General features: G+C 71.9%; 56 protein-coding genes and 1 pseudogene (1 of these 57 only partly in view). 31 read left to right on the forward strand and 26 right to left on the reverse strand.

Annotated elements, in window-relative coordinates:
* Window positions 1-5, reverse strand: the beginning of a protein-coding gene (locus tag ACIPUC_RS35080) for a PLD nuclease N-terminal domain-containing protein (RefSeq protein WP_446594432.1). 322 nt of this gene lie to the left of the window's left edge; 5 of the gene's 327 nt are visible here — the first part of the coding sequence; it begins with the start codon at window positions 3-5; its stop codon lies off the left edge, out of view.
* Window positions 6-95: 90 nt separating this feature from the next.
* Here ACIPUC_RS35080 and ACIPUC_RS35085 point away from each other — a divergent pair, with 90 nt between their 5' ends.
* Genes ACIPUC_RS35085 through mqnP form a run of 3 tightly spaced genes read left to right on the forward strand, consistent with a single transcriptional unit; the run spans window position 96 to window position 2,964 of the window.
* Window positions 96-1,553, forward strand: coding sequence for a menaquinone biosynthesis decarboxylase (locus tag ACIPUC_RS35085; protein WP_446594433.1), 1,458 nt, complete (start codon window positions 96-98; stop codon window positions 1,551-1,553).
* The gene (locus tag ACIPUC_RS35090) at window positions 1,550-2,044 is read left to right on the forward strand and encodes a hypothetical protein (RefSeq protein WP_446594434.1); all 495 of its coding nucleotides are present in this window, start codon (window positions 1,550-1,552) and stop codon (window positions 2,042-2,044) included. Before ACIPUC_RS35085 ends, ACIPUC_RS35090 begins: the two co-directional genes overlap by 4 nt.
* Window positions 2,044-2,964: a menaquinone biosynthesis prenyltransferase MqnP gene (gene mqnP / locus ACIPUC_RS35095; protein WP_446594488.1), complete on the forward strand. Its 921-nt coding sequence runs from the start codon at window positions 2,044-2,046 to the stop codon at window positions 2,962-2,964. The genes ACIPUC_RS35090 and mqnP overlap by 1 nt, the downstream gene beginning before the upstream one ends.
* Here the strand turns inward: mqnP and ACIPUC_RS35100 are convergent.
* Complete coding sequence (locus ACIPUC_RS35100; protein WP_446594435.1) at window positions 2,961-3,572, reverse strand: rhomboid family intramembrane serine protease; 612 nt, start codon at window positions 3,570-3,572, stop codon at window positions 2,961-2,963. The genes mqnP and ACIPUC_RS35100 overlap by 4 nt on opposite strands.
* A 97-nt stretch (window positions 3,573-3,669) precedes the next feature.
* On the opposite strand from ACIPUC_RS35100, the gene ACIPUC_RS35105 reads away from it, so the two are divergent.
* Window positions 3,670-4,344, forward strand: coding sequence for a UbiX family flavin prenyltransferase (locus tag ACIPUC_RS35105; protein WP_446594436.1), 675 nt, complete (start codon window positions 3,670-3,672; stop codon window positions 4,342-4,344).
* Window positions 4,345-4,356: 12 nt separating this feature from the next.
* On the opposite strand, the gene ACIPUC_RS35110 is transcribed toward ACIPUC_RS35105, so the two are convergent.
* Window positions 4,357-4,491 (reverse strand): hypothetical protein, encoded by a 135-nt coding sequence (locus ACIPUC_RS35110; RefSeq protein WP_365170129.1) that lies wholly within the window; start codon window positions 4,489-4,491, stop codon window positions 4,357-4,359.
* Window positions 4,492-4,613: 122 nt separating this feature from the next.
* On the opposite strand from ACIPUC_RS35110, the gene ACIPUC_RS35115 reads away from it, so the two are divergent.
* The 5 genes from ACIPUC_RS35115 to ACIPUC_RS35135 all read left to right on the forward strand — a co-directional run bounded on the left by ACIPUC_RS35115 (window position 4,614) and on the right by ACIPUC_RS35135 (window position 9,012).
* Window positions 4,614-5,069, forward strand: coding sequence for an Lrp/AsnC family transcriptional regulator (locus tag ACIPUC_RS35115; RefSeq protein ID WP_446594437.1), 456 nt, complete (start codon window positions 4,614-4,616; stop codon window positions 5,067-5,069).
* A gap of 53 nt (window positions 5,070-5,122) precedes the next feature.
* Entirely contained in the window at window positions 5,123-6,286 is a 1,164-nt protein-coding gene (gene mqnE, locus ACIPUC_RS35120) for an aminofutalosine synthase MqnE (RefSeq protein ID WP_069920704.1), read from the forward strand.
* A gap of 87 nt (window positions 6,287-6,373) precedes the next feature.
* A complete protein-coding gene (locus ACIPUC_RS35125; RefSeq protein WP_446594438.1) occupies window positions 6,374-6,898 on the forward strand; it encodes an N-acetyltransferase family protein in 525 nt (174 codons plus the stop codon).
* A gap of 139 nt (window positions 6,899-7,037) precedes the next feature.
* The gene (locus ACIPUC_RS35130) at window positions 7,038-7,310 is read left to right on the forward strand and encodes a DUF4229 domain-containing protein (protein WP_446594489.1); all 273 of its coding nucleotides are present in this window, start codon (window positions 7,038-7,040) and stop codon (window positions 7,308-7,310) included.
* A 319-nt stretch (window positions 7,311-7,629) separates the two neighbouring features.
* The gene (locus ACIPUC_RS35135) at window positions 7,630-9,012 is read left to right on the forward strand and encodes a dicarboxylate/amino acid:cation symporter (protein ID WP_446594439.1); all 1,383 of its coding nucleotides are present in this window, start codon (window positions 7,630-7,632) and stop codon (window positions 9,010-9,012) included.
* Between the two features lie 105 nt (window positions 9,013-9,117).
* Here the strand turns inward: ACIPUC_RS35135 and ACIPUC_RS35140 are convergent, their stop codons facing one another.
* The 4 genes from ACIPUC_RS35140 to ACIPUC_RS35155 form a co-directional block, all read right to left on the reverse strand.
* Window positions 9,118-9,432 carry a hypothetical protein gene (locus ACIPUC_RS35140; RefSeq protein WP_446594440.1) on the reverse strand — a complete coding sequence of 105 codons (315 nt, stop codon included), beginning with the start codon at window positions 9,430-9,432 and terminating at the stop codon, window positions 9,118-9,120.
* A complete protein-coding gene (locus ACIPUC_RS35145) occupies window positions 9,429-10,832 on the reverse strand; it encodes a hypothetical protein (protein ID WP_446594441.1) in 1,404 nt (467 codons plus the stop codon). Before ACIPUC_RS35145 ends, ACIPUC_RS35140 begins: the two co-directional genes overlap by 4 nt.
* Complete coding sequence (locus ACIPUC_RS35150; RefSeq protein WP_446594442.1) at window positions 10,829-11,269, reverse strand: hypothetical protein; 441 nt, start codon at window positions 11,267-11,269, stop codon at window positions 10,829-10,831. Before ACIPUC_RS35150 ends, ACIPUC_RS35145 begins: the two co-directional genes overlap by 4 nt.
* Window positions 11,270-11,344: 75 nt before the next feature.
* Window positions 11,345-13,246, reverse strand: coding sequence for a WD40 repeat domain-containing serine/threonine protein kinase (locus ACIPUC_RS35155; RefSeq protein WP_446594443.1), 1,902 nt, complete (start codon window positions 13,244-13,246; stop codon window positions 11,345-11,347).
* A 490-nt stretch (window positions 13,247-13,736) separates the two neighbouring features.
* Between ACIPUC_RS35155 and ACIPUC_RS35160 the strand changes: the two genes are divergently transcribed.
* Together ACIPUC_RS35160 and ACIPUC_RS35165 are read left to right on the forward strand one after the other, a co-directional pair.
* The gene (locus tag ACIPUC_RS35160) at window positions 13,737-14,555 is read left to right on the forward strand and encodes a helix-turn-helix domain-containing protein (RefSeq protein ID WP_446594444.1); all 819 of its coding nucleotides are present in this window, start codon (window positions 13,737-13,739) and stop codon (window positions 14,553-14,555) included.
* A 198-nt stretch (window positions 14,556-14,753) separates the two neighbouring features.
* Entirely contained in the window at window positions 14,754-15,185 is a 432-nt protein-coding gene (locus ACIPUC_RS35165) for a VOC family protein (protein ID WP_446594445.1), read from the forward strand.
* A gap of 69 nt (window positions 15,186-15,254) precedes the next feature.
* On the opposite strand, the pseudogene ACIPUC_RS35170 reads toward ACIPUC_RS35165, so the two are convergent.
* Window positions 15,255-15,808, reverse strand: a pseudogene (locus ACIPUC_RS35170) (helix-turn-helix domain-containing protein).
* Between the two features lie 206 nt (window positions 15,809-16,014).
* Between ACIPUC_RS35170 and ACIPUC_RS35175 the strand changes: the two are divergent.
* From ACIPUC_RS35175 to ACIPUC_RS35190, 4 genes are all read left to right on the forward strand, one after another.
* Window positions 16,015-16,530, forward strand: a complete 516-nt coding sequence (locus tag ACIPUC_RS35175; RefSeq protein WP_446594446.1) for a DUF6232 family protein — start codon at window positions 16,015-16,017, stop codon at window positions 16,528-16,530.
* The gene (locus tag ACIPUC_RS35180) at window positions 16,530-16,862 is read left to right on the forward strand and encodes a hypothetical protein (RefSeq protein ID WP_446594447.1); all 333 of its coding nucleotides are present in this window, start codon (window positions 16,530-16,532) and stop codon (window positions 16,860-16,862) included. The genes ACIPUC_RS35175 and ACIPUC_RS35180 overlap by 1 nt, the downstream gene beginning before the upstream one ends.
* A gap of 188 nt (window positions 16,863-17,050) precedes the next feature.
* Entirely contained in the window at window positions 17,051-18,988 is a 1,938-nt protein-coding gene (locus ACIPUC_RS35185) for an AMP-dependent synthetase/ligase (RefSeq protein ID WP_446594448.1), read from the forward strand.
* Between the two features lie 86 nt (window positions 18,989-19,074).
* Window positions 19,075-20,616, forward strand: coding sequence for an alpha/beta hydrolase (locus ACIPUC_RS35190; RefSeq protein ID WP_446594449.1), 1,542 nt, complete (start codon window positions 19,075-19,077; stop codon window positions 20,614-20,616).
* Between the two features lie 46 nt (window positions 20,617-20,662).
* On the opposite strand, the gene ACIPUC_RS35195 is transcribed toward ACIPUC_RS35190, so the two are convergent.
* Window positions 20,663-21,811 carry a lipase family protein gene (locus ACIPUC_RS35195; protein ID WP_446594450.1) on the reverse strand — a complete coding sequence of 383 codons (1,149 nt, stop codon included), beginning with the start codon at window positions 21,809-21,811 and terminating at the stop codon, window positions 20,663-20,665.
* Window positions 21,812-22,041: 230 nt separating this feature from the next.
* On the opposite strand from ACIPUC_RS35195, the gene ACIPUC_RS35200 reads away from it, so the two are divergent.
* Entirely contained in the window at window positions 22,042-22,521 is a 480-nt protein-coding gene (locus ACIPUC_RS35200; protein ID WP_446594451.1) for a hypothetical protein, read from the forward strand.
* A gap of 102 nt (window positions 22,522-22,623) precedes the next feature.
* Window positions 22,624-25,440: a hypothetical protein gene (locus tag ACIPUC_RS35205; protein ID WP_446594452.1), complete on the forward strand. Its 2,817-nt coding sequence runs from the start codon at window positions 22,624-22,626 to the stop codon at window positions 25,438-25,440.
* Between the two features lie 20 nt (window positions 25,441-25,460).
* On the opposite strand, the gene ACIPUC_RS35210 is transcribed toward ACIPUC_RS35205, so the two are convergent.
* The 5 genes from ACIPUC_RS35210 to ACIPUC_RS35230 form a co-directional block, all read right to left on the reverse strand.
* Window positions 25,461-26,471 carry an AraC family transcriptional regulator gene (locus ACIPUC_RS35210; RefSeq protein ID WP_446594453.1) on the reverse strand — a complete coding sequence of 337 codons (1,011 nt, stop codon included), beginning with the start codon at window positions 26,469-26,471 and terminating at the stop codon, window positions 25,461-25,463.
* A 64-nt stretch (window positions 26,472-26,535) separates the two neighbouring features.
* Complete coding sequence (locus ACIPUC_RS35215) at window positions 26,536-27,435, reverse strand: hypothetical protein (RefSeq protein WP_446594454.1); 900 nt, start codon at window positions 27,433-27,435, stop codon at window positions 26,536-26,538.
* Complete coding sequence (locus ACIPUC_RS35220) at window positions 27,432-28,367, reverse strand: ABC transporter ATP-binding protein (protein ID WP_446594455.1); 936 nt, start codon at window positions 28,365-28,367, stop codon at window positions 27,432-27,434. The genes ACIPUC_RS35215 and ACIPUC_RS35220 overlap by 4 nt, the downstream gene beginning before the upstream one ends.
* Before the next feature lie 171 nt (window positions 28,368-28,538).
* Window positions 28,539-28,823, reverse strand: a complete 285-nt coding sequence (locus ACIPUC_RS35225) for a hypothetical protein (RefSeq protein ID WP_446594456.1) — start codon at window positions 28,821-28,823, stop codon at window positions 28,539-28,541.
* Between the two features lie 109 nt (window positions 28,824-28,932).
* Window positions 28,933-29,358: a hypothetical protein gene (locus ACIPUC_RS35230; protein WP_446594457.1), complete on the reverse strand. Its 426-nt coding sequence runs from the start codon at window positions 29,356-29,358 to the stop codon at window positions 28,933-28,935.
* 509 nt (window positions 29,359-29,867) lie between these two features.
* Between ACIPUC_RS35230 and ACIPUC_RS35235 the strand changes: the two genes are divergently transcribed.
* On the forward strand, window positions 29,868-31,619 hold the full coding sequence (locus ACIPUC_RS35235) for an AMP-dependent synthetase/ligase (RefSeq protein WP_446594458.1): 1,752 nt from the start codon (window positions 29,868-29,870) through the stop codon (window positions 31,617-31,619).
* 109 nt (window positions 31,620-31,728) lie between these two features.
* On the forward strand, window positions 31,729-32,580 hold the full coding sequence (locus ACIPUC_RS35240; RefSeq protein ID WP_446594459.1) for a trypsin-like peptidase domain-containing protein: 852 nt from the start codon (window positions 31,729-31,731) through the stop codon (window positions 32,578-32,580).
* On the opposite strand, the gene ACIPUC_RS35245 is transcribed toward ACIPUC_RS35240, so the two are convergent.
* From ACIPUC_RS35245 to ACIPUC_RS35265, 5 genes are read right to left on the reverse strand one after another with little or no spacing between them, the layout of a single operon-like run.
* The gene (locus ACIPUC_RS35245; protein ID WP_446594460.1) at window positions 32,577-33,017 is read right to left on the reverse strand and encodes an NUDIX hydrolase; all 441 of its coding nucleotides are present in this window, start codon (window positions 33,015-33,017) and stop codon (window positions 32,577-32,579) included. The genes ACIPUC_RS35240 and ACIPUC_RS35245 overlap by 4 nt on opposite strands.
* Window positions 33,018-33,056: 39 nt before the next feature.
* Window positions 33,057-34,310 (reverse strand): ABC transporter permease, encoded by a 1,254-nt coding sequence (locus tag ACIPUC_RS35250; protein WP_446594461.1) that lies wholly within the window; start codon window positions 34,308-34,310, stop codon window positions 33,057-33,059.
* Window positions 34,307-35,041: an ABC transporter ATP-binding protein gene (locus tag ACIPUC_RS35255; protein WP_446594462.1), complete on the reverse strand. Its 735-nt coding sequence runs from the start codon at window positions 35,039-35,041 to the stop codon at window positions 34,307-34,309. Before ACIPUC_RS35255 ends, ACIPUC_RS35250 begins: the two co-directional genes overlap by 4 nt.
* On the reverse strand, window positions 35,038-36,135 hold the full coding sequence (locus ACIPUC_RS35260) for a peptidoglycan-binding protein (protein ID WP_446594463.1): 1,098 nt from the start codon (window positions 36,133-36,135) through the stop codon (window positions 35,038-35,040). The genes ACIPUC_RS35255 and ACIPUC_RS35260 overlap by 4 nt, the downstream gene beginning before the upstream one ends.
* On the reverse strand, window positions 36,132-36,623 hold the full coding sequence (locus tag ACIPUC_RS35265; RefSeq protein WP_446594464.1) for a hypothetical protein: 492 nt from the start codon (window positions 36,621-36,623) through the stop codon (window positions 36,132-36,134). The genes ACIPUC_RS35260 and ACIPUC_RS35265 overlap by 4 nt, the downstream gene beginning before the upstream one ends.
* A 90-nt stretch (window positions 36,624-36,713) precedes the next feature.
* On the opposite strand from ACIPUC_RS35265, the gene ACIPUC_RS35270 reads away from it, so the two are divergent.
* From ACIPUC_RS35270 to ACIPUC_RS35280, 3 genes are read left to right on the forward strand one after another with little or no spacing between them, the layout of a single operon-like run.
* The gene (locus ACIPUC_RS35270) at window positions 36,714-37,373 is read left to right on the forward strand and encodes a response regulator transcription factor (protein WP_446594465.1); all 660 of its coding nucleotides are present in this window, start codon (window positions 36,714-36,716) and stop codon (window positions 37,371-37,373) included.
* Complete coding sequence (locus ACIPUC_RS35275) at window positions 37,370-38,620, forward strand: sensor histidine kinase (protein ID WP_446594466.1); 1,251 nt, start codon at window positions 37,370-37,372, stop codon at window positions 38,618-38,620. Before ACIPUC_RS35270 ends, ACIPUC_RS35275 begins: the two co-directional genes overlap by 4 nt.
* A 15-nt stretch (window positions 38,621-38,635) precedes the next feature.
* Window positions 38,636-39,508 carry a L,D-transpeptidase family protein gene (locus ACIPUC_RS35280; RefSeq protein ID WP_446594467.1) on the forward strand — a complete coding sequence of 291 codons (873 nt, stop codon included), beginning with the start codon at window positions 38,636-38,638 and terminating at the stop codon, window positions 39,506-39,508.
* 75 nt (window positions 39,509-39,583) lie between these two features.
* Here the strand turns inward: ACIPUC_RS35280 and ACIPUC_RS35285 are convergent, their stop codons facing one another.
* Together ACIPUC_RS35285 and ACIPUC_RS35290 are read right to left on the reverse strand one after the other, a co-directional pair.
* On the reverse strand, window positions 39,584-39,952 hold the full coding sequence (locus ACIPUC_RS35285) for a hypothetical protein (RefSeq protein WP_446594490.1): 369 nt from the start codon (window positions 39,950-39,952) through the stop codon (window positions 39,584-39,586).
* 5 nt (window positions 39,953-39,957) lie between these two features.
* Window positions 39,958-40,215, reverse strand: a complete 258-nt coding sequence (locus tag ACIPUC_RS35290; RefSeq protein WP_446594468.1) for a hypothetical protein — start codon at window positions 40,213-40,215, stop codon at window positions 39,958-39,960.
* 166 nt (window positions 40,216-40,381) lie between these two features.
* On the opposite strand from ACIPUC_RS35290, the gene ACIPUC_RS35295 reads away from it, so the two are divergent.
* The 5 genes from ACIPUC_RS35295 to ACIPUC_RS35315 all read left to right on the forward strand — a co-directional run bounded on the left by ACIPUC_RS35295 (window position 40,382) and on the right by ACIPUC_RS35315 (window position 46,839).
* Window positions 40,382-41,338 carry an LLM class F420-dependent oxidoreductase gene (locus ACIPUC_RS35295; protein WP_446594469.1) on the forward strand — a complete coding sequence of 319 codons (957 nt, stop codon included), beginning with the start codon at window positions 40,382-40,384 and terminating at the stop codon, window positions 41,336-41,338.
* Between the two features lie 2 nt (window positions 41,339-41,340).
* On the forward strand, window positions 41,341-42,126 hold the full coding sequence (locus ACIPUC_RS35300; protein WP_446594470.1) for an SDR family NAD(P)-dependent oxidoreductase: 786 nt from the start codon (window positions 41,341-41,343) through the stop codon (window positions 42,124-42,126).
* A 105-nt stretch (window positions 42,127-42,231) separates the two neighbouring features.
* Window positions 42,232-43,353: an LLM class flavin-dependent oxidoreductase gene (locus tag ACIPUC_RS35305; protein WP_446594471.1), complete on the forward strand. Its 1,122-nt coding sequence runs from the start codon at window positions 42,232-42,234 to the stop codon at window positions 43,351-43,353.
* Window positions 43,354-43,636: 283 nt separating this feature from the next.
* Window positions 43,637-45,376 (forward strand): N-acyl-D-amino-acid deacylase family protein, encoded by a 1,740-nt coding sequence (locus ACIPUC_RS35310; RefSeq protein WP_446594472.1) that lies wholly within the window; start codon window positions 43,637-43,639, stop codon window positions 45,374-45,376.
* Entirely contained in the window at window positions 45,373-46,839 is a 1,467-nt protein-coding gene (locus tag ACIPUC_RS35315; protein WP_446594473.1) for an aldehyde dehydrogenase family protein, read from the forward strand. The genes ACIPUC_RS35310 and ACIPUC_RS35315 overlap by 4 nt, the downstream gene beginning before the upstream one ends.
* Window positions 46,840-46,878: 39 nt before the next feature.
* Here the strand turns inward: ACIPUC_RS35315 and ACIPUC_RS35320 are convergent, their stop codons facing one another.
* Both ACIPUC_RS35320 and ACIPUC_RS35325 read right to left on the reverse strand, forming a co-directional pair.
* Entirely contained in the window at window positions 46,879-48,414 is a 1,536-nt protein-coding gene (locus ACIPUC_RS35320; protein ID WP_446594474.1) for a hypothetical protein, read from the reverse strand.
* A gap of 54 nt (window positions 48,415-48,468) precedes the next feature.
* Window positions 48,469-49,575, reverse strand: a complete 1,107-nt coding sequence (locus ACIPUC_RS35325) for a DNA alkylation repair protein (protein WP_446594475.1) — start codon at window positions 49,573-49,575, stop codon at window positions 48,469-48,471.
* Window positions 49,576-49,871: 296 nt separating this feature from the next.
* Between ACIPUC_RS35325 and ACIPUC_RS35330 the strand changes: the two genes are divergently transcribed.
* Complete coding sequence (locus ACIPUC_RS35330; protein WP_446594476.1) at window positions 49,872-51,422, forward strand: APC family permease; 1,551 nt, start codon at window positions 49,872-49,874, stop codon at window positions 51,420-51,422.
* Between the two features lie 225 nt (window positions 51,423-51,647).
* The gene (locus ACIPUC_RS35335) at window positions 51,648-51,926 is read left to right on the forward strand and encodes a hypothetical protein (protein WP_446594477.1); all 279 of its coding nucleotides are present in this window, start codon (window positions 51,648-51,650) and stop codon (window positions 51,924-51,926) included.
* A gap of 50 nt (window positions 51,927-51,976) precedes the next feature.
* Here the strand turns inward: ACIPUC_RS35335 and ACIPUC_RS35340 are convergent, their stop codons facing one another.
* On the reverse strand, window positions 51,977-52,411 hold the full coding sequence (locus ACIPUC_RS35340; RefSeq protein WP_446594478.1) for a nitroreductase/quinone reductase family protein: 435 nt from the start codon (window positions 52,409-52,411) through the stop codon (window positions 51,977-51,979).
* A complete protein-coding gene (locus ACIPUC_RS35345) occupies window positions 52,408-53,061 on the reverse strand; it encodes an NAD(P)H-binding protein (RefSeq protein ID WP_446594479.1) in 654 nt (217 codons plus the stop codon). The genes ACIPUC_RS35340 and ACIPUC_RS35345 overlap by 4 nt, the downstream gene beginning before the upstream one ends.
* A gap of 59 nt (window positions 53,062-53,120) precedes the next feature.
* Between ACIPUC_RS35345 and ACIPUC_RS35350 the strand changes: the two genes are divergently transcribed.
* Together ACIPUC_RS35350 and ACIPUC_RS35355 are read left to right on the forward strand one after the other, a co-directional pair.
* Window positions 53,121-53,498 (forward strand): winged helix-turn-helix transcriptional regulator, encoded by a 378-nt coding sequence (locus ACIPUC_RS35350; RefSeq protein WP_446594480.1) that lies wholly within the window; start codon window positions 53,121-53,123, stop codon window positions 53,496-53,498.
* A gap of 19 nt (window positions 53,499-53,517) precedes the next feature.
* Complete coding sequence (locus ACIPUC_RS35355; RefSeq protein ID WP_446594481.1) at window positions 53,518-54,315, forward strand: bestrophin-like domain; 798 nt, start codon at window positions 53,518-53,520, stop codon at window positions 54,313-54,315.
* Between the two features lie 68 nt (window positions 54,316-54,383).
* On the opposite strand, the gene ACIPUC_RS35360 is transcribed toward ACIPUC_RS35355, so the two are convergent.
* Window positions 54,384-54,773 carry a VOC family protein gene (locus ACIPUC_RS35360; protein WP_446594482.1) on the reverse strand — a complete coding sequence of 130 codons (390 nt, stop codon included), beginning with the start codon at window positions 54,771-54,773 and terminating at the stop codon, window positions 54,384-54,386.
* Window positions 54,774-55,025 lie beyond the last annotated feature (252 nt).

Here is a 55,025-nt window from a genome sequence, read left to right on the forward strand (position 1 = left end):
AGCACGGTGTGGGACCGACTCCCGGGCAGTGACGGCGGGCCCGCACAGGGCCCCGGTGACCCTTCAAGGGTAGTTGGTGACGGATACTTGCCCCTATGGCTTACGACGATCTCCGCTCGCTGCTCCGGGCTCTGGAGCGGGAGGGCGACCTCAAGCGCATCAAGGCCGAAGTCGACCCGCATCTCGAGGTGGGGGAGATCGTCGACAGAGTGAACAAGGCGGGGGGCCCGGCCCTCCTCTTCGAAAACGTCAAGGGCTCGGCGATGCCGCTGGCCATGAACGTCTTCGGCACCGACCGGCGCCTGCTGAAGGCGCTCGGCCTGAAGTCGTACGGCGAGATCAGCGAGAAGATCGGCGGCCTGCTCAAGCCCGAGCTGCCGCAGGGCTTCATCGGGGTCCGCGAGGCCTTCGGCAAGCTCGGCTCGATGGTGCACGTGCCGCCGAAGAAGGTGAAGGGCGATGCCGCGCCCGTCCAGGAGGTCGTCCTCACCGGCGACGACGTGGACCTCGACCAGCTCCCGGCCCTCTTCACCTGGCCCAAGGACGGCGGCTCCTTCTTCAACCTGGGGCTGACGCACACCAAGCACCCCGAGACCGGTGTCCGCAACCTCGGCCTCTACCGCCTGCAGCGCCACGACAAGCGCACCATCGGCATGCACTGGCAGATCCACAAGGACAGCCGCAACCACTACGCGGTGGCCGCCAAGCGCGGGGAGCGGCTGCCGGTCGCGATCGCCTTCGGCTGCCCGCCCGCGGTGACGTACGCGTCGACCGCGCCGCTGCCCGGCGACATCGACGAGTACCTCTTCGCCGGGTTCGTCGCCGGCAAGCGCATCGAGATGGTCGACTGCAAGACCGTGCCGCTGCAGGTCCCCGCCCACGCGGAGGTCGTCATCGAGGGCTGGCTCGAGCCGGGGGAGACGCTGCCGGAGGGGCCGTTCGGCGACCACACCGGCTTCTACACCCCGCAGGAGCCGTTCCCCGCGCTGAAGATCGACTGCGTGACCATGCGCAAGCGCCCGCTGCTCCAGTCGATCGTGGTGGGCCGCCCGCCGACCGAGGACGGCCCGCTGGGCCGCGCGACGGAGCGCTTCTTCCTGCCGCTCCTGAAGATCATCGTGCCGGACATCGTGGACTACCACCTGCCCGAGTCGGGCGGCTTCCACAACTGCGCGATCGTCTCGATCGACAAGAAGTACCCGAAGCACGCGCAGAAGGTCATGCACGCCATCTGGGGCGCGCACATGATGTCGCTGACCAAGCTGATCATCGTGGTGGACGCCGACTGCGACGTCCACGACCTGCACGAGGTGTCCTGGCGGGCGCTCGGCAACACGGACTACTCCCGCGACCTGACGGTGGTCGAGGGGCCGGTGGACCACCTGGACCATGCCTCGTACCAGCAGTTCTGGGGCGGCAAGGCGGGCATCGACGCCACCAAGAAGCTCCCCGAGGAGGGCTACACCCGGGACGGCGGCTGGCCCGACATGGTCGAGTCCGACCCGGCCACCGCCGCCCTCGTGGACCGCCGCTGGAAGGAGTACGGCCTGTGAGCCCGATCGCCATGGGCGGCCCCGCCCTCTTCCTCGGCGGCGAGACGTACGTGGCCCTCGTGCGCCCGGAGCTCGACCCGGCCGACCCGGGCGTCCGGCTGGCCGCCGAGCAGGCGGGGGTCTCAGCCGAGGAGTTCGCGGGCCCGGGGAACATCTGGGCGCTGATGCTGGACTGGGCGGACGGCGAGGGCGGTGAGGGCGGCGAGCACGGCGAGGGCGGCGGCTTCGAGCTGCCGGGCCTGCGCGACGCCGAGGCGGACGACTTCGCGGAGCGGCTGCAGGCCGCGCTCGGCGCCGGCGGGCGGTTCACCGTCGAGGCCGGGGCGGTACTGCGGCTCGACGGCCGCCCGGTCGGCGAGGACTACGCGTTCACGGCCCGGATCACCCCGCCCGAGGGTGACGCCGAGGCCTTCCTGATCCTGGAGACGGACCCGGTGCCCCTCGCCACGCTGCTGGCAGACCTCGAAGAATTCCGCGGGAGCCTCGCATGATGACCACCGCCGACGGAGTGGTCGGGCCCGGCCCCGCCCCCGAGGCCACCAACAAGATCAAGGCGTTCCTGCGGCTCGTGATGATCGAGCACTCGGTCTTCGCGCTGCCCTTCGCCTACATCGCCGCGCTCACCGCCATGTTCCGGCTCGACCGGAACGTGCACTGGGGCACGCTGCTGCTCGTCACCGTCTGCATGGTGGGCCTGCGGACCTTCGCGATGGCCGCCAACCGGATCATCGACCGCGAGATCGACGCCCGGAACCCGCGCACGGCCGGCCGTGAGCTCGTCACCGGAGCCGTGTCGGTGCGGTCCGCGTGGACCGGGGCCGGGATCGCGCTCCTGGTCTTCCTGGGCTCGGCGGCGCTGCTGAACCCGCTCTGCTTCGCGCTGGCGCCCGTCGCGGTGATACCGATGGTGGTGTACCCGTACGGCAAGCGGTTCACGAACTTCCCGCACGCCATCCTGGGCCTGGCGCAGGCGATCGGCCCGGTCGGGGCCTGGCTGGCGGTGACCGGTGAGTGGTCGTGGGACGCGGTGATCCTGGGTCTCGCGGTGGGTGTGTGGATCGGCGGCTTCGACCTGATCTTCGGCTCCCAGGACGTCGCGGCGGACCGCGCGGAGGGCGTCAAGTCCGTCCCGGCCCGCTTCGGCGTCCCGGCCGCGCTGTGGGGGGCCCGCGGCGCGCACGCCGTGACCACGGCCCTGCTGGTCTGGTACGCCCTCGCCACGGACGCGGGGATGTTCTTCTGGGCGGGTCTGCTGGTCGTCGTCTGCGCCTTCTTCTACGAGCACAGCATCGTGACGCCGCACGACCTGTCCCGTCTGAACCGCGCCTTCTTCACGGTCAACGGGTTCATCGGGATTGCCCTCTTCGTGTGCGCCTTGCTGGACCTGGCGGTCCGGGGCCTGACCTTCTAGGCGGCGGCCGACGGGTGGGCCGGAGGGGCCGGGCGGCGGAAGTACAGGGCCGTCAACACGCCGGCCACGAGGCCGATGAGGTGGGCGTACCAGCCGACCCCGGAGTCCGTGGGCAGGATGCCGAGGAAGGCCGTGCTGCCCCAGAGTGCGGCGATGACCAGGCCCACGGCCGCGTTCAGCGGCTTGCGTTCGACGAAGCCGCGCACCACGACGTAGCCGAAGAGGCCGAAGACCAGCCCCGAGGCGCCGGCCCCGACGGTGTTCGGCGGGGCGATCAGCCAGGCGCCGATCCCGACCGCGGCGATGTTCAGCGCGCTCACGGCCAGGAAGCGGCGTATGCCGCCGAGGGCGGCGATGAAGCCGAGGACCAGCAGCGGGAGGCTGTTGGACGCCACGTGGCCGAAACCGAAGTGCAGGAACGGGTGGGCCGCGATCCCGATCAGCCGGCCGGGATCGCGGGGGAAGATCCCGTACGCGTCCAGGGCGTGGCCGGTGGCGAAGTCGATCGCCTCGATCAGCCACAGCAGGGCCACCCAGCCGAGCACGAGCTTGGCCGCGGCCTTCGCGCGGTCGCCCTGTGTCCACGCCGGACCTGTCGTCGTGCCCATCGTCGTACGCATCCTCGCCCCCGTGTCGTCCCACCCTCTGGAACGTCCGGCCACCTTAGCGAGTGCCCGCCCGGGGTGGCCGGATAGTCTCGGAGGTATGACTGAGCGCAAGCGCACCCCGTGGGTGGTGGGGGTTTCCGGCGCCTCCGGGACCCCGTACGCGGCGGCGGTGCTCCGCGGGCTCCTCGCGGCCGGCGAAAGCGTCGACCTGGTGGTGAGCCGGGCCTCCCGGCTCACCCTGCTGGACGAGACCGGGATCGCCTTCCGCGACGCGCACTGGCGGGAGGACCTGGGGGAGTGGCTGGAGCGCGGGGCCGACGGGAAGCCCGCGACCTTCGCCCGGCCGGAACTGGCCGACGTCCGCTACTGGGGCGCGGGGGACCTGGCGGCCGGGCCGAGTTCGGGCTCGTACGCCGTCAAGGGGATGCTGATCGTGCCGGCGTCCACGGCCTGTGTGGCGGGGGTGGCGCTCGGGCTGTCGAAGGACCTGCTCCAGCGCGTCGCGAGCGTGACGCTCAAGGAGCGGCGCCGACTGGTGGTCGCGGTGCGGGAGACCCCGCTGAACGGGCAGACGCTGAAGCATCTGGTGACGCTGGACGAGGCGGGCGCGGTCGTGCTGCCCGCCTCTCCGGCGTTCTACGCGGGTGCGACGCACATCCAGGATCTGGTGGATTTCGTCGCGGGGCGGGTGCTCGACGCGGCAGGGGTGCCGCACCGGCTGTACCGCCGTTGGGAGGGGGAGCTCGGTGGCGCCCGTCCCGGTGAGCTGTGAGCAGCGCCGTGACTAGCGCTTCTTGGCGGTGCGCGGCTTGCGGGTCTTGTCGACACGGTGCGCGGCGGACGGCTGGTCGGTGCGGGATCGGTTGGCCAGCTCCTGGAGCTGTCGCATGTGTGCGTAGGCCATCTCGATCGTGTACACGGTGAACCACTCCTGAAGATCGTCATTGATCTGTTGAAAAGATTCACAGGGTGTTGACCCTGTGTGCCTTAGATTCTATACCTAAACTTGCAGGATCGCCGAATAATGGAAGGCTCCACGTAATGGACACGGTGGACAGGCAGCTCATCCAGGCACTTCGCGAGAACGGTCGTGCCTCGTACGCGGAGCTGGGCCGTCTCGTGGGTCTCTCCGGCCCCAGCGTCACCGACCGCATCAACCGGCTGGAGTCGGCCGGCGTCATCACCGGCTACCGCGCGACCGTGGACTCGCGTTCGCTCGGTCTCGGCGTCACGGCCCTGATCGGGCTCTCCATGTCCGACGCCGCGGACCACGAGGACGTCGCCCGCAGGCTGCGCGACCTCGCCGAGATCGAGGACTGCTGGTTCATCGCGGGCGACGACTCCTTCATGCTGAAGGTGCGCGCCAACGACGTGGACGGCCTGGAGAAGATCATCCGCAGGCTCTCCGGCACCAAGGGCGTCTCCCGTACGCGTACGACCATCGTGCTCTCCACGAAGTGGGAGAACCGGGTCGGGGAACTGCCCGAGGAGAGCTGAGAGTACGGTGGGGTCGGGTTGCAGGACAGGCATCTAGAGGAGGCGACCACCGCATGGACGCTGGGCTCAAGCGCGAGCTGGAGGAGAAGGTCCGCTCCGGCGAGCGGCTGACCCGTGAGGACGGCATCGCCCTCTACGAGTCGGACGACCTGGCCTGGCTCGGCGGCCTCGCCCACGAGGTGCGCACGCGCAAGAACGGCGACGTCGTCCACTTCAACGTCAACCGCCACCTCAACATGACGAACGTGTGCACCGCTTCGTGCGCGTACTGCTCGTTCCAGCGCAAGCCGGGTGAGAAGGACGCGTACACGATGCGCATCGAGGAGGCCGTGCGCCTGGCCAAGGCCATGGAGAACGACAACCTCACCGAGCTGCACATCGTCAACGGCCTGCACCCGAACCTGCCGTGGCGCTACTACCCGCGCTCGCTGTCGGAGCTGAAGAAGGCGCTGCCGAACGTCTCGCTGAAGGCGTTCACGGCGACGGAGATCCACCACTTCGAGACGATCTCCGGCATGTCCGCCTCGGACATCCTGGACGAGCTGATCGAGGCCGGCCTGGAGTCGCTCACCGGCGGCGGCGCGGAGATCTTCGACTGGGAGGTCCGCCAGCACATCGTGGACCACCGCACCCACTGGGAAGACTGGTCGCGCATCCACCGCCTCGCGCACTCGAAGGGCCTCAAGACCCCCTCGACGATGCTGTACGGGCACATCGAGGAGCCGCGCCACCGCGTGGACCACGTGCTGCGGCTGCGCGAGCTCCAGGACGAGACCGGCGGCTTCCAGGTCTTCATCCCGCTGCGCTACCAGCACGACTTCGTGGACATGCAGGACGGCAAGGTCCGCAACAAGCTCCAGGCGCGGACGACGATGGCGACGGGCGCCGAGGCCCTGAAGACCTTCGCGGTCTCCCGGCTGCTCTTCGACAACGTGCCGCACGTCAAGGTCTTCTGGGTGATGCACGGGGTGCAGACCGCCCAGCTCGCGCTCCAGCACGGCGCGGACGACATGGACGGCTCGGTCGTCGAGTACAAGATCACGCACGACGCGGACAACTACGGCACCCCGAACAAGCTGGGCCGCGAGGACCTGCTCGAGCTGATCCGCGAGGCGGGCTTCCGCCCGGTCGAGCGCAACACGCGCTACGAGATCATCCGCGAGTACCCCGGACCGGACGCCGGCCTGCGCGAGACGCCGCAGGCGATGCGCGTCTGACGCCCCGCCACGTGGGGAGCCCCGGTCCGCTGTGCGGGCCGGGGCTTCTTCGTTGCCAGGGGCGGGCGTAATAGATAATCTTCATTTGTGACCCTTACTTTTACCCTGGATCCGGTCATCGACCCCGCCCTGCACGAGGGCATCCTGTCGCTGTGGGCCGACGTCTCCAATGCGGGCGGCGCCGTGGGCTTCGTACCCCCGGTCACCGCCGACGACATCCGCCCGGCGCTGATCAAGCAGCTCGCGGCGGTCGCCGACGGGGCAAGCCGGCTCCTCGTCGGGCACGACGGGGCGGGCGAGGTCGCCGCGACCGCGTTCCTGACCCACAACACGCACCGCCTGCAGCTGCACTGGCTGTGGGCGTACACGGTGATGGTCCACCCGCGCCACCAGGGCAAGGGCTACGGCCGCGACCTGATGGCCGCGGCGGCGGACGCGGCCCGCTCCCTCGAGGGCATCGACGCGATCCGCCTCGGCTGCCGCGGCGGCATGGGCCTGGAGCGCTTCTACGAGGCCTGCGGCTACAAGGAGGTCGGGCGCGTCCCCGACGCCATCCGCGTCGCCCCCGGCGACGACCGCGACGACATCACGATGCTGCTGCCGCTGTACTGACCGGCCCGGGCGCCGACCCCAGCGGGCGGGAGCGGGGGACCGGCGTGCTTCACTGGACGGGCACGTGCCGCCGTACGAAGACGAGAAGGAAGGGGTCACCGTGTCCCTCAAGCCGAGCGCGACGATCCGCTACACCGCGATGCGTCTGGGCATCTTCGTCGGATGCCTCGTCGTCGCCGCCGTCCTGGTCCGCCTCGGCTGGGTGCCCGCCGGGCTCGGGGACGCCAACTTCGCCTGGATCGTGCTGCTGGCCCTCGTCCTCTCCGCTCCGCTCTCCTTCGTGCTCCTGCGCAAGCAGCGCGACGAGATGTCCGAGCAGATCTCCGGCCGGGTCGCGGGCGCGAAGCAGAAGCTCGCCGCCAACCGCAGCCAGGAGGACGCGGCCGACGACGCGGCGCGCGTGACCTCCTAGGGAGGCCTCGGCCGCCCGTTAGCTTCCTCACACACCGAACCGCCCCAGCGCCGGGTAAACCGCCCGCAGCGCTGGGGCGGTGGTGTTTTCCGGTCCCAAAGAAGCCCTTTGAGATTCTCAAAGGAGAAGTGTTAGCGTGTTCAACATGTCGACCACAGCCGCGCAGCCGATCACCGTGAGCGTCCCGCTCGTGGCGCGCCTGTACGTCGACCTCTGCCGCCGCGCGACCGCGGCCTGTTGCTGTTGATCCGCCCCGTGCGCTGAATCGATACAGCAGCGGTCCCGGCCGGCCGCCCTCCCTGGCTGCTGCCGCACCGCAATGGCCCCACCCCCCTCTGTCTTCGTGCGTCACCCCAGGAGCGTGTCCGTGTCCGCGTCCCCCCAGGCCCAGGCTCCCGCCAAGGCCTCGTTCAAGTTCCCGTTCTGGGCCCAGATCATCACCGGTCTGGTCCTCGGCGTCCTCTTCGGCTGGATCGCCCGCAGCCAGGACGTCAGTTGGCTGGCCACCACCCTGGAGAAGACCGGCGACATCTTCGTCCAGCTGCTGAAGCTGGCCATCGCCCCGCTCGTCTTCTTCGCGATCCTGGTGTCCATCACCAACCTGCGGAAGGTCAACAACGCCGCGCGGCTCGCCTCGCGCACGCTGCTCTGGTTCATGATCACCTCGCTGATCGCGGTCGGCATAGGCATCGCCATCGGCCTGCTGACCGACCCGGGCTCGGGCACCGGACTCACCGCGGCCGACGGCAAGGAGCCGAAGAAGACCGGCTCCTGGATCGACTTCCTGACCGGGATCGTGCCGACGGACATCGTCACGCCGTTCACCGAGCTGAAGGTCCTTCAGATCGTCTTCCTGGCCGTCGTCGCCGGCATCGCCGCGCTCCAGCTCGGCGGCAAGGCGCAGCCCGTCCTCGACCTCGCCGAGTCCGTGCTCGAGCTGCTCCAGAAGGCCCTGTGGTGGGTCATCCGCCTCGCCCCCATCGGCACCGTCGGCCTGATCGGCACCGCGATCGCCACGTACGGCTGGGAGCTCATCGGCAAGTACGCGACCTTCACCGCCGACGTCTACATCGGCTGCGCCCTGGTGATGTTCGGCGTGTACCCGCTGCTGCTCGCCACGGTCGCCAAGGTGAGCCCGCTGCAGTTCTTCAAGGGCGCCTGGCCCGCCATCCAGCTGGCCTTCGTCTCCCGCTCCTCGGTCGGCACCATGCCGGTCACCCAGAAGGTCACCGAGCGCCTCGGCGTCCCGAAGGAGTACGCCTCCTTCGCCGTCCCGTTCGGCGCCACCACGAAGATGGACGGCTGCGCCGCGATCTACCCGGCGCTCGCCGCCATCTTCATCGCGCAGATCTTCGACGTGCAGCTGGGCATCAAGGAGTACCTGCTCATCGCCTTCGTCTCGGTCATCGGCTCGGCCGCGACGGCCGGTCTGACCGGCGCCACGGTCATGCTGACGCTGACCCTGTCCACGCTGGGCCTGCCGCTGGCGGGCGTCGGCCTGCTGATGGCGATCGACCCGATCCTGGACATGATGCGCACCGCCACCAACGTGGCCGGCCAGGCGCTGGTCCCGGTCATCGTCTCGGCCCGCGAGGGAATCCTGGACAAGGAGGCCTACGCCTCCGCCTCGGCCTCCGCGCTGGACGAGCCCGCCCCGGCGACCCCGGCCGCGAAGTCGGACCCGGTCCCCGTGCCCGCCTGATCCTTCCGCACTCGCCGCAGCCCCCGCCCCCGTCCGGGCGGGGGCTGCGGCGTTGTCCTCGGTCCTCGGGCAGGTCGATGGTCTCGCGGGGGTACTTCATTGCACTCACGCCATCCAGCTGCGGAGGAGTGCCGTCCCGGCCAGCAGCAGCGGAAGCACGTACCACCACAGGCCCATGGTCCGTCGGAACACCGGGGCGAGGGTGATCAGCAGTCCGATGCCGCACAGCGTCGCGGAGGCGTAGGCGAGCGACTGGACGTCCGCACGCCATGGATGGTCGCGCTCGCTCGGCCACGCGGACCAGGCGAGGAAACAGAAGTAGGCGGCGGGCGCGTACAGGAGTGCGAGCGGGACACCCAGCACCCACCGCAGACATCCCTGGTCCTCGGGCAGGTCGATGTTCTCGCGGCGCGAACTCAACGCATTGCCTCTTTCACCTTGCCGAGGTTGTCGACGAATTCATTGCCGTAGTCCTGGCCCTTCTTCGACTCCCAGTACGGGCCGCCGTTGTAGCGGGCGGCGATCTCCTGCATCTGGGCCTGGGTCAGCTGATCGGCCGGGACGTCGGCGTAGCCGGTCTCGGCTTTGATCTGGGCCAGGAAGCCGGCTGCGATGAACGCGTTCTGCTTCGGGTCCTGGAGCGCTCCCTGCACCACGTGCTGCTGCCGCTCCGTGAGGTGCTCCGGATCGTAGCCGAGTACCTCGGCGCCGCGCCGGAGCTGGATGGCGATGGGCCCGAACGAGGTCTCGTCCACCTGTCCGCCGAACCGCCACGGCAGATTCTCCGCGGTGATCGGACTCAGTCCCCACGGGGTCTCGTCGGCCGACCTGCGGAGGAAGTCAGCACCGTTGTCGAAGAAGCCGGGCTGCCCGGCGATCTCCTTCCAGGCGATGCCCGCGACGAGCTCTTCGGGCAGTCCTGCGTGCCGGGCCGCGGCCCGCAGTATCTCCTTGTTCTTGGAGATCCATTCGGTCTTGTCCGCATCGTTGTCCGGAGCGTTCCAGAAGGTGTCGGCCGGGTCGTCCGGCAGCCCCGCCGTCTTCATCCGGATGTCCCGCAGCGCAGGCGATATCAGGGTGTCCGGGCCGACCGGGCCGGTCATCTCCCGCTTGGGGCCGCTGCCCGGGAGGTGGGTCAGCGGGCTCGTGCGTGCCTCTTCCGCCTCACGGCGGATGTCCGCCATCGCCGCGTACAGGTCGGGCCGGCTGTCGCTGCCCTTGACCTTGAACTCCGGCAGCAGCTCGTACGCCTGCTTCAGCGCGTGCACGCACGTGCTCCGCGCCTCCTGCTCCGTGGTCTTCGCCAGCCGGAAGTTGCCGCCCGCGTCGTCGTGGAGGCGGTTCGCCGCGTCGCGGATGTCGTCCACGTCCATGGTCAGCTCGGCGAGGCCGTCGAGGAATCCGGTGGTCGCCCGCATGTCCTCCCACTGGCGCATCGGCTCCGCCTCCTGTGCCGTGCGGGTGATCGCGGTGCCCTTGGTACCGATGAGCGCGGCGAGGGCCCGCTCGGAGCGCTTGCCGTTGCCGTAATGGGTCTTGGCGGTGGCCAGGGCCAGGGCGTAGGCGTGCAGGGCGCTCGCCGCCTTGTCGTAGCCCTCGGCCATGTGCGCCACCAGCTGGCGGGCCTCCTTGAGGCGCGAGGTGTACGTGTGGCTGCCGTCGCTCTGCCACTGCGTACGGGTCTCCGCCCGCCGGGCGGGCTCCTCGACCTGGACGAGGAGGTCGCGCAGCCGGCGGAACTCGGCGGCGTTGCGCTCGACGAGTGCCGGGTTGCACTCCTCCAGGAACTCGACGTCCTCGCGATGTGCCAGCCCGCTCACTTGGCCTCGGGCTTCACGTACGTGCCTTCGTCGACGATCCGGCTCAGGAAGGCGGCGGCCGTGCCGTCGTCCACCCGGGCGAAGCTGGTACCAGTGGTCTTCAGGCGGGTGGCCAGGCCGGCGAACAGGGCGATCGTGTCCTTGAACTGGTCGTCGGTGAACCGGGCGAAGCGCAGGGCTTCCTTCGAGACCTCGGCGTGCGCCCGGGGCGCACGGGCCATGGTGGAGGCGTCGCCGTCCGGGCGGCCCTCGTGCAGGAGCGCGGCAATCTCGATCAGGAGGTTGGCGTTGCCGTTGATGGACCGGGCCCCGGCCAGCAGGCCGCCCGCCGGGCTGCCGCCCGCCTCCGGCGCCACCTGGTTGAGCCGCATGGCGGGCGACTGCTGCCCGGCCAGGACGGCAGCCTTGTGCTGAGCCCATTCCGCGTCGAACGACATATGGTTCCCCCCGACTTGACCCGGAAAATGATGGATCATGTTCATGCTAATACGGGGGAAACGGGATCACTGCCGTCAAGTGAGCGTCCACAGGCGGATGGTGGAGTCGTTGCTTCCGCTGGCGAGCGTCTTGCCGTCGGGGCTGAAGGCCACCGAGTCCACGTCGCTGGTGTGGCCGGTGAGGGTGGCGATGCTGGTGCGCGAGGCGATGTCCCACAGCCGGACGGTGCGGTCGCTGCTGCCGCTGGCAAGGGTCTTGCCGTCAGGGCTGAACGCCACCGAGTCCACTTCACTGGTGTGGCCGGCGAAGTTGTAGATGCTGCTGCGCCTGGTGACGTCCCAGAGCCGGACGGTCTGGTCGCGGCTGCCGCTGGCGAGGGTCTTGCCGTCGGGGCTGAAGGCCACCGAATCCACCGTAGCGGTGTGGCGGGTGAGAGTGGCGGTGCTGGTGCGCGAGGCGATGTCCCAGAACTGGACGGAGTTGTGGCTGCTGCCGGCGAGCAACTTGCCGTCCGGGCTGAAGGCCACCGACTGCGTGGCATCGGCTTCCCTGGTGGCCTTCCTGGCCAGGGTGTTGGTGCCCGAGGCGAGGTCCCACAGCCGGACGGTGTTGTCCCAGCCCGCGGTGGCAAGGGTCTTGCCGTCGGGGCTGAAGGCCACCGAGACCACGGAACTGGTGTGGTCGGTCAAGGTGGCCGTGGTGGTGCGGGAGGCGAGGTCCCAGAGCCGGACGGTGTTGTCGGCGCTGCCGCTGGCGAGGGTTGAGCCGTCGGGGCTGAAGGCCACCGACCACACGCTACTGGTGTGGCCCGTGAGGGTGTCGGTGCTGGTGCGCGAGGCGGGGTCCCACAGCCGGACGGTGTTGTCGAGGCTGCCGCTGGCGAGGGTTTTGCCGTCCGGGCTGAACGCCACCGACACCACGGAATGGGTGTGGCCCGTGAGGACGGACCAGGGGCCGGCGGCGCCCGCGCCGGCATTGCCCCGCAGGGCCGCGTACGTGCCTCCCGACGCCGCGGCCAGTGCGGCGAGGCCGCCGAGGACGACGGTGCGGCGGCGGGGGCCGCGGGCGGGGGTGCGCGGCGGCACCGGTTCGCGGCCCGGCGGCGGCAGTGCGGGCTCGGTGGGGGCGGAGTGCAGGCCGGGGGCGGCGGGGGCCGGGGTCAGGGCCGTGCGCAGGCGGGCGGCGGTGGTGGGCGCGTCCGGCCGTTCGGCCGGGTCCTTGGCCAGCAGCGAAGCGACCAGTTCCGCGATGTCGGCCGGCACGTCCGCCCGTACGGTGCGCAGGTCCGCCGGTGTCTCGTCCAGGTGCCGGCGCATCAGCACCCACGGCTGGTCGGTGGCGGGGAACGGCGGGGTGCCGGTCAGCAGGGCCTGGAGCACGCACCCCAGGGCGTACAGATCGCACCGCGCGTCGACGTGTTCGCCGCGCCACTGTTCGGGGGCCATGTAGGGCGGAGTGCCGAACGGCCGGCCCATGACCGTCAGCCCGTCCGTGGCGTCGGCGGTACGGGCGATGCCGAAGTCGCAGATCTTCAGGCGTCCGTCGGCCAGCAGGAAGAGGTTGGCGGGCTTGAGGTCGCGGTGCACCACCTTCTGGGCGTGCGCGGCGGCCAGCGCCTCCGCGGCCTGGAGGGCGAGACCGATCGCCTCGGCCACAGGGAGGCCGGCCGGGGACCGGCTCAGCAGCCGGGCGAGGTCCTCCCCCTCCAGCAGCTCCATCACGAGGAACAGCCGGTTCTCGTGCCGCCCGATGTCGTGGACGACCGTGATCCCCGGGTGCTGGAGCCGCGCCCCGATGGCCGCCTCGCGGCGGAACCGCCGCAGCAGCTCCTCCGCCGCGTCGAACTCCAGCAGCACCTTCACGGCGACCGGCCGGCCGAGCTCGACGTCGTACGCCTGCCACACCTCGCCGATGCCGCCGTGCCCGAGCCGGGCGTCCAACCGGTACCGCCCGGAAAAGTGCTCTCCCGCCCGCATGGGTCCCCCCCCCCGCGCTGTACGTCAACTCACGCTCTGGCACCGGCCATTGTGTAAGGGAAGCGCCGGTCCCGTCCAAGGTGGTGCGGGCGGAAGTCCCGCCGGCCGCCGGATCCCGGTTCTCCGCGACCCGGCGTGCTGAGACGCATAAGTACACATCCACGGGTGAAAGAACCGACCAACCCACCCGCCCATCCCACGCCCGCCCTGTGGCCGGGCGCCGCCATCCCTCGGATGGGTGAATTATGCCAACTCAGCTGGATTTGGCGCCGGTTGCCGGGTATATGCTCGGCCCGACAACAGCAGACATGAGACGGCCCCCGGCGGGACTGGCATCCCGGTCGAGGGCCTGACCAAGCAGGAAGTAAAGGGCTTCCCTATGGCTCCCCAGCACCTTAGCGCGCCCCCGCGCGCCTCGTCCCGTGTTCCCGCCGGGACCCCCCGATCAGGTGTCGTTCACGTCAACATCCGGCACGCCAGTCACTTCACCGTGGTGGGCAACGGCCTCGCCCAGCACCGCGAACTGTCCTTCACCGCGCGGGGCATCGCCCTGTACATCCAGTCGCTGCCCGCCGGATCCCCCATCGGCGTCAAGACCCTCGCCGGGCTGTCCACGGAGGGCGAGATCCGGGTCGCCTCAGCACTGCGGGAGCTGGAGGAGCACGGGTACCTGCAGCGGCGGCGCGAGCGGCTGGCGACCGGGCAGATGGTGACCCGTACGTACTCGTACAACAGCCCGGGGGCTGCGCTGCGGCAGCCGCCGTTGCCTCCGCCGCCGGACGAGAAGCCCGTACGCAGGCCGGAGCCGCTGCCCGAGGCGAAGCCCGAGCCGCTGCCCGAGCCGAAGCCCGTACCGGCCCCCGCGCCGGAGCCGGTGGCCGAGCCCGCGCCCGTACTCGCGCCCGTACCCGCGCCGGAGGCGGCCGGTCCGGCCGCGCCGGTTCGCCAGGAGGCCGTGGACCTGCTCGCGCGGCTGCGGAGCGAAGACCCCAGGCTCTTGCTCGCCGACCGCGACGTGAGGAAGCTCGCGCCCGGGGTCTCGGCCTGGCTGGAGCGCGGGGCTTCCCCCGAGGCCGTACGCCATGTCCTGGCCGCGGACCTTCCCGCCGACCTGCGCCACTCGGCGGCCCTGATCGCGTACCGCCTCAGGACGCAGCTCCCGCCCCACCTCCCGGCGGCCCGGGCCGCCCGGCCCGCCAGACGGCCGGACCCGCTCCAGAACTGCGACGGCTGCGAGCGCGCCTTCCGCGCTCCTGAACCGGGCCGCTGCCGAGACTGTCCGCCGGACGCCGAAACAGCCGCCGCCTAAGGGTTGTCCCGTAACTGATCTTTGGCAGCACGAGAGTGGCTGGCCGGGATCGGATCCCAGGTTCCCATGGGGAAAGCACTGGCCTCGGTTCACCCCTGCGACCGCACGACACAGCAACGGGTAGCAGGTGCCTCCTCCCGACAACGTGCGGACCTACCGACCCGGGGAGAGGAGCAGGGCCCCTGCTAGTGTGCGCCGATGTCAATGATCAAACAGTTCCAAGTGACCTTCGACTGCGCGGAACCTGCGCGCCTCGCCGCCTTCTGGTGCGAGGTGCTGGGGTACGTCATACCGACTGTCCCGGAGGGCTTTGCCACGTGGGGGGAGTACCACCGCTCGCTGCCGCCCGAGGACGAGGTCTACTTCGCGTGTACTGATCCCTCGGGTGTGGCCCCGCGCCTGCTCTTCCAGCGAGTTCCCGAAGGCAAGGTCGTCAAGAACCGGGTGCATCTCTGCGTGCGGGCCGGCGCCGGGCTCGTGGGTGACGAGCGCCTGGCCACACTCGAGGCCGAATGCGCACGGCTGATGGCGCTCGGCGCGAAGCACGTGCTGACGCAGCGCGCCGATGGCGTCAACGAGTCGTGCATCACGATGCAGGACATCGAGGGCAACGAGTTCTGCCTCGGCTGATTCTCCTCCGGGACTACGAGGTGGGGAGCCGTCTCCCGGGGACCTCGCAGGTCCCGCATGCGGCGGGAGTCATCCCGTGAGAGCGAGGTTGTGCAGGCGGGCAACGCCGTGCATCGCGTGGCGCACACCGTCGCCTCTCAGGGGCAGTCGCGCAGGTCGTTGCGGTTGCCGGGCAGGGGCCGGCCGACCACCACGACCAGGCGGGTGTCGGCGTCGATGACCACCTGGTGGTTCGTCGAGCAGCGATAGTTCTTCGACTGCTCGGCGACCTGGTGGTCGCGGGTGGGTACCAGTGTCCCGTCCACGATCAGCACCGCGTCCTCGGCGAATCGCCTACGCGGGGCAAGCGCGAGCCTGGGGCCGAGATGGTCGATGGCGCGATCGGCGGTGGACTTCGACACTCCGAAGCGCGGGGCGAGTTGGCGCAGAGTCACGTCGGTGTGCCAGTACGCGGCCACCAGTAGCACCCGGTACTCCAGGGAAAGCTTCCACGGCCGGCCACGGCCCGGCGCGTCGCCGCCCTCGCGGCGCAGCTGCCTCATCAACTTGCCGAAGGCGCGCGGGCTCGGTCCGGCGAACGGGGCTGTCCAGGACCGCTCCGACGCCGTGATCACACCGGCCACGGCCGAGATCACCCCACCGCAAGATCACTTACGGGACAACCCTTAGGCGGGGGGCGTGTGCGAGGCGAATTTCGCTGTGCTGCATGTCAAGCGGAATGAGTAATTGATCATCACTAAGTCGAAGTTGTCCGATCCCTACTTGGCTGATCGAGATCGTCCTACACTGCGTGCCGAGAACTCAAAAAACCAGCCAAGGGGGGCGAGATATGGCGCGTAGCCAATCAACCGTTGAAGTCCGGGTGCAGGAAGGCGTGCTGTGGGTCGACGGTGAGGCCTATCCGTTGCGCAACATCTCCCACGTCGGACAGCGCATTCTGGAGGTCGACAAAGGCGCGGCCTGGAGAAAGTTCATCGCCCGCGCTCTCGTCACCCTCATCGTCGGCGGCATCGTGGCCGCCGCCGCCGGTGAACTGGGGGTGATCCTGCTGCTCGTCGTGCTGGGTCTGCTGATCTGGCAGCTCGTCACGGTGATCGGCAAACCCCCGCTGTACGGCCTGGTCCTCAACACCTCCGGCACCCAGCGCGATGCCGTGTGGTCCACGGAGCGCAGCGAGATCCAGGCCCTGGTCATGGAGATCACCAAGGCGATCGGCCGCCCGGACACCGCGCAGGTGGTCTACAACGTGAAGCACGCCGTCATGGGGGACCACATCCAGCAGTACGGGGCCGGCAGCATCGGCAGGGCGCAGCACAGCGGCTCCGGCAACATCGGGGGCCGGTGATGGGCGGCGACCAGTACACGCAGTACGGGGCCGGCAGCATCGGCAAGGCGGAGCACACGGGCTCCGGGGACATCGTGGCCGGCGGAAAGCGCGTGGGCGGCCCGGAGGACGAGGCGTCGGCCCTGCAGACGCTTCTCGAGGAAGTCCGGGCGATGCGGCAGCACCTGGATGCCGACGACCGGGCGGAGGTGGACGCGGCAATCGAGGAGATCAGTTCGAATCCGCCCGAGGATCGCTTCAAGAAATTGCTCCGGACGTTCTCCGGAATCGCGACGCTCGTCGGAGAAGCCGGAGTTCCCGTGATCACCGCGGTCAAGGCGCTGCTCGCCTGAATCGCAAGCGGAATGAGGGGGCCACATCCAGTGGCCCTCTTTTCTTTCGCGTAGATAAATGCATGGAATTTCCGTGCGCAGGACCTGGACCCGCCGGGCTGCCCGCCGCGCAGGGCGGCGGCTGCGTGGGGCGGTGGCGTGGAGCGTCCGTGAAGAAGGCGGGCGGAGGGTGGTCGGCCGGGGTTCCGATGCGTACATTACCGGCGGTAACTCGCTACCCCAGCCGAGGAGAGTGCGCCGTGGAAGCCGAGCTGAGGCTGGCCAGGCCCCTGGAGCCCGTCGAGCCCGTCAAGACCACCGTCGACGGGGTGGTGCGCGAGGTGCGGGTGCCCGCGCTGGCGGGCGTGCCGGAGAGCGGGTCGCTCGGGGACATCCCGTTCGACAACGCCCGGCAGGCACCCGGCGAGGCGGTGCTCGCGCGCAAGGACCGGGACGGGGTCTGGCGGGACGTGACAGCGGCGCAGTTCGCCGCCGAAGTGATGGCCGTCGCGAAAGGCCTGATCGCCGAGGGGCTGCGGGAGGGCGACCGGCTCGCCATCATGGCCCGTACGACCTACGAGTGGACCCTGCTCGACTTCGCCGGATGGGCCGCCGGGCTGGTCACCGTACCGATCTACCCCACCTCCTCCGCCCTCCAGGCGCGCTGGATCATCCACGACTCCGGCGCCGTGGCCTGCGCCGTCGAGGACACCGCGCAGGCGCGGATCATCAGCTCCGAGCGGGCCAACCTGCCCTGGCTGGCCCACCTGTGGGAGTTCGACACCGGGGCCGTCGCCCGCCTGGTCAAGGCCGGGGAGCAGCTGCCCGACGCGGTGGTGCACGGGCGGCGGGCCGCCCGTACGCCGGACTCCGTCGCCACCCTGATCTACACCTCGGGCACGACCGGGCAGCCCAAGGGCTGCGTCATCACGCACGGCAACTTCTTCGCCGAGGTGGACAACGCGGTGGAGCTGCTGCACCCCGTCTTCAAGTCGGTCAGCAAGGACCCGGCCTCCACCCTGCTCTTCCTGCCGCTGTCCCACGTCTTCGGGCGGATGGTCGCGGTCGGCTGCCTGCGGGCCCGGGTCAAGCTCGGGCACGCGCCGAGCATCGCCACCGAGGAACTGCTGGCGGATCTCGCCGGCTTCCGGCCGACCTTCCTCCTCGCCATCCCGTACGTCCTGGAGAAGGTCTACAACACCGCCCGCGCCACCGCCGAGAAAATGGGCCGGGCCGCCTCCTTCGACCGGGCCGCCCGTCTCGCGCAGCGCCTGGGCGAGGCGGCCGTCGCGGGCAAGAACCCCGGGCTCGGGCTGCGGGCCGCGCGGGCGCTGTACGACCCGCTCGTCTACCGGCGGATCCGGGCCGCGCTCGGCGGCCGCGTCCGCTACGTCCTCAGCGGCGGATCCCCCCTCGGACGGCGCCTCGCCGCGTTCTACACCGGCGCCGGCATCGAGGTCTTCGAGGGCTACGGGCTCACGGAGACGACCGGCGCCTCGACGGTGACCCCGCCGCTGCGCCCGAGGCTCGGCACGGTCGGCTGGCCGCTGCCCGGCACGGCCGTACGGATCGCGGACGACGGCGAGGTGCTGCTCGGCGGGCGCCACGTCTTCGCCGGGTACTGGAACAGCGGCCAGGGCGTCCCGTACGGGAGCTGGCTGCCGACCGGCGACATCGGCGAGCTCGACGCCGACGGGTACCTCACCATCACCGGCCGCAAGAAGGACCTGATCATCACCTCCGGCGGCAAGAACGTGGCCCCCGCGCCCCTGGAGGACTGCCTGCGGGCCCACCCGCTGGTCGGCCAGTGCATGGTGATCGGCGACAACCGGCCGTACATCACCGCCCTGATCACCCTGGAGCCGGACGGCCTGCTGCACTGGCGCCAGATGCACAAGAAGCAGACCGTGCCGATCTACGAGCTGGTACGGGACGAGGAACTGCGGGCGGACCTCCAGCGTGCGGTCGACGAGGCGAACCGGCTGGTGTCGCGCGCCGAGTCGATCCGCCGCTTCACCGTCCTCCAGGGCGATTTCACGGAGGCGCGCGGCCATCTGACCCCCTCGCTGAAGCTGAAGCGGGGCGCCGTCGCCCGCGACTACGCGCGCGAGATCGACGAGCTGTACCGGGGGCCCCGCGAGGGCTGAGCCCGGCCGAGGGGCGGGGGTGCGCGGGCGCGCTTATGGTGGGCTGACCGGTCCAGAGGTCCGGGGGGATGCCCGAGGAGGGTGCCGTGCACCGTTCCCGCCCCCGCAGCCGTACCCGCGCCCGTGGCGGTCTGTGTGTCGGCGCCGCCTGTGCGCTGGTCCTGGCCTGCCTCGCAGCGACCCCCGGCCCGGGCTCCGCGGCCGGATCAGGAGCCCCCGCCATCCGGTGGGGCGACTGCCCCGAGCGGCCCGTACCCGCCGGGATGCGGTGCGGGACCGTCGAGGTGCCCCTCGACCACGCCGCCCCCGGCAAGGGCACGGTCGAGATCGCCCTGGCCCGGATACCGGCCTCCGACCGCAAGAAGCGCCTCGGCTCGCTCCTGCTGAACTACGGCGGCCCCGGCGCCCCGGGCATCGAGAACCTGGCCGCCGACCCGGACGCCTTCGCCGACCTCGGCGAGCGCTACGACCTCGTCACCTTCGACCCGCGCGGGGTCGGCCACAGCGAGCCCGTCTCCTGCGGCGGCTCCCAGCAGGCCGACGAGGAGGAAGGCGCCGACGCCGCCGCGCAACTGGCCGCCCTGCGCGCCGTGGCCAGGCGCTGCGAGCTCGCCTCGGGCCCCGTCCTGCCGTACGTCGGGACCGTGCACGTCGCCCGCGACATGGACGTGATCCGCCGGGCCCTGGGCGACAGGAAGCTCAACTACCTCGGCTTCTCCTACGGGACGCGGCTCGGTGCCGTGTACGCGGCGCAGTTCCCCGGCAGCACCGGCCGCATGGTCCTCGACGGCGTCGACACCCTCACCGAGCCCCTCGCCGAGCAGGCCCTCGTCTCGGCGCGCGGCCAGCAGCGGGCCCTGGAGCACTTCCTGTCCTGGTGCGCCCACCAGCGGGAGTGCGTCTACGGGACCAACACCCGCACCGCCAAGGAGAAGGTCGCCGCCCTGGTCACGCGCCTCGACGAGGAGCCGCTGGTCGGCCACGACGGCTCGTACACGACCGGGCAGGACCTCGTCGGCGCGATCGGCACCGCCCTGTACTCGCCGCTGATGTGGCCCGCGCTCGCCGACGCGCTGGCGACGGCCGAACGGGGCGGCGACCCGGCGGAGCTGCTCCAGCTCGGCGGGCCGATGGACCCGCCCGGCGAGGAGGCGCAGGACGCCGGCCCCGGGACGGTGCCCGCCGACAACACCGAGGCCGCGCTCGTCGCCGTGAGCTGCGCGGACGATCCGGACCGGTCGAACGACACGACCGGACCGGCGGCCATCGAGAGGGAACTGGCGGACTTGAAAGGCGAGTTCCTCAAGACCTCGGCGATCTTCGGGCCGCACCAGCTGATGACGGTGCTCTCCTGCTACGGGCGCCCCGCCGGCACCGACTTCATCCGGCGGATCGACCGCCCGGGCGCCCCGCGGATGCTGCTGGTCGGCACCCGCGGGGACCCGGCGACCCCGTACGAGTGGACGGAGGAGACGGCGGAGCGGCTCGGCTCGGCGGTGGTCGTGGACTACAAGGGGGAGGGGCACACCGGTTATGGGTCCTCGCGCTGCGTCCGGGAGTACGCGGACCGCTTCCTGCTCGACGGTCGGCTGCCGTCCGGGACGCGGTCCTGCCCCGCCGCAGGATGACCGGCGGGGCAGGGCAGGGCAGGGCGGGGCGGGGCGGAGCGGTGCGTCAGCAGTTGGCGCGCGTGGCCCGCCCGGCGAAGCGGTCCGCGAGCCAGTTGCCGACCGCGAGCGACTGGGTGATCACGCCGCTGACGTGCTCACCGATCACGATGGTGTCGAACTCGAGGTTCGCGCCCTTCGCGCACCAGTCGGAGCGCAGCGCGCGGCCCACCCCGTACGGGATCAACTCGTCGCCCAGCGCGTGGTACTGGTACACCGGCGCGGCGGGGGCGGTGCGCCCGAGCTTGCTCTGGTTCAGCCGGGCCTGCCAGTCCGGCTGGTCGAGGGGGTTGCGCGTGGTCAGGTCGGAGATCCGCTTGAAGGAGCCGGCGATCGCGTCGATCGCCACGCAGTTCTCCTTCATGCCGGCGACCAGCAGTTTGCCGACGGGGTTGAGGTAGGAGTCCAGCTTGAGCTCGGGGAAGGCCGCGTCCTGGCCGGCCGCCGCCATGAAGATCAGCCCGGAGCCGAAGGAGCCGTTGTTGAAGTCGGCCACCTTCAGCAGGTCGGCCGGGACGCCGCCGGTCGCCGTGCCCTTGACCTTCAGCTCCGGGGCGTACGAACCCTGCAGCTCGGCGGCCCAGCTGCTGGCCTGGCCGCCCTGGGAGTAGCCCATGATGCCGATCGGGGTGTCGGCCGGGAGGCCGGCCTCCGGGAGCCGGGTGGCGGCGCGGGCGGCGTCGAGCATGGCGCGCCCGGCCGAGGGGCCCACGGTGTAGGTGTGCACGCCCGGGGTGCCGAGGCCCTCGTAGTCGGTGACGACCACGGCCCAGCCGCGCAGGGTGAGCTGCTGGATGAGGTTGGCCTCCATGGCCGTGCCGTGCGGGAGGTTGTTGCTCGGCGCGCAGGAGTCGCCCATGCCGACGGTGCCGACGGCGTACGTGATGAGCGGGCGCGGGCCGGTGCGGCCGTCCTGCGGGACGATGACGGTGCCGGAGACGGTGTTCGGGGCGCCGTCGGCGGTGGTGGAGCGGTAGTGGATCTTCCAGGCCTTGGTCTGGGTGGGCTGGCCGGGGAGCGGGTGGAAGGCGGACGGGGCGCTGCTGACGAGGTCTCCGGGGCGGGCGCTCTCGGCGGCGGCCGCGTCGGTCGCGGGGATGGCGGCCGAGAGGGCCAGGGCGGCGACGGCGGCCAGGGCGGTGCTTCGGAATCGCATGGGCGGCTCTCCCAGGGGTCCGTGTGGGGGTAGTGGGTGAGGCGAAGGTAGTGACCGACCGGTAGGGAGGTCGCTGACCGCGCAGCTCAGCTTTCCTGGCCGGGAGTCGCAGGCCTTGTCCCGCGGGGCGCGGGTGCGGTACAAACGCGCGACAAGCCGGGGCGGGAATCAGCCATCCGGGTGGCCGTATGTCATCGATTTGACGTGAACACACCATCTTGGGGGATTCCGTGGCAGGACGCGGCGAGAAGTTCAAGCAGCGGGCGACGCTCTGCCTGGTCCTCACCGGCATAGCGGTCGGCGTCTTCTTCTTCGTGGGCAGCGCCTCCCAGAAGCCGACGGGCTGGGGCGCGGCCTACGCCTTCGGCTCCCCGGCCACCGTCGAACTGCCCTCGCGCTGCGGCACGGAGACCTTCGTCCGGGGCGGCAGCGGGAGCCGGGGCACCGCCAGGTGCGAGGGCACCCGATGGACGGCCGACGGTGCCCCGCGCACCGGCACGCTGTACACGTACGCGGACGAGATCACGAAGGACGGCAGCGGGAAGCTGGCCTTCACGGGCGAGGCGCGAGCCCTCGGCGACCGGGCCTACGGCAAGCCGGAGACCTGGGAGACCGCGCTCCACCTCGGCACGCTGGGCGTCGCCGCCCTCGGCGTCCTCGGCCTCCTGCTCTCCGTCGTGGCCGCCGCCTTCGGCCCCCGGCGCCGCTGACTGCGCCCCCGTACGGGTGTGCGACGATCACTCGTCGCACATCACCCTGGGGGGTTCATGCCAACGACTTCGGTGTCAGCGAGACGCCCGATTTCCACCGCTGTGACGTGCCTGCTCGCCGTCCTCGCCGCACTCCTCCTGCCGGTGGGCGCCGCTCGGGCCGCACCGGCCGCCGAGGACTGTGCCGTCGTCGCCGAGGGCCGGTACGCAGGCAACTTCACCGATGCCGGACAGACGCACTGCCTGCAGCTGCCGAGCCCGCAGGGCGCGCGGATCGCCGCCCTCACCTCGCGCGGCGGCGCCGGCGTGAGCGTCCAGGTCGATGTGGTCGACCGGAACGGCGCCGCACAGTGCGAGGCCGGCGACCTCGTCCGGGGCGAATGCGCCCTGACCGGAACGGCGCCGTTCCGTGCGCTGGTGCACGCCGACGACCTCGGCGCGACCGGTCCGTACGGCGTCCACTTCGTCCGTACGGACGTGCTCCAGGCAGGCTGTCAGGTCCTGCCGGCCGGGAGCTTCGCCGACGACGCGGCGGCCGTGCGGCTGGAGACCGGCAACGGCGTCTTCTCCCACTGCCTGACCATTCCGGCCGACGCGCACTCCACCGCCGAGCTCCTCCGTATCCGCTACGGCCTCCCGGACGACACGGAGCTGTACCCGGACTACGCGATCACCATGATCGACACCGATGGCAACGGGCCCTCCTGCTACGACCACCCCGTCCCGGGCCAGCAGCTCCGGACGGACGGCCTCAGCAGCTGCTCCTTCACCGCGGGCAAGGCGTACACCGTGCTCCTGGAGGGCCAGGACGCTGCGCGCAGCCACACCCTGGTCCGCCGGGACGTCACCGCCACGGCCAAGGGCTGCGCCGCCTCCGCCGCGACGGCGGTCGGCGCCCCGGCCACGACCGGCACGTCCGGCCAGAACGGCACCCTGCGCTGCCACCGGATCACCACGGCCGCCGCCGCGGACCGGCTGCTCGTCAACCCCCGGGACGCCCACGACAGCACGCACATGCTGGTCATGGACAACACCGGTGGCATCTCCTGCCACCAGAAGACCTGGGCGTGCACGCCCACCGGCTCCACCGGCTACCAGGTCGTCACCCACGTCCCGGAGAACTGGTCCCTGCCCGCCTCCTACCGCCTCGACGCCTGGCGGATCGCCACGGCCGCCGGGCACGCGCCCGAGTGCACGCGCGCCGGGTCGATCGCGTACGGGTACGGCCCGCTGACCGGCACGCTCTCCGCGGAGCGCACCGGCGTGTGCGCCGTCCTGCCGAGCGTTTCGGGTGACCGGTTCAGGGTCGGCATCACCGCCACGGACGGCGGGACGTCCACTCCGGAGCCCGCGCTCTACAGCAGTGCCGGTACCAATCTCTGCATGGGCAGCTCGTCCCCGTACACCTGCCAGGGCACCGACCAGAGCCTGTTCGTCCTCGCACTGCCGGACGAGGCGGAGCGCACGGCGTACCGCGCCGAGGTCGTCTGCACCACCGCGCCCTGCGGCGGCGAGGAGCTGTCCGTCGGGACGGTCACGCCGAACACCGCGCAGAGCGGTACGGTCGCGACCCTCACCGTGCAGGGCACGGCGCTGGGCATGAGCAACACCATCCAGCTGACCGGCGGCCCGGCGCCGCTGACGGCCAAGACCGTCTCGGTCTCCGAGGACGCCCGGACGCTGAAGGCGACCGTGGACCTGCGCACCGCCCCCGCCGGCAACTGGAACATCAGCGTCATCGCGCTCGGCAGCGAGTACCCGCGCGGCACGCTGACGGTGACGCCGCCCGCGGGCTCCGGCCAGGGCACGTACAAGCCGATCACGCCGACGCGGTTGATGGATACCCGTGAGGGTCTGGGTGTGCCGAAGGCCAAGGTGGGCCAGGGCGGGACGGTGACCTTGCAGGTCACCGGCACGGCGGGGATCCCGGCGACGGGAGTCACGGCCGTCGTCCTGAACGTCACGGCCACCGACCCGAACACCGCCAGCTATGTCTCGGTGTACCCGAACGGCACGACGCGCACGAGTGCGTCGAACCTCAACTTCACCGCCGGGCAGACGATTCCGAACCTGGTGGTCGTGCCTGTGGTGAACGGGAAGGTGAGTTTCTATAACAACGCGGGGTCGGTGGATCTGATCGCGGATGTGGCCGGTTACTACACGACCGACGGTTCGGGTTCCACGTACAAGCCGATCACGCCGACGCGGTTGATGGACACCCGTGAGGGTCTGGGTGTGCCGAGGGCGAAGGTGGGTCAGGGCGGGACGGTGACCTTGCAGGTCACCGGGACGGCGGGGATCCCGGCATCCGGGGTCACGGCCGTGGTCCTCAACGTCACGGCCACCGAGCCCACCACGAGCAGCCATGTGTCGGTGTACCCGAACGGCACGGCCCGCACGAGTGCGTCGAACCTCAACTTCACTGCCGGGCTGACGATTCCGAACCTGGTCGTCGTCCCTGTGGTGAACGGGAAGGTGAGTTTCTACAACAACGCGGGGTCGGTGGATCTGATCGCCGATGTGGCCGGTTACTACACGACCGACGGTTCGGGTTCCACGTACAAGCCGATCACGCCGACGCGGTTGATGGACACCCGTGAGGGTCTGGGTGTGCCGAGGGCGAAGGTGGGTCAGGGCGGGACGGTGACCTTGCAGGTCACCGGTACGGCGGGGATCCCGGCGACCGGGGTCACGGCCGTGGTCTTGAACGTCACGGCCACCGACCCCAACACCGCCAGCTACGTCTCGGTGTACCCGAACGGCACGACCCGCACGAGTGCGTCGAACCTCAACTTCACTGCCGGGCTGACGATTCCGAACCTGGTCGTCGTCCCTGTGGTGAACGGGAAGGTGAGCTTCTACAACAACGCGGGGTCGGTGGACCTGATCGCCGACGTGGCCGGCTACTACACCTCGTAACGCCGGAGCGACCCCGGGCCCTAGCCGCCGGAAGTGAGGCGGTAGGCGCCCGGGGTCGTGCCCGTCCAGCGGCGGAAGGCGCGGTGGAACGCCGTGTCCTCCGAGAAGCCCAGCCGGGCCGCGAGTTCCGCGATCGGCTCGCCGCTCTCCGCCAGGCCCGCGATCGCCGCGTCCCGCCGGACGTGGTCCTTCAGCTGCTGGAACGAGGTCCCCTCCTGCTGCAGCCGGCGCCGCAGCGTCGCCGGGGACACGGCGAGGCGCGCCGCCACCTCCCCGAGCGCCGGCAGCCGCGGCGAAGTGCGCAGCTGCCGGGTCAGGGCCCGGCGGACCTGCTCCGCGACCGTGGTCCCGTACTCCGGCCGCGACAGCAGGTCGAAGGGGGCGCGGCGCAGCATCGCGTCCAGCGCGGGCTCGTCCCGTACCAGCGGCGCGGTCAGCCAGTGCGCGTCGAAGGCGGCGCCCGTACGGCTCTGCCCGAAGCGGACCGGGCAGTCGAAGAGGATCTCGTACTCGTCCTTGTGCGGCGGCGGGGGATACGCGAACGCCGCGTACGCGAGCGGGATGCGCCGGCCGATCAGCCAACTGCTCAGCCGGTGCCAGATGGCCAGCACGCACTCGGTGAGGAAGCGCTCCTCGTCCCGGACGAAGTCGTTGCGCACCGTGAACCGCGCCTCGGCGCCGACGACTTCGAGCGCCAGCTCCGGCCCGCCCGGGAACAGCCCGTAGAACGCGGCCGCCCGCTCCATGGCCGCGCCCAGATCCCGGCAGCCGAGCGAGGCGTAGCACATCATCGCGAAGGTGCCGGGGCGGCTGGGCACCGCACTCAGGCCGAGGAACTCGTCCTGCGTGGTCCTGTACAGCGCGCGGAACAGGCGGGCGAACTGCGCGGGCGTGATCCGTGCCCGGTCGTCGCCCAGCAGCAGCGGCGGGATCTGCGCCTCCTGGAGCAGCGGCACGGTGTCGATGCCGCTGCCGCGGGCCCCCGCGAGCACGGCCCGGACGTGGTGCACGGTGATCGTCCGCCTCCCCATGGTCCGACGGTAGCTCTCCGCGCCGCCGTGCGATACGGAAGCGGCGGCGCGGAGAGGGACCCGATCAGCCCGTCTTGGCGTCCCGGCGGCAGTACGCCCAGCAGCCCGCCGCCGCGATCGCGGCGGTGTACAGGCAGAACACCAGTGTGGCCGTGCCCGAGGACAGGTGGGATCCGACCAGCGCCTGCGCGAAGGGCCGGTCGTCGGCCGGGTAGGCGGAGACGTCCGTCAGCATGGCGCGGCCGGCCGCGAACGGCATCCAGTCGCCCACCCCGTCCAGCCCCGGCAGGTAGCCCAGCGCCCCGCCCACGAGCCGCTCGACGATCAGCGGCCACATGCACAGGAGCAGCACCGGGATGATCCGGCTGCGGACCAGGGACACCAGCGCCAGGCAGAGCAGCGCCCAGCAGCCCATCCACAGCGTGAAGCGCAGGGCGGGCACCAGCACGCCGCCCCACTCGGGCTGCGGGGCGCCCTTCACGGCCAGGACGGTCGCGGAGGAGAAGGCGCCGAGCAGGGCGCTGCCGGCGGCCGTCGCGGCCGCGATCAGGAAGCCGACCAGGCACTTCGCGGTGTAGGCGGTGAAGCGACCGTTCACCGCGAGCCACGTCGTGCGGGCGCCTCCGCGCACCAGCTCGGTCGAAACGGGCCCGGTGCCCAGGACGAGCAGGAAGAAGCACAGGGCCGGAACCTGCGTCGCCAGCGGGGTCCACGCGATGACGTCGGCCATGGTGGCCGGAGTGACCGGCCGGTCCTTGTCGAGGTCGAGCAGGACGGTGATGCCCGTCAGCAGGCTCAGTACCGCCACGACACCGAGCAGGATCCACGTCGAGCGCAGTCCCGCCAGATGCCGCCACTCGTAACGGCAGGCCCGGAGGAAGGCTTCGGTGGGCGCGACGGCCACGGGGGCCGGCAGGGCGGGGGGAGCGGCGGCCTCGGGGGCCGCCGGTGCCGATGACCTCACGAGATCTTGAACTCCTCTTCCGCGATGCCCAGGTAGAACTCCTCCAGCGACGGGCCCGCCTCGTGCAGCCAGTACAGCGGCAGGGCGTTCTCGGCCGCGAGCGTGCCGATCCGTACCCGGTCCAGGCCGGTGATGCGCGCGCCCGCGCCACCCGTGGGGGTCAGCCGGCCGCCGAGGGCCTCGACGAGCCCGGCCAGCCTCGGCAGATCGGGCGACTCCACGGTCACCACCCGCCGGTCGGCCGCACGGGCCAGGAGCTCCGCCATCGGAGTGGAGGCCACGAGCCGGCCGCGCGACAGGACGACCACGCGGTCGGCCAACTGCTCCATCTCGCCGAGGAAATGGCTGGAGACCAGGACCGCCCGGCCCTGGTCCGCCTGCGCGCGGAGGAACTCCCGCAGCCAGCGGATGGAATGGGGGTCGAGGCCGTTCGCGGGCTCGTCGAGGATGAGCACCGGCGGATCGCCCAGCAGGGCCTGGGCGATGGCGACGCGCTGGGCCATGCCGAGTGACAGCTGCTCCAGGCGCAGCCCGCCCGCCTCCGTCAGGCCGACGGTGTCCAGGAGTTCGCCGACGCGGCGGTCCGGTACGGCGGAGCCGGCGGCCACCATCCGCAGATGGGTGCGGACGCGGTGCTTCGAGTGGCCCGCGACTCCGCCCAGGACCGCGCCGACGACCGTGCCGGGCGCGCCCCAGGCGCGCAGGGGGCGGCCGAGGTAGCTGGTGCGGCCCTCACCGTGCAACAGGCCCAGCATCAGCTGGATGGTGGTGGACTTCCCGGCCCCGTTCGCGCCGACGAAGCCGGTCACCTCGCCGGAGCGGAGGGTCATAGAGACGTCGTCCAGGACCCGCTTGGGGCCGAAGGAGCGGCCGAGGCCTTTCGCCTCCACCAGTACTCCGCCCGGCTCCGTATGGAGGGAGCGGCGATTCATGTAGGGTCTCCCTGCGTTATCGCAAGGGGGAGGAAGCCCGCACCAGGCGACCTGAACAGGCGTGGAAACCGAAGGGTTGTCACCCGCGGGTTTCTTCCCCCGATTGACTTGCTCAATTTGCGGATCCAATTCGGAATTCTGTTACGGCCTCAGGTGTGCATCGCGTGTGCCTCAGGACAGGATGAGTCGCATCGCCTGCGCCACCAGAACCGCGTGCGCGAGAATGCACATCACCCAGGATCCGATACCGCGCATTCCGTGCCGGAATACGGTCGACCAGCCGGCCGCCAGCAATACCGCGGACAGGGCGCAGCACACCCAGGAGATCACGAGCCACGGCGTGGACCGGTCGGTGAACTGGTTGATGGCCGCCGCGGGCGCGAGCGCGAGCAGGGGCAGGGCCCACGTGCTCCCGCCGGACGCGCGGGTACGGGCTGTGGAATTGGTGTCGGTCATCCCGGACGCTCCGTCTCTGCGTGTCTCCGCAGCAGGGCAGGTCTGCTACGGGTAGCGGGCCGGGCCCGCCCGGGAAGAATCCCGGACGGACCCGGCCCACGCCACTCGATCAGTGGAGGGCGTTGTAGATCTCAAGCAGGGTCAGGCCGGGGGAGACGGCCGCGAGAGGGGCCCGCACCCACCAGGACAGGCCGTCGTACCACTTCTTGAAGTCGCTGAACTTGCCGCCGATGGCCTTGGCGAAGCCGGCGACCTTGCTGAAGGCCGCCTTGATGGCCTTCCACTTGCTGGCAGCGGAGAGCTCGCCGTTGACGATCTGCTGCATCTCGGTCCGCTCGGCGGCGGTGAGCTCGGCGGCCAGCGGGCTGGCCAGCAGGGCGCGCGCCGCCTGCTGGGCCTCGGCCTGCTGGGTGGCCGAGACGCTCTGGGGCGCTGCCACGGACGCGGTGGAGGCCTGGGCCAGACCGGCGCCGCCCCCGATGGCGATGGCGGCGACGGCCGAAACGGCCGCCATCCGCAGGGTGTTGCGATTCATTTGATTCCCTTGCGTTGTCGCAAGGGGGAGGAAGCCCGATGGGCAACCTGAACAGGCGTGGAAACCGAATGGTCCCCCCGGACTTCTTTCCCCCGATTAATTGGTCGCTGCCGAACCGCTCTTGGTCAGAGAGAAGTCCGACGGTGTGCTCGGCGTCTTGTCCTTCGAACGCCGGGCACACATGAACGTTACCTACAAGACGATCAGTTGGCCACTGGTGAATTGGCCAACAGGCGTGGTGTGGTGCGGTGTTCCGGGCGTGGACCTGCACATTCCCGGCTTGGGGCGCGCTTTACCAAGCATGGCTTGGCCGGAAACAGACTCTCGTGGCCGACAAAGACCGGTCGATGGCCACTCGACGCTCACTGGACGATCACGCCTTCCGCACATGACGTGCGCTGCCGAGGCGGTTGAGCGCTGAGGCCAGTGCGGGTGACGCTTCCGGTCATGCCGCCGGGCCGCGCCGGATGCCTAGCGTCGGGGGTCACCAACTCCCGGGAGGGCACGCGATGGACAGGTGCATCGACGTCGACGGCCGGCCGAGCACGCTGGCGCGGTTCACCCAGTGGACCGAGGCGCGGTACGGGCCGGAGACGGCCCTCAGGTTCCGGGCACCGGGAGACGGCGGCTGGCAGACCCGGACGTACGGGGAGCTGGGCGCGGAGGTGCGGGCCGTCGGGCGGGCGCTGCTCGGCCTGGGGGTGGCCGCGGGCGAGCGGGTGGCCGTACTGGCGGAGACCCGGCCGCAGTGGACGTACACCCACTTCGGGGTGCTGGCGGCGGGCGCGGTCCTCGTCCCCGTCTATCCGACGGCGGGGGAGGAGGAGCTCGCCTGGGTGCTGTCGGACTCCGAGGCGGTGGTCGTGGTCTGCGACGACGCGGCGCAGGCGGCCCGGGTCGAGGCGCTGCGGGCCCAACTGCCGGCGCTGCGCGCGGTGGTGGGGATGGACGCGCTGCCGGGCCTGCCGCAGGCCCCGGAGGCGGAACTCCTCGCCCGCGCGGCGGCCGTCGTGCCCGGGGCGGACGCGTCGATCGTCTACACCTCGGGCACCACCGGCCTGCCGAAGGGCTGCCGCCTCACCCACGGCAACCTGGGCGCGATCCAGGACGCCACCCTCCCGCTGGTCAAGGGCGGCCCGGGGGACTCCACTTACCTCTACCTGCCGCTCGCCCACCTGCTGGCGCAGCTGATCCAGTTCACGACGCTGCTGGAGGGCGGGGAGCTCTGCTACTTCGGCGGCAGGATCGAGGACGTGCTGGCGGAGCTGTCGGAGGTCCGCCCCACCCACCTGCCCTCCGTACCCCGGCTGTTCGAGAAGCTCCACTCGGTGGTGCTGTCGCTGGCGGAGACCGAGGAGGGCGGCCGCGAACGCCTCGAGGAGGCGGTGCGGCTGGGCGTCCTGGCGGCGGAGGGGCGGCTGCCGCACGAGCGGCGGGAGGAGTACGAGGCGGCGGAGAAGTCGCTCTACTCCCTGGTCCGGGCCGCGTTCGGAGGCCGTCTGAAGTGGGCGCTCACCGGCGGCGCCCCGATCGCCCCGGCGACCCTGGACCTCCTGCGGGCCTGCGGGATCGCGGTGTACGAGGGCTACGGGATGACGGAGTCGGGCGGTGTCATCTCCCTCAACCACCCGGACGCGGTGCGGTACGGGACGGTGGGGCGCCCGATCGCGGGCTGCGAGGTGCGCATCGCGCAGGACGGGGAGGTGCTGGCGCGCGGGGCGATGGTCTTCCCGGGCTACCACGCGAACGGGCCGGCGACGGCGGAGGCGCTGGACCCGGAGGGCTGGCTGCACACCGGCGACCTGGGCGAACTGGACGCCGACGGGTACCTGCGGATCACCGGCCGCAAGAAGGAGATCGTCATCACCTCGGCGGGGAAGAACCTCACCCCCACGGAGGTCGAGTTCGCCATCCAGCGCTCGCGCTACGTCTCCCGCGCGGTGATGATCGGCGACCGCCGCCCGCACCCGGTGGCCCTGATCACCCTGGACGCGGAGGAGATCGCGGCCTGGGCGGCCCGCGAGGGCCATGACCTGGGCGGTGCCCCGGCCGCGCACCCGGCGGTCCGCGCCCTGATCGAGGCGGCGGTGGCGGAGGCCAACGCCGCGGTCTCCCGCCCCGCCCGCGTACGCGCGTTCCACGTCCTGTCCGAGGACTTCACGATCGCGGCGGGCACCCTGACGCCGACGCTGAAGCTCCGGCGGAGGGCGGTGGCGGAGCGGTACGCGGCCCAGATCGAGGGGTTGTACGCAGGGTTGTGAGGGGGCTGGGTGCGTGGGGGGGGGGCGGACGGCCGGCGGGATTTCGTGCCCCTTGCACCCGGCCCTGCCCGCGGGGCATGCTTCGCCGGGGCGCAGCGGAAGGATCATCATGTCGGTGGACAAGCGGACCGTCGTGACCGTGGTGCTGTGCGCCGCGGCTGCCCTGGGGGCCTCCGCCGCGATGGCCGAGCTGGTGCCGCCGCCGGAGGCGGGCGCGCCCGCGCGGGCGAAGGCCGGGCCCACGGCGTCGGCGACGTCTCCGTCGCGTGCGCAAGCGGCGAAGCCGCAGCTGTCCACCCCGCCCAAGAGCCCCCTGCCGCCCGCCGTCACCCCGCAGCCCGGCGGGCCCGCGGCCTTCACCGGGGCCCTGTTCACGGACGGCCTGGACAGCGACCACTTCTGCACCGCCACCGTGGTGCAGAGCCCCGGCCGGAACCTGATCGTCACCGCTGGGCACTGCCTGCTCGACGGGGACCAGGGCGGCGGCACCGCCGTCTTCGCACCCGCGTACGCCAACGGGTTCGCCCCGTACGGCACGTGGAAGCTCGAGGAAGTCTTCGAGGACGACCGCTGGGCGCAGGGTACGGACGACAGCTACGACCTCGCCTTCGCCCGGCTGGCCCCCGACGCCTCGGGCCGCACCATCGAGGACGTGACCGGCGGGGCGGTACTGGACACCAGCGGCCGCTCGGGCGAGGAGGTCACCGTCACCGGCTACCCCGCCGACCGCAAGGTGCCCCGCACGTGCACGTCGGTCACCGTCCGCGAGAGTGCGACCGAACAGCGCTTCGACTGCGCCGACTTCCCCGGCGGCACCAGCGGCAGCGCCTGGATCGCCCGCGACGGGAAGATCATCGGCATCCTGACGGGCGGCGACACGGACGACGTGTCGACCAGCACCATCCTGGGCGACTACGCCGCCTCGCTGTACGCCAAGGCCACGGGCGCGGGCAAGAACTAGGCCAGCAGCCCCAAGTGCACCGGCTCGGCCGGTGCGTTCGCCAGGAGTTCCGGCAGGCGCGGCGGCCACAGGGGCTCGCCCAGGGTGGCCAGGCGCTGCCGGGGGAGCCACTGCCAGTGGATGCCCGGCTCCTCCAGCACCGGCTCGCGGTGCGGGCCCGTCGTCAGGTAGATGTGCTCGTGCTGGCGGACGGGGATCCCCTGGTGCGTGAAGTCGTGCTCCCAGGTGCACAGCAGCCGGCCGGGCTCCAGGTCGGTCCAGCCGGTCTCCTCGCGCAGTTCGCGCCGTACGGCCTCCTCGGGGCTCTCGCCCGGGTCGATGCCCCCGCCGGGCGGCAGCCAGTGGATGCCGACCTCCACGTTGTCCTCGCGGAAGAGGAACACCGAACCGGCGGGGGACAGGATGACAACGCGCGCTGCGTGACGTGGAGTTCGCATCGGATCAGCGTACGCCGGTGATCCGCTGAGGCGTCCGCATCACCCCGCCGCCAGCGCCAGCGTCGGGGACAGCCGGGCCGCCCGGACCGCCGGGTAGAGGCCGGCCAGCGTGCCGATCGCCAGGGTGGCCGCGAAGCCGCCGGTGACCGCCCACAGGGGGACCACCCAGGGCAGGTCGCCGGCCCAGGCGTAGACGGCCGTGGCCGCCGCGCCGAGCGCGATGCCCGCCAGGCCGCCGAGGCCGGACAGCAGCAGGGACTCCGTCACGAACTGGATCCGGATCTGGCCCTTGGTGGCGCCCAGCGAGCGGCGCAGGCCGATCTCGTGGCGGCGTTCCAGCACCGAGATGATCATGGTGTTGGCAACGCCGACCCCGCCCACCAGCAGGGCGATCCCGCCCAGCCCCAGCAGCAGGGTGCTGAAGGCGCCCTTCGTGGCCGCCTTCGCCTGGAGCGCCGCCGACGGGTCGCTGACCGCGACCGCGCTCGGCGTCTGCGGATTGGCCGTCGGGGCGATCAGGCTGCGGACCTGCGCCACCCGGTCGTCCGCCGACCGTTCGTACACGGCCGTCGGGTGCCCGTCGAAGCCCAGCAGCCGCTCGGCCGCGTCCCAGCCGATCAGCGCCGAGCGCTCGATCTCCGGAGCCAGCGGTACCGGCGCCAGGATGCCGATCACCGTGAAGTACCGGCCGCCGATGAACACCTGCTGCCCGGGCTCGGTGATGCCCAGGCGCCGCGCCGAGACGTCGCCGAGCACCACCGACGGATAGCGGCCGGTGGCCTCGTTGAGCCAGGTGCCGCGGCCCATCTCGGCGCGCAGCGTGCCCAGCAGATCGTCCTTGGCCGCCTTCAGCACGATCCCGCCCGTCTCCTCTTCCGGGATGTTCTCCGAGCGGCGTACGGACTCGGCCACGTCACCGGTGGTGCCGACCGACTCGACGCCCTGGATGCGGGAGATCATGCCCGGGGCCTCTTTGGGGAGGGTGGTGTCCTGCCCGGTGAACATCCCCTGCCCGGGCGTCGCGACCAGCATGTTCGTGCCGAGCCGGTCGAGCTCGCGCAGCAGTTTGGCCTGGCTGGAGGAGGAGATCCCGACCACCGCGATCATCGTCGCGATGCCGATGGCGATGCCGAGCGCGGACAGGAACACCCGCATCGGGCGCGAGCGCAGACCGGCCGATCCGACGTGCAGGACGTCGCGGGGGGACAGCCTCGGCGGGACCGGCCGCCCGGTACGGGAACGCGTACGACGGCTCGTACGGTTCGCACGGCTCGTACGGTTCGTACGGCTCATCCCGTCACCCCCGCCCCGGCCGCCGCGCTGCGGACGTCCGCAACGATCTCGCCGTCCCGGATGCGCACCTGGCGCGGCAGGCTCGCCGCGATCTCCTGATCGTGGGTGATCACGGCGATGGTGGCCCCGTCCGCGTTGAGCTCGTGCAGCAGTTCCATCACCGACTCCCCGGACGCCGTGTCCAGGGCGCCCGTCGGCTCGTCGGCCAGCAGCAGGTCCGGGGCGCCCGCCACCGCGCGGGCGATCGCCACGCGCTGCTTCTGCCCGCCGGACAGCTCGTGCGGCCGGTGTTCCAGCCGGTCGCCGAGGCCGACCCGCTCCAGGGCCCGTTCCGCCCGGCGGCCGCGCTCGGCCCGCGAGAGGCCGCAGTACAGCAGCCCCTCGGCGACGTTCGCCAGTGCGCTGACGCCGGGCACGAGGTGGAAGGACTGGAAGACGAAGCCGACGTGCCGGGACCGCAGCGCCGACAGCGCGCGGTCCGAGAGGGCCGCGACGTCGTGACCGGCGATCCGCACGCCGCCCGCCGTCGGCCGGTCCAGGGTGCCGACGATGTGCAGCAGGGTGGACTTACCGGATCCGGACGGGCCGACGATGGCGAGCAGTTCGCCGCTGGCGACGGTCAGGTCGACCCCGCGCAGGGCCGAGACCCCGCCCGGATACTCCTTGGCGACCCCGGCCAGTTCGACCACGGGTGCGGGTGCGGGTGCGGGATCGGGATGCGTGTGCGTCACAGCCTCGGGATCCCCACCTGCATGCCCTCCTTGAGGGCGTCGCCGGTCACCTCGACCCGGCCGTTGCCGAACATGCCCGGCTCCACCTTGACCTCGCGCGCCCTGCCGTCCTCGACGACCTGCACGCCGAAGCCGCCGCCGGCCAGCGCCAGCAGCGCGTTGACCGGTACGGAGAGCACGCCCTTGCGGGTCTCGCCGGTCAGGCCGACCGACACCGGGGACTGGTCGGGGGCGCCCACCTCGGCGGGTTTGTCCAGCGCGACGACCACCTCGACCTTGGCCTTCTTGTCACCGCCGCCGGGGCCGCCGCCGTCGCCCTTCTCGTCCGGACCGGCCGCGCCGCCCACCGAGTCGATCTTCCCGGTGACCGTGGCTCCGCCGGGCAGCCGCACACTGACCTGCTCGCCGGTCTTGGCCGCGCCCGCCTTCGCCGCGTCCATCTGGAAGCGGACGATCCGCTCGGTGCCGGTCAGGGTCATCACCGGCTTGCCGGGTCCCGGCTCGTCACCGACCGCCGAGTCGTTCCTCCGAACCCGCTGCGGCCCCGGGGCGAAGGCGATGTCCTCCTTGGCGACCTCGCCCGTCTGCGGCATCTTGTGCGCCTTCTGCCACCGCTTGACCGCCGTCGCCGTACCGGCCGTGAAGGTGCCGTCCTCGGGGTCCAGCCCGGTGCCGTGGCCGAGCGCCTGGAGGTTGCGCTTGAGCTGCTTGACGTCCTCGCCCTTGTCCCCGGCCTTCAGCGGCCGGTACACGGGCGTGGACCCGTACATGAGCCGCACCGCCCTGCCGTTGACCTCGTACAGCCTCCCGTCCCGCTCGACCGCCGTGCCCTCGCCCGCGACCCAGGTCAGCACGCCCGGCCCGGCCGCGCCGACCTTGCGCTCGTGCGCGTAGCCGAGGGTGCCCTCCACCCGCAGGCCCGAGCCGAGGTCGCCGCGCTGCACCGGCGCGGTGGCCGGCGGCAGGCCGGCGCCGTGCTGCCCGCTCTTGCCCGCGCCCTCCTGCTGCGGCTGGGCCGTGACCGCGTACCCGCCACCCGAGGCGGCGAGCACGACGGCCAGCGACCCCAGCAGCCACTTCGCCCGCGCCCTCACGACCGGGCCGCCTCGCACTTCTTCCGGGCGTCCTCGAAGGCCTTCTCCTGGCCCTGGGGGACCTCGATGCCGGTCCGCATGCCGCCGCTGTACTCGGGGTCCTTCAGCTGGACCCCGTTCTCGCGCATGCAGCGGATCCACGCGAGCTCCTTGTCCTTCTCCTCCTGGGTGGGCTCCTTGCCCGAGCCCGGGCCGCCCATCCCGCAGGCCTTCATGGCCTCCTGCATCTTCTCCGGGTCGGCGCCGCCGCCCACCGTCATCCCGCGCGGGTCCTGGCCGGGCTTGGGGTCGGGCGCGTCTATGCCGTGCTCGCGCAGGCACTGGCGCATCTTCACGGCGTTGTCCGCGTCCGTACCCGAACCGGACCCGGAGCCGCCGCCCGATGCGGAGTCCTGCTTCCCGCCGGTCGGGCCGTTCGCGCAGCCGGTGACGGCGAGGGCGAGGCCGGTGACGGCCGCGGCCGTGGTCATGATGAGGGATCGCTTCATGGGCCCGACCCTGCGGCACAGGGCCCTTTCGCTTCCCTCTCCCCCCGTGCTTACAACGCCGAAATACCGATCTCCGGTAGAGAGGACGGCATGCGCGTACTGGTGGTGGAGGACGAGGAATTCCTCCGGGAGATGATCGCCGAGGGGCTGCGCCGCGACGCGCTGGCCGTCGACGAGGCCGGCGACGGCCTCGAGGCCCTGGAGCGCCTGCGCCTGGGCGCGTACGACGTCCTCGTCCTGGACCGCGACCTGCCCGGCCTGCACGGCGACGAGGTCTGCCGCCAGGTGGTGCGCGAGCGGCTGCTGACCCGCGTCCTGATGCTGACCGCGTCCGGGACCGTCCGGGACCGCGTCGAGGGCCTGGGCCTGGGCGCCGACGACTACCTCACCAAGCCCTTCGCCTACGACGAGCTCCTCGCCCGCGTCCTCGCCCTGGGCCGGCGCGCCCGCCCCGCCCTGCCGCCCGTACTCGAGCGCGCCGGGGTGGCCGTCGACACCGCCCGCCGCGACGCCACCCGCGACGGACGCCGACTGGCCCTGTCGCGGAAGGAGTTCGCCGTCCTGGAGGCGCTGCTGCGCGCCGAGGGCGCGGTGGTCGGCAACGACGACCTCATCGAGGAGGTCTGGGAGGAGGACACCAGCTACTCCACCAACGCCGTCCGGGTCACGCTCAGCAAGCTCCGCGCCAAGCTGGGGGAGCCGCCGCTCATCGAGACCGTGCCGGGCGCGGGCTACCGGATCGCTCCGTGAGGGGGGTCCTGACCGCCCTGCGCACCGAGCGCGGGCGCCTCACCACCCTGTACGGGGCGCTGCTGCTCCTGGCGGGCGGCGGGCTGGTGGCGCTGGTGTACGTGCTGGTCGGGCAGGGGCTGTACGCGAGCGTCAGCGGGGCCGTCAGTACGGTGAGCCCCGCGTTCCGCCTGCAGGAGGGGGACAAGGCGGACGTGGGCCGCCGCCCGGAGCCCGCCCGGACCACGGCACCGGGCGAGTCGCCCACCACGGAGGAGCCGGCGTCGTACGCCGTCACCCGCAACCTGACGAACGCCGTCACGGAGGCCGCCCAGCACCGCCTGCTGACCGTCTCCCTCATCGCACTCGCCGCCTTCGCCGTCCTGTCGATCTGGCTGGCCTGGTGGATGGCCGGCCGGGTACTGCGACCCGTCGCCGTGATCACCGGGACCGCGCGGCGGCTGTCCGGCGAGAACCTGGACGAGCGGATCGCCCTCGACGCCCCGCCCGGCGAACTCAAGGAGCTCGCCGACACCTTCGACGCGATGCTGGGGCGGATGGAGCATCTGGTCTCCGCGCAACGGCGGTTCGCGGCGAACGCGGCGCACGAGCTGCGCACCCCGCTCGCCGTGCAGCGCGCGGCGGCCGAGATCGGGCTGGCCGGGGACCCCTCGCCGGAGCGGGTCGCCCGGATCCGCGAGCGGCTCATCGGCGTCGCCGACTCCAGCGAGCACCTCATCGAGTCGCTGCTGCTGCTCGCGGTGTCGCAGGAGGGGCTGGAGTCCACCGGGCGGGTGGACCTCGCGGCGCTGGCCGCCGCCGAGCTGGCGGCCTGCCCGCAGCAGGACCTCGCGGTCGAACGGACCCTGGCCCCGCTGACCGTGACGGGCGACCGGATCCTGCTCGGACACCTCGTCCGCAACCTGCTGGCCAATGCCGTACGTCACAACCGCGCGGGCGGCCGGCTCGGCCTGGCCACCTCCACCGAGGGGGAACTGACGGTGTCGAACACCGGCCCGGTGATCGATCCGGCCGATGTGCCGCGGCTCCTGGAGCCGTTCCGGCGGCGCGCGGAACGGCAGCACACCGCAGGTGAGGGCGTCGGTCTGGGGCTCTCGATCGCCGCCTCGATCGCGCGGGCGCACGGGGCGGAACTGGCGGCGCGGGCCAACCCGGCGCCGGACGGCGGGCTGACCGTCTCGGTCCGCTTCCCGGAGGCAGACCTTCCGGCGGCAGGGCAGCGTTCAGCCGGAGCGAAGGGCGGCTGATGTACGGTCGGTTCAATGAGCAAGCACCGCCGAGCCCGCTCCCGCACGCTCCGTACGTCGCGTACGCCCCGTGCGGGACGTCCTCGTACGTCCTCGCCCACGTCCCGTCGCGTGGCCCTCGCGGCCACCTTCGGCCTGCTGACCTTCGCGGCGGGCTGGGTGTACGCCCTCGACGACAAGGCCGTCGGCACCTCGTCGCAGGCGAGCGCCGACTCCCGTCCCCCGGCCGCGGACCGCGCGGCGCGCGACGCCCGCCGGGACGCACCCAAGGACGCTCCGAAGGACGCTCCCCGGGCCCCGCTCCAGGGGCTGACCGGCATCAGCGCGCAGACCCTCGCGAAGATCCCGGCCGAGTCGCGCCAGCTCGTCCTGGTCACCGGCAAGGCCGGGGACTCCTCGGAGTCCACCGCCGCGCTCTACACCCGTCCCGAGGCCGGCGCCGACTGGGTGCGGGGCGAGAGCTGGCCGGCCCGCAACGGGGCGAAGGGCTGGTCCACGGAGCGCACGTACGGGGACCTGACCTCCCCCATGGGCGTCTTCGCGCTCACGGATGCGGGAGGGCTGCTGCCGGCGCCGCCCGGCACCCGGCTCCCGTACGACAAGGACCGCTCCTTCGTCGCCACGGGGCGCGGAGTGAACGGCGAGTCCCTGTCGGGCTCGTTCGACTACGTCGTCGCCATCGACTTCAACCGCAGGCCGGGGAAGTCGCCGCTCGACCCGGTCAAGCCGGAGGGCGAGCGCAAGGGCGGCAACATCTGGCTCCACGTGGACCACGACGGCCCCTCGCAGGGCTGCGTCGGCATCCCGAAGCAGGCGATGAAGAAGGTCCTGGAAACCCTCGACCCGGCAGCGAAGCCGGTCATCGTGATGGGCCCCGAGGGCTTCTGACGGCGTCTGCCGTCTCGCGGCGCAGGATGGCCCGCTTCGCCTCGACAGCCGCCGGGTCGGCCGGACCGGGCGCGGTCACGGATTGAGGTCCAGGATCCGGACCGGCTCGCCGTCCCACCGCTTGGGGAACGTGGTGGCGACGACCGCTCCGTCCGGGCGGTCGGGCGTGGGCTGGGCTGCGTACTGGCTGTGGGCAGCGGCCCAGGTCTCCTGGCGTGCGACAGCCAGGGCGGCGGGCAGGTCCAGGTCGAGGATGGTGATGCCGGGCAGTGAGGCGAGGTGCTCCGCCGTACCCGGCCGCGCCCGGTCGGCCTCGACCAGCGCGCACGAGGGGGCGTACAGAAACCAGTCGGCCTCGGCGTGCGCGCGGTGGATGAGGCGGGAGGCGAGGACGTTCCCCTGGCCCGCGGCCAGCATCGCCGTCTCATCCAGCACGATGTGCATCTCCGTCACAGGCCCCTCGCCTCGGCCAGGCGGCGGTCCAGCTCGCGGTCCAGATCTCCCTGCTCGGCGGCCGTCGGTGCGTAACCGTTCCAGTCGTACAGTGCGACGCGGGCGCGTTCGGCGCGTTCGGCGCGCTCGGCCGGAGTGAGCAGCGTCTCGGCGAGACGGGCCAGGTAGGCGCGCAGCGACAAGCCCTCGGCAGCGGCTATGGCGGCGAGTCTGTCTTTGGCTTCCTCGGGGATACGGATATTGGCGTCGGCCATCGGCGTGCTCCTCTCCATGACCCAAGGGTACGGGTACGCACCCGTACCCACAACTGTCGCCCCGGGCGGGATCCGCGCCGCGCCCCTTGCCTGACGGACCGTCAGCTACGACGATGGCCCGGCACCGATATGACGAATCGGCAGACGAAGGCGAGGCGGGCCCGGCATGGCGCGCGTGTTTCCGCAAGGTCGGCTGGTCTACGGGATGCAGCTCCCGGTCCAGTCGCAGAGCACCATCTACGCCGAGCCCTGGGAGGCGACGGCCACCGCCGCCGATCTCGCCGAGGTGGCGCGGGCCGCCGACCGGGCCGGCTTCGGGTACCTGGCCACCTGCGACCACGTGGCCATCCCGCGACGGCTCGCCGGCCCCATGAGCACCATCTGGTACGACCCGGTGGCCACCCTGTCCTTCCTCGCCGGCATCACCGAGCACGTGCGCCTGCTCAGCCACGTCGCCATCCTCGGCCTGCGCCACCCGCTGATCAGCGCCAAGCAGTACGCCACCCTCGACCACCTCTCCGGCGGCCGGCTGATCCTCGGCGTCGGCGCCGGGCACGTCCAGGAGGAGTTCGAGGTCCTCGGGGTGGACTTCGCCCGCCGCGGGGCCGTCCTCGACGAGACCCTCGACGCGCTGCGGGCCGCACTCGGCCCCGAGGAGTACCCGGAGTTCGAGGGCGCGCTGTTCTCCTTCAAGGACCTCGGCCAGCTGCCCCGCCCCGCCCAGGAGCGGATCCCCGTCTGGGTCGGCGGCTCCTCGCCCGCCGCCCTCCGCCGGGCCGCGCTGCGCGGGGACGGCTGGCTCCCGCAGGGCGACCCGCGCGAGAGGCTCCCGGCGCAGATCGCCCGTATCAAGGAGCTGCGCGACGGGGCGGGGGTCGCCGGCCCCGTCGAGTTCGGCGCGATCACCGAGGCGCTGTACGTCGGCGAGCCCGGCTGGGACACCGGCCGCCGGACCCTCACGGGCAAGGCCGAGGTGCTCGCCGAGTCCCTGCGGGAGTACAAGGCGCTCGGCGTGGACCAGATCCAGGTCCGCTTCCGCAGCCGCGACCGGGCCGAACTCGTCGACCAGATCACCGCTTTCGGCGCCGATGTCGCGCCGCACCTCAACGACCGGGAGTCGTGACCATGGGAAAGCTGGACGGGCGCGTCGTCATCATCACCGGCGCCGCACGGGGGCAGGGCGAGCAGGAGGCCCGCCTCTTCGCCGCCGAGGGCGCCAGGGTGCTCCTCGGCGACGTACTGGACGAGCAGGGCGCCGCCGTGGCCAAGGAGATCGGCGAGGACCGGGCCCGCTACGTACGGCTCGACGTGAGCCGGGAAGAGGACTGGGCGGGCGCGATAGCCGCCGCGAAGGAGGCCTTCGGCCCGGTCGACGGCCTGGTCAACAACGCGGGCATCCTGCGCTTCAACGAGCTGACCGCGACCCCGCTGGAGGAGTTCCAGCAGGTGGTCCAGGTCAACCAGGTGGGCGCCTTCCTCGGCATCAAGTCGGTCGCCCCCGAGATCGAGGCGGCGGGCGGCGGCACGATCGTCAACACCTCCTCGTACACGGGCCTGACGGGCATGGCGTACGTCGGCACGTACGCCGCCACCAAGGCGGCCATCCTCGGGCTGACCCGGGTGGCCGCGCTGGAGCTCGCCGGCAAGGGGATCCGGGTCAACGCGATGTGCCCGGGGGCCGTGGACACCCCGATGGCCAACCCCGGGCTACTGGATCCGGCGGGGATGACGGACGAGGCGCGCGAGGCGATGGCGGAGCTGTACAAGCGGGTCGTGCCGATGGGGCGGGTCGGGCAGCCGGAGGAGATCGCGCAGCTGGCCCTCTTCCTGACCAGCCAGGACTCCTCGTACATCACCGGCCAGCCGTTCGTCATCGACGGCGGCTGGATGGCGGGTGTGAGCATCCTCTAGGCGTATCTGATGGAGCGTCAGGTATTGACGCTCCCGCCCCGGCGGTGGAACAGTCGTGACATCAAATCTGACGCAACGTCAGAAACAAAAGGACGGTGAACCCCCTTGGAATTCGGGCTCTTCGTGCAGGGATACGTGGCCGAGTCACGGTCCAAGGTCGACCCCGAGGCGGAGCACAAGGCGCTGATCGAGGAGACCGAGTACGTCATCCAGGCGGACAAGGCGGGCTTCAAGTACGCCTGGGCCTCCGAGCACCACTTCCTGGAGGAGTACTCGCACCTGTCGGCGAACGAGGTGTTCCTCGGGTACCTCGCCCACGCCACCGAGCGGATCCACCTCGGCTCCGGCATCTTCAACCCGCTCGCCCCGGTGAACCACCCGGTCAAGGTGGCCGAGAAGGTCGCCATGCTCGACCACCTCTCCAAGGGCCGCTTCGAGTTCGGCACCGGCCGCGGCGCCGGAAGCCACGAGATCCTCGGCTTCCTGCCCGGCATCGAGGACATGAACGGCACGAAGGAGATCTGGGAGGAGACCATCGCGGAGTTCCCCAAGATGTTCCTCCAGGAGGAGTACGAGGGGTTCCAGGGCAAGCACTGGTCGCTGCCGCCGCGGAAGGTCTTCCCCAAGCCGTACGGCAAGGCCCACCCGGCCATGTGGTACGCCGCCGGCTCCCCCTCCTCGTACGCGATGGCGGCGAAGAAGGGCCTGGGCGTGCTGGGCTTCAGCGTGCAGAAGGTCTCCGACATGGAGTGGGTCCTCGACCAGTACAAGACGGCCATCCAGGAGGCCAAGGCCATCGGGGCCTTCGTCAACGACAACGTCATGGTCACCTCGACCGCGATCTGCGCCGAGACCCACGACAAGGCCGTCGAGATCGCGGTCAACGCCAACATGAACCGCTTCCAGTCGCTGGTCTTCCGCTACCACGACACCTTCCCGCGGCCCGAGGCCATTCCGCAGTGGCCCGAGCTGCTGCCGGAGTACAACGCGGAGATCATCGAGCTGCTGATCGCCGAGGAGCTGCTGATCTGCGGCGACCCGTCGGAGGTCCTCCAGCAGTGCAAGCGCTGGGAGCAGGCCGGCGCGGACCAGCTGTCCTTCGGCCTGCCGACCGGGGTGTCGTACGAGGACACGATGACCACCATCAAGCTCATCGGCGAACACGTCATCCCGGAGATCGACACCGACCCGGTCCACCGCACGACGCGGTTCCGCGAGGCCGTCTGACCCGGTCGGGCTGAACGGGGACGGCGTCTTCCCGGACCGCCGTCCCTCACCGGCCCCGGCCGGAGCGGCCTCCGGCCGGGGCCCACAGGCGCGGCGCCACTGCGGGGGCTCCGCCCCCGAACCCCCGCGCCTCAAACGCCGGCGGGGCTGGGTTGTGCAGGCTGCGGCAGGCATCAGCCACATCCAGCCCCGCCGGCGTTTGAGGCGCGGGGTCTGGGGCGGAGCCCCAGCAGCGGCGCCGCACGCGCGACCGCGTAGCCCAACGCACCGCAGAAGGGACGTCATGCTCGACCACCTGATCAAGGGCGCGACCGTCGTGGACGGCACCGGCGCCCCCGCCCGCGTCGCAGACGTCGGCCTGCGCGACGGCCGCATCGTCGCCATCGCAGATCCCGGCACGGTAGGAGAAGACGCGCGGACCACCGAGGACGCCACCGGCCTCGTCCTGACCCCCGGCTTCATCGACCCCCACACGCACTACGACGCCCAGCTGTTCTGGGACCCGTACGCCACCCCCTCCATGAACCACGGCGTCACCACCGTCGCCGGCGGCAACTGCGGCTTCACGCTGGCCCCGCTCCACCCGGACCGCCCCGAAGACGCCGACTACACCCGCCGCATGATGAGCAAGGTCGAGGGCATGGCCCTCAAGGCCCTGGAGCAAGGCGTCGACTGGACCTGGTCCAGCTTCGGCGAGTACCTAGACGCCCTCGAGGGCCGGATCGCCGTCAACGCCGGCTTCATGGTGGGCCACTGCGCCCTGCGCCGCCACGTCATGGGCGAGGACGCCGTCGGCGGACAGCCCACCCCCGAGCAGATGCAGCAGATGCTCGACCTCTTCCACGACGCCATGAACGCCGGCGCCTGGGGCCTGTCCACCACGCAGTCCTCCACCCACTCCGACGGCTCCGGCGCCCCCGTCGCCTCCCGGCACGCCAGGCCCGCCGAACTCCTCGCCCTCTCCAAGGCGGTCGCCGAACACGAGGGCACCCAGCTCGAAGCCATCGTCGCGGGCTGCCTCGACCAGTTCTCCGACGCCGAGATCGACCTCTTCGTCGAGATGAGCGCCGCGGCCGGCCGGCCCCTGAACTGGAACGTCCTCACCATCGACGCCTCCGTCCCGGAGCGGGTCCCGCGCCAGCTGATCCCGAGCGCGCGCGCCCGCGAGGCCGGCGGCCGGATCGTCGCGCTGACGATGCCGATCCTCACCCCCATGAACATGTCGCTGGGCACCTTCTGCGCGCTCAACCTCATCCCCGGCTGGGGCGAGATCCTCGGCCTGCCCGTCCCCGAGCGGATCGAGAAGCTGCGCGACCCGGCCGTGCGCGCCGAGATGCTGAAGCGGGCCGACTCCAAGGAGGCCGGGGTCTTCCGCCGCCTCGCCCACTTCGGCCGCTACGTCATCGGCGACACGTACAGCAAGGAGAACGAAGGCCTCTCCGGCCGCGTCGTCGACGACATCGCGGCCGAGCGCGGTCAGGACGCCTTCCACTGCCTGGTGGAGATCTGCGCCAACGACGACCTGCGTACGGTGCTCTGGCCGATGCCCACCGACAACGACCCGGCGAGCTGGGCCCTGCGCGCCGAGACCTGGCAGCACGAGGACGTCATGCTGGGCGGCTCCGACGCGGGCGCGCACCTGGACCGCATGTGCGGGGCCCCGTACACGACCCGCTTCCTCGGCGACTGCCTGCGCGGCCGCAAGCTGGTCCCGCTGGAGCAGGCGGTACGGATGCTCACCGACGACCCGGCCCGGCTGTTCGGGCTGCGCGAGCGCGGCCGGATCGCCGAGGGCTTCCACGCGGACCTGGTGCTCTTCGACCCGGAGCGCATCGAGGCCGGCCCGGCGACGCTGGTCCACGACCTGCCCGGGGACAGCCCGCGGCTGGACGCGCGGGCCGTCGGGATCGTCTCGGTACGGGTCAACGGCGTGGAGACCATCCGCGACGACGAAGTGACGGGCGCGATCCCGGGCATCGTGCTCCGGTCCGGCCGGGACACGAGGACGGTGAGCACGCGGTGACCGAGGCACAGAAGCTGTACATCGGCGGCGAGTGGGTGGAGCCGCAGGGCGGCCACTACGAGGTGGTCAATCCGGCGGACGAGTCGGTCGTCGGGCTCGCTCCCGAGGCGTCACCCGCGCAGGTCGCCGAGGCGGCGCGCGCCGCGGCCGAGGCCTTCGGCGCGTGGTCCCGTACGAGGCCGGAGGAGCGGGCCGCGATCCTGGACCGGGCCGCCGACATCATCCAGCGCGCGTACGAGCCGTGGACCGCACTCGCCCAGGCCGAAACCGGCGCGCCGACCGGCATCGCCCGCGGCATGCAGGTGGGGGTGGGCGTGGCCCGGTTCCGGCGCTACGCGCGCGGAGCCCTCGAACCCGTGGAGAAGGGCCTCCCCCCGCAGGTGACGGAGGCCGGCCCGATGGGGAAGGCGGGCATCCTCGGTGCGCTGGAGGTGCGCCAGCCGGTCGGCGTGGTCACCTGCATCACCTCGTACAACAACCCGTGGGCGAACCCGGCCGGCAAGGTCGCCCCGGCCCTGGCCATGGGCAACACGGTGGTGGTCAAACCCGCCCCGCAGGACCCGCTGTCGGTGTTCAAGATGGCGGAGGCACTCGCGGAGGCGGGCGTTCCGGCCGGTGTGGTGAACGTCGTCAACGGGCAGTCCGTGGCGGTCGGCGAAGCGGCCGTGGACTCCCCGGACGTGGACATGGTGTCCTTCACCGGCTCCACGGCGGTCGGGCAGCGCATCGCCGAGGTGTGCGGGCGGTCCATGAAGCGGCAGCTGATGGAGCTGGGCGGCAAGGGCGCGGCGATCGTCTTCGAGGACGCCGACCTGGACGCGGCGATGATGGGCATCGGCACCACCTTCTCCTTCTACTCCGGCCAGATCTGCACCGCCCCGACCCGGGTGATCGTGCACCGGTCCGTCCACGACGCGCTGGTGGAGAAACTGACCGGCTACCTGGCCTTCATGAAGGTCGGCGAACCGGCGGCGCAGGGCACGGTGGTCGGCCCGGTCATCTCGGCGGCCCACCGCGACCGGGTGGAGTCGTACATCGAGCTGGGGAAGAAGGAGGGCGCCCGGATCGCGGTGGGCGGCGACCGCCCGGCGGTCCGCACGGACGGCAAGGGGTTCTACGTGGCCCCGACCCTGCTGGTGGACTGCACCAACGACATGCGGGTGGTCCGCGAGGAGATCTTCGGCCCCGTCGTCGTGGTCGTCCCCTTCGACACCGAGGAGGAGGCCGTGGCCCTGGCCAACGACTCCGACTTCGGGCTGATCAGCTACGTCTGGTCGGGGAACGCGGCGCGTGCCTTCGGGGTGGCCCGCCGGCTGCGCTCGGGCGGGGTGGGCGTGAACACCATCGGCCGGAACATGGAGGCGCCGTTCGGCGGCTTCAAGCGGTCGGGCGTGGGGCGCGACGTCGGCTCGTACGCGCTCCACGCCTACAGCGAGATCCAGTCGATCGTCTGGACGACGTAGTCGAGAAAGGGGGGTGGGAACCCCACCCCCCTTTTTCGGTTAGCGGCCCTCCGCGAGGGTCTTCGGGTCGGCGGTCTCGAGCCGCTCCAGCGCGGCGGCGGCCTGGACCCCGGGCGGACGGCCGTCGTCGTTCCGGGCGGGCGGGCACCAGGAGCGGTCCCGCTCGGCGCGCCCGACCTCGGCGTCGTAGGCGGCCGCGTCGAAGCGGTACTCGGGCGGTGTCGGCCCGACCGCCCCGCGCCACTCGCCCCACACCACCTCGGCGCCCTCACGGCGGATGGTCACGTACAGCGCCCCGCAGCAGGCCTCGGTGCAGTACGCCCCCGCCAGCTGCACCTCCCGCGGCTCGGCCCCGGCCCGCAGCTCGCCGGTGTCGAGCAGGTACTCGGGGGCGTTGGCGGGGCCCTTCCCGAACAGCGCGGGCACCAGGGGGCGCCCGTCGACCAGGATCCGGGTCTCGACGGCGGGGGAGTCGGCGGGATCGCCGACGACCACCTCGATCCGGAACCGCTGCCCGGCCGCGGCGCGGACGAACGGCTGCCGCCCGGTCCGCCGGATCCACGCGGCCCGGAGCCGGCCATCGGGCCCGCCGTCCGGGACGGGGCCCTCCAGCAGCCGCCCCAGCACGTCGAGCAGCGCCTCGCGCTGCCCGGGCCGCCAGTCCAGCAGGACGCAGGGGCCGCTGTGCAGGTCGAAGGCGACCGACAGCAGCAGCGCGCGGTGGTCCAGGGTCGGGGCCAGCCGGTCCGCGTGTCCGACCAGGGCTTCGTACACGGCCACGGCCGGCCGGTAGTCGAGGATCGCGGCCCGGTGGTCGTGCTGGCTCGCCATCCGGTGCAGCAGCCGGCCGGCCCGGTCGAGCACCTCGCCGTCCTCCGGATGAGCGCGCAGCAGCCCTTCGAGATCCGCGGCCTCGGCGATCCGCCGGGCGAGCCAGAGCAGCTCCGAATCGGGTGGCAGCGCGACCAGAGCGGCCCGCGCGGCTTCGGAGTCGCCGGTGGCGAGTGCACCGGTCAGCTCGAGCATGTCCGCGGATCGGCTGCACTGGGCGAGCAGGAGCAGCGCCGCGGCCTGCCGGTCGAGCGGGTCGAGTGCGGCGGCCGCCGCCCGGCCGAAGCCGCGCAGGAGGCCGAGGGCCTTGAGGCAGGGCACGTCCTCGGGTTCGCCGAGACGGATCAGCAGCGCGAGGCCGACACCGACGGCGGCCGTGCTGGTGCCGGTACGGGCCAGCCGCCGGGCGGTCCGCCGGGCGGCGGCCTCGTCCGCCAGCGGCAGCCGCCCGACGTGCGAGCGGAGGTTTGCGTTCCGCATCCGTAGCGCATCGGCGGCGACGTGGACGGCTTCGGCCGCCCGGACGGGATCCGGGTCGGCCAGCAGCGGGGTGAGGGCGGCGGCGACTGCGTCCCCGGCCTGGTCCCAGGTGAGATCGCTGCTGCTGGGCTCCGGCGGTTGGCCGGGCACGGGGTGGCCCCGGCGCGGGACCGGGCCGTCTGGGGCGATGCCCCGCAGGAACAGGGCGTAGTCGTACAGGGAGGTTCCGGGAGTGAGCGCCATGCGCTCGTCGCGGACGCTCACCGGGCGGGGTGGGACTCGATTCCGTAGGTCATGGGCGGAGCCTGCCAGGCCGGGTCAGGGCGCGTCCAATGAAAATCCGGCCTCGCCCCGCACCCGTCCGTTGACCTGCAGCTGCACCAGGTGCTCGCCGGAGTGGTAGCGGCGGGTGGTGATCGGCTTGAAGGAGTGGCGCTTGGTGCCGGTGAGGGTTTCGCCGGCGGCCAGTGTGCGGGTGGTGAGCTTGAAGACCTTCGGGGTGCGGCCGCCGTTCGCCTTCGTGTGGTGGATGACGTAGTCCACCACCAGCCCGGCCGGGAGGGCGCCGGTGTTGGTGACCGCGTAGTCGAAGACGAGGTACTCGCCCACGGCGATCCGCGGGGCGGCGACCACCGGCCCCGTCACCGTGACCGGCGCGTCGGGGGAGTGCCCGAGCAGGGTCAGTGCCTCGGGCCGGCCGGCCTTGATCAGGGTGCGCAGGCCGTGCCGTACGACGCGATCCGTCGTGTCCGGGCCCGTGCCCGTGTTCCTGCCCTCGGCGAGCCAGCGGGCGGCGGTCTCCACCGCCGGCCCGGGGTGGTCCCGGCTGATGTCGTTGAGGTGGTTGGAGACGGACCGGCGTACGTACGGAGACTCGTCGCGGTACAGCGCGTCGAGCACCGGCAGCACCGGGCGCGGGTCGGCGACGAAGGCGGGCAGCTGCGGAGCCCACGGCAGCCGCGGCCGGGTCCCCTCGCTGGCGAGGCGCCGTACGTGCGGGTCGGGGTCGGCGGTCCAGCCCCGCATGACGGCCAGGGCGCGGGCCGGGTCGGCGCGCAGGAAGGGCCGTACGGCGGATTCGGCGGTCAGCCGGGGGGTGAGGTCGTGCAGCAGCGCGAGACCGGGCTCGAACACCTCCAACCCGCGGACGGCAACGGCCTCGTTGACGGGGAAGGTCATCCAGCCCTCGAAGCCGGGGTCGGCGAGGGCGGTGCGTACGACGGCCTCGAAGGCGGCCCAGTCGCCGGGGAGGTCGGCGAGCACGGCGTCGCGGACGGCGGCGACGCGGGCGCTGTATCCGAGGCCGCCGAGCGCGCCGGCGCGGGCGAGCAGGGCGGGCGAGGTCCGGCGGCCGGCCGCGCGGGCGAGCCGCCGGGCCAGGTCGCCGACGGTGTCAGCGCTGAGGAGTTCGTCGGCCGTGGGCATGGGGTCAGTCTGGCGGACGGCGCACCTGTTCGGGGGCGGCCGAGGTGGGTTACCGGTGGTCACCACAAAGTCACGAGGGAAAGTTTAGAAACGCCCAAAACGGACACGGCTGCGGTTTCCGTATGGCGAAAGGCCGGGCCTGATGCCTGGTGAATCACGGATGCACAGCCGAGTGAACCTTGTATTTCGTGATCGTGAACGGACTCGATCTCGGAATTCAAAGGCGTCCGAGGGCTCTTCAGGCCCGGACTAACGCCCTCCGTATGTGGAAAACGCAGCATCTAACGTCCTGACCCATGACTCAGCTGGAAGCCCGGCCTCAGGTCGGAGACACGGTAAGCGGCGTCGCCGAGGGCGTACGCGGCAAGGGACTCGGCGGCAATTCCGTCGGGCTCATAGGCAACGCCGTCATCGGCGTATCGACGGTCGCCCCCGTCTACTGCCTGACGGCCACGCTCGGTCCCACGGTCAGCGAGGTCGGCGTCCAGATGCCGGCCATCTTCCTGGCCGGATTCATTCCCATGCTGCTGGTGGCCTTCGCCTACCGCGCCCTGAACAAGGCAGTCCCGGACTGCGGCACCTCCTTCACCTGGTCGGTCAAGGCCTTCGGCCCCCGCGTCGGCTGGATGTGCGGCTGGGGCCTGCTGGTCGCCACGGTCGTCGTGCTCTCCAATCTCGCCGGAGTGGCCACCAACTTCTTCTATCTCCTCGTGGGTGAACTGAGCGGCAGCGCGGACCTTGCCGCGCTGGACGACAACAAGTTCGTCCACATCCTCACCACCCTGGTCTTCATCGCGATCGCCACGGCGATCAGCTACCGCGGCATCACCGCCACCAAGTGGGTCCAGTACGTCCTGGTCGGCCTTCAGCTCACGGTGCTGGCGATGTTCGCCTACATGGCCATCACCAAGTCAGACGAGGTCGCGGGCTCGCTCGCCTTCTCCTGGTCCTGGATGAACCCCTTCGCCGTCGACTCGCTCGCCGCCTTCACGGCCGGCCTCTCCCTTTCGATCTTCATCTACTGGGGCTGGGACGCCTGTCTGTCGGTCAACGAGGAGAGCATCGGCAGCGCCAAGACGCCCGGCCGCGCCGCGATGCTCGCCATGGTCGTCATCGTCGCCTCGTACCTGGTCGTCGCCATCGCCGCCCAGATGTACGCCGGTGTCGGCACCGAGGGCAACGGTCTCGGCAACGAGGAGACCGCGGACAACGTCTTCGCCACCCTCGCCGAGCCGATCATGGGGTCCGGTCTCGGGGTCCTGCTCTTCGTCGCGGTCCTGGCCTCCGCCGCCGCGAGCCTGCAGACCACCTTCATCCCGGTGGCCCGCACGGTCCTGTCGATGAGCACCTACGAAGCCCTGCCGACCTCCTTGGCCAAGGTCCACCCCCGCTTCAAGACCCCGGGCCGCGCCACCGTCATGGCGGGCGTCGCCACCGGCCTCTTCTACGCGGTGATGACGCTGATCAGCGAGAACGTCCTGATCGACACGATCTACGCCCTCGGCCTCATGATCTGCTTCTACTACTCGATCACGGCCTTCGCCTGCGTCTGGTTCTTCCGCGGGGAACTGCGCTCCTCGGTGCGCAACCTCTTCGTGAAGGGCGTCCTGCCGGGCATCGGCGGCCTCATGCTCGCCGCGGTCTTCTTCCAGACGATGTACGACATGTGGGACCCGGCCTACGGCTCCGGCTCCTCGCTCTTCGGCGTGGGCAGCGTCTTCATCATCGGAGTGGGCCTGCTCCTCCTGGGCGTGGTCATCATGGTGATCACCCAGCGCCGCAGCCCGGCCTTCTTCCGCGGCGAGGTCCTGACGAAGTCCACCCCGGCCCTCGTGGTCGAGGACTGACCGTCCCCCTTCCCTCCCGCCCCGCCTCCCGCTGAGTCATCCCGCGGCCCCGGATCGATCCCCCCGATCCGGGGCCGCGGCGCGTGGTGCGGGGCGAGGCGGCGGCGCGGCCGGGCGAAGCGGGGGCCGAGTCATCCGACCCGTCCGACTCATCCGATCCGCCGAACGGCCGGGACGAGCGGTGACCCGGGGAGCGGCGGGGTCGTTGGGCGGGGCATGAATGCCATGAAGCGCACCCTTTCCGCCCTGGTCCTCTCCGGCGGGGCCGCCCTCGCACTCACCCCCGTCGCCGCCCACGCCGACGCGCCGACCCCCCAGGCGCCCCCGCTCGCCGGGCGCGTCATCGACATCGTCGACCACCCCGGCCAGACCGTCCAGGACACCAAGACCGCGCTGGGCGTGACCGCCGCGGCCGCCGGATCCGCCACCGAGGCCACCAACTCCTCCCTGTCGGGCGCCGGCACTGCCCTGTCGGGCCTCCCCGACGCCCCGAAGATCGACTGACCTCCCGGTGCCCCCTGGTCCCCCCCGGTTCCCTCGTTCCCTCGTTCCCCTCAGCCGGTACGGGTGACCAGGACGAGCGGGATCTCGCGGTCCGTCGCCTCCCGGTAGCCCGCGTACGAGGGCATCGCGGCCACCACCACCGGCCACAGGCGCTCCGCCTCGGCCGGGGTGGCCCGGCGGGCGGTCGCCGCGAAGGTCCCGGCGCCGACCTGGAGGGTGACGGCGGGGTCGGCGGCCACGTTCAGGTACCAGGCCGGGTGGCGGTCCGCACCGGCGTTGGAGGCCGTCAGCACGTACGCCTCCCCGCCCGGGTCCCGCACGTACACCAGCGCCGTGCGGCGCAGCGCCCCCGAGCGGCGGCCCCGTGTGGTCAGCAGGAGGTCCGAGATCCCCGGCCGCGGCTGCCCGGCGGTCTCCTCGAAGCGGCGGATGTGGTCGGCGACCCAGGGGTCGGGGCTGTCGGCGACTGGTTCGGGGGTCGTCACGCCGGACCCACCCCCGCGTGCACCGCGTGCAGGGTCGGGGCCGTGACCGCCTCGTCCACCACGGCCATGGCGAAGGCCGCGTGGGTGATCCGGCTGGCGGCATCGGCGGGGGCGGGGAGGACGTAGCCGCCCGGAGCCCCGGCCGACGCCGCCGCCGGCGCCGGCGCCTCGGCGAAGTCCCCCGCAGGGCTCAGCACGGCCCAGTCCAGCCCCGTCGGCGCCGCCGCCCGCAGCGCGTCGGTCCCGGCACCGTGGCCGGCGTAGAACTCCCGCCACTCCTGCGGATACCCCGGCGTGTCCATCAGCGCCGCACCCGACTCCGTCGGCAGTACGGACGCCAGCCCGACCGACACCAGCCGCGCGACCCCGGCCTCCGCGAGGCCCGCCGCCACCGCCCCGGCCGCCGCCGGGAAGAACACGCCGGGGACCGCCTGGGCGTCGTACACCGCGACCACCGCCGCGTCGTGCCCGGCCGCCAGCCGCGCCACGTCCGCCGCCGAGGTCACGTCCGCGTCGGCCCGCCCGGCTTCCGTGACCGCGTACCCGCGCGCCCGCGCCTCGGCGGCGACGGCCCGGCCGACCCGGCCGCGGGCCCCGAACACGATGAGCTTCTTCGCGGTCGTCTCGTCCTGCTCGCTGTGCTTCGTCATGCGGGCGAGCGTAGGAGGAGGCCTGGTTACCGATCGGATACCGGCCTACCGTGTGGATCATGAGCGAGCCGCAACCGGTCCCACTGGACCCGGAGATGTTCGACCCCGTCTGCCCGTCGCCGCTGGTCCCGTTCAGGATCGGCGACAAGTGGGCGACGCTGATCCTGCGCTGCCTGGAGGGCGGCCCGCGACGGTTCTCGGAGCTCAAGGTGCCGCTGCGCGGCATCACTTCCAAGTCCCTGACGCAGTCGCTGCGCGGACTGGAACGCGACGGTTTCGTCGTGCGGGAGGAGTACGAGGGCCCCGTGCGCCGGGTCGAGTACGCCCTCACCCCCCTCGGCCGCGGCCTCCTGGGGCCGCTGGACGCGGCCTGCGCGTGGACGCGCGAACACTGGGACGAGCTCATCGACGCCCGGGAGGCAGGGCTTTCGGGGTAGGGCGCTCGTTGAGCAGCACATGATCCTCTGGTTGCTCAACCACGTCAGCACGTTCGTCATCGCCGTCCTCCTCGTCGGAGGCCTCACCGGCCTCGCCGTGGCCGGCAGCCTGGCCGCCCGCCGCCGCTTCCCGCACCTAGCGAAGGGCGAGCACAACGAGATGGTCGGGGTCGCGCTCGGCATGTTCGGCGCGATCTACGGCATCATCCTGGCCTTCGTCGTCGTCACCCTCTGGACGCAGCTCGAGACCACCCAGAACATCGTCGCCACCGAGGCCACCGACCTGGCCCTGGTCGTGCGCAGCGCCGACACCTTCCCGCCGGCGGACCGCGCGCGCGTGCAGCAGGCGGTGGGCGCGTACGCGCACGCCGTCGTCGAGGTGCAGTGGCCGCTGATGCGCCAGGGCCAGCCGAGTTACGAGGCGACCGCGCCGCAGACCCAGGCCCTGTACCGGGCCCTCCAGGCGTACGAGCCGACCGGCACCCGTGCCGAGACCTTCTACGCCGAGGCGGTCACCCACCTCAACGACGTCGCCGCGCAGCGCCGCGCCCGCGTCTCGATGGCCGAGACCTCACTGCCGATCCTGCTGCAGGTGCTCGTGTACGGCGGCGCGTTGGTGATCCTCCCGCTCACGTTCCTGTTCGGGCTGCGGAGCCTGAAGATGCAGCTGCTGTTCGTATCGGCGGTCGCGGCACTGATCGGCTTCAGCCTGCTGCTGGTCGTCGCCCTGGACCGCCCCTTCGCGGGCGACCTGAGCGTGAGCCCGCAGCCCTACAAGGAGGCGGCGCTGGCGCAGTTCTGGGCTGCGGGGTCCTGACGGTCCGTGACGGTCCGGGCGGTCCGGATGGTCCGGACCGTCAGGACGTTCCTGACGCCCTTGCCGGCTCAGCCCCAGGTGCGGGAGCACAGCACGAGGCGGTAGCCGTCGGGGTCGGTGACGGTGACACCCCACTCGTCCCAGTACGGATTGTGGGCGGCGACCCGGGTCCCGCCGTGCTCGACGAGCCGCTGGACGAGGGCTTCGTCGGGGGCTTCGCCCAGGTAGACGACGAAGAGGTCGTCGACGGTGGGGGAGGGTACGACCGGGGCTCCGGCGTCATGCGTCAGCTCGAAGTGCCAACCGCCCCCGCCGGGCCCGACCATCAGCAGATCGTGCTCGCCGGGCGCCCGTTCGCCGGAGCTGCGCCACAGGACGTCGAGCCCGAGCCCGTCGACGTAGAACCGCTCGGCTGCCGCCAGATCGAGGGAGGGACGGGCGACGCGGATGTGTGTCATGGAGTTGATCATGAAGGGGAGGGTACGGGGAGGGCGGAGTGGTTTGGGGGCTGGTTGGCCGGGGGCTTCGGGGGGCCTGATTCCGCACACTGCTCATCAGGGAGGGTTTGGGGGTTTCCCGCCAGTCCCACTGTCTCTCCGGGTCGGGCCGCCCTGTCAAGGGCGCTCCTCCTTCGTCGTCGCGTCGCTTCGCGATGGCCTTCGGCCACCCTTGACAGACCGACCCGCCCCGGAAAGACAAGGACCGGCGGG

It is taken from the genome of Streptomyces sp. LARHCF249, from assembly GCF_052871255.1.

Coding starts and splice junctions, on each gene's coding strand:
- ACIPUC_RS35085 (WP_446594433.1), top strand. CDS start 96: ATGGCTTACGACGATCTCCGCTCGCTGCTCCGGGCTCTGGAGCGGGAG.
- mqnP (WP_446594488.1), top strand. CDS start 2,044: ATGACCACCGCCGACGGAGTGGTCGGGCCCGGCCCCGCCCCCGAGGCC.
- ACIPUC_RS35100 (WP_446594435.1), bottom strand. CDS start 3,572: ATGGGCACGACGACAGGTCCGGCGTGGACACAGGGCGACCGCGCGAAG.
- ACIPUC_RS35105 (WP_446594436.1), top strand. CDS start 3,670: ATGACTGAGCGCAAGCGCACCCCGTGGGTGGTGGGGGTTTCCGGCGCC.
- ACIPUC_RS35115 (WP_446594437.1), top strand. CDS start 4,614: ATGGACACGGTGGACAGGCAGCTCATCCAGGCACTTCGCGAGAACGGT.
- mqnE (WP_069920704.1), top strand. CDS start 5,123: ATGGACGCTGGGCTCAAGCGCGAGCTGGAGGAGAAGGTCCGCTCCGGC.
- ACIPUC_RS35130 (WP_446594489.1), top strand. CDS start 7,038: ATGCGTCTGGGCATCTTCGTCGGATGCCTCGTCGTCGCCGCCGTCCTG.
- ACIPUC_RS35135 (WP_446594439.1), top strand. CDS start 7,630: ATGGCCCCACCCCCCTCTGTCTTCGTGCGTCACCCCAGGAGCGTGTCC.
- ACIPUC_RS35150 (WP_446594442.1), bottom strand. CDS start 11,269: ATGTCGTTCGACGCGGAATGGGCTCAGCACAAGGCTGCCGTCCTGGCC.
- ACIPUC_RS35155 (WP_446594443.1), bottom strand. CDS start 13,246: ATGCGGGCGGGAGAGCACTTTTCCGGGCGGTACCGGTTGGACGCCCGG.
- ACIPUC_RS35165 (WP_446594445.1), top strand. CDS start 14,754: ATGTCAATGATCAAACAGTTCCAAGTGACCTTCGACTGCGCGGAACCT.
- ACIPUC_RS35175 (WP_446594446.1), top strand. CDS start 16,015: ATGGCGCGTAGCCAATCAACCGTTGAAGTCCGGGTGCAGGAAGGCGTG.
- ACIPUC_RS35180 (WP_446594447.1), top strand. CDS start 16,530: ATGGGCGGCGACCAGTACACGCAGTACGGGGCCGGCAGCATCGGCAAG.
- ACIPUC_RS35185 (WP_446594448.1), top strand. CDS start 17,051: ATGCGTACATTACCGGCGGTAACTCGCTACCCCAGCCGAGGAGAGTGC.
- ACIPUC_RS35195 (WP_446594450.1), bottom strand. CDS start 21,811: ATGCGATTCCGAAGCACCGCCCTGGCCGCCGTCGCCGCCCTGGCCCTC.
- ACIPUC_RS35210 (WP_446594453.1), bottom strand. CDS start 26,471: ATGGGGAGGCGGACGATCACCGTGCACCACGTCCGGGCCGTGCTCGCG.
- ACIPUC_RS35220 (WP_446594455.1), bottom strand. CDS start 28,367: ATGAATCGCCGCTCCCTCCATACGGAGCCGGGCGGAGTACTGGTGGAG.
- ACIPUC_RS35225 (WP_446594456.1), bottom strand. CDS start 28,823: ATGACCGACACCAATTCCACAGCCCGTACCCGCGCGTCCGGCGGGAGC.
- ACIPUC_RS35230 (WP_446594457.1), bottom strand. CDS start 29,358: ATGAATCGCAACACCCTGCGGATGGCGGCCGTTTCGGCCGTCGCCGCC.
- ACIPUC_RS35235 (WP_446594458.1), top strand. CDS start 29,868: ATGGACAGGTGCATCGACGTCGACGGCCGGCCGAGCACGCTGGCGCGG.
- ACIPUC_RS35240 (WP_446594459.1), top strand. CDS start 31,729: ATGTCGGTGGACAAGCGGACCGTCGTGACCGTGGTGCTGTGCGCCGCG.
- ACIPUC_RS35245 (WP_446594460.1), bottom strand. CDS start 33,017: ATGCGAACTCCACGTCACGCAGCGCGCGTTGTCATCCTGTCCCCCGCC.
- ACIPUC_RS35250 (WP_446594461.1), bottom strand. CDS start 34,310: ATGAGCCGTACGAACCGTACGAGCCGTGCGAACCGTACGAGCCGTCGT.
- ACIPUC_RS35265 (WP_446594464.1), bottom strand. CDS start 36,623: ATGAAGCGATCCCTCATCATGACCACGGCCGCGGCCGTCACCGGCCTC.
- ACIPUC_RS35270 (WP_446594465.1), top strand. CDS start 36,714: ATGCGCGTACTGGTGGTGGAGGACGAGGAATTCCTCCGGGAGATGATC.
- ACIPUC_RS35280 (WP_446594467.1), top strand. CDS start 38,636: ATGAGCAAGCACCGCCGAGCCCGCTCCCGCACGCTCCGTACGTCGCGT.
- ACIPUC_RS35285 (WP_446594490.1), bottom strand. CDS start 39,952: ATGCACATCGTGCTGGATGAGACGGCGATGCTGGCCGCGGGCCAGGGG.
- ACIPUC_RS35290 (WP_446594468.1), bottom strand. CDS start 40,215: ATGGCCGACGCCAATATCCGTATCCCCGAGGAAGCCAAAGACAGACTC.
- ACIPUC_RS35295 (WP_446594469.1), top strand. CDS start 40,382: ATGGCGCGCGTGTTTCCGCAAGGTCGGCTGGTCTACGGGATGCAGCTC.
- ACIPUC_RS35300 (WP_446594470.1), top strand. CDS start 41,341: ATGGGAAAGCTGGACGGGCGCGTCGTCATCATCACCGGCGCCGCACGG.
- ACIPUC_RS35310 (WP_446594472.1), top strand. CDS start 43,637: ATGCTCGACCACCTGATCAAGGGCGCGACCGTCGTGGACGGCACCGGC.
- ACIPUC_RS35325 (WP_446594475.1), bottom strand. CDS start 49,575: ATGCCCACGGCCGACGAACTCCTCAGCGCTGACACCGTCGGCGACCTG.
- ACIPUC_RS35330 (WP_446594476.1), top strand. CDS start 49,872: ATGACTCAGCTGGAAGCCCGGCCTCAGGTCGGAGACACGGTAAGCGGC.
- ACIPUC_RS35335 (WP_446594477.1), top strand. CDS start 51,648: ATGAAGCGCACCCTTTCCGCCCTGGTCCTCTCCGGCGGGGCCGCCCTC.
- ACIPUC_RS35345 (WP_446594479.1), bottom strand. CDS start 53,061: ATGACGAAGCACAGCGAGCAGGACGAGACGACCGCGAAGAAGCTCATC.
- ACIPUC_RS35350 (WP_446594480.1), top strand. CDS start 53,121: ATGAGCGAGCCGCAACCGGTCCCACTGGACCCGGAGATGTTCGACCCC.
- ACIPUC_RS35355 (WP_446594481.1), top strand. CDS start 53,518: ATGATCCTCTGGTTGCTCAACCACGTCAGCACGTTCGTCATCGCCGTC.
- ACIPUC_RS35360 (WP_446594482.1), bottom strand. CDS start 54,773: ATGACACACATCCGCGTCGCCCGTCCCTCCCTCGATCTGGCGGCAGCC.